The organism is Bacillus cereus group sp. RP37 (assembly GCF_040459695.1).
GTDB lineage: Bacteria > Bacillota > Bacilli > Bacillales > Bacillaceae_G > Bacillus_A.
In genome coordinates this window covers 567,501-625,171 of the sequence record NZ_JARVHP010000001.1, presented here as the reverse complement: position 1 = coordinate 625,171, position 57,671 = coordinate 567,501, and the positions used below count along the sequence as shown (strand labels likewise).

Sequence of the window (57,671 nt, the reverse complement as noted above, 5' to 3'; positions counted from 1 at the left end):
TGCTTCTGTTAATTGCTTAAAGTAAATGATAGAACCCGTTGCTAGTAAGAATACAAGTCCTAAGAACATTCCGATAAACATCATTAGTCCCGTTCCTTCAAGCCCCATATGGAAACCAGTGTAGAAATCTCTAAATGGTGGTACCATTTCTGATTCACCAGCTGGCATCACTTTTGTTAATTTTTCTGTTAACACTTTACTATCTTTTTCATCTTTTACATCAATATTTTTTACAACGCGTGTTCCAAATGCTTGCTTCGCTTGCTCATACATTTCATCTGAAACGACAACAACTAATTCACCTAAATTTGTAATCGCAACGTCATTTGCACCTTGGATTTTTAATTGCTTCGTTTCATTTCCAATTTGGAATACTGCTTTGTTTCCTTTATATTGTGGACTAAACTCATGCCCTTCAATATATGAACTATCATATATAAATGCTTCACCAGCAGCTACATTCACTGTTTCTGCGTCGATTTTTTTAGCAAGTTTATTAAATTCAGACTGAGACATAAACTGATATTTCTCTGAAATCGTGTAATTCATATTAAGAATGAAATCAACTTTGTCTCCTTCAAACTTCCCTTTTACAGGAACTGTCTCAATTTCAAATTGATCTTTAACAGGGTGATTCTGCTTCTCTTCCGCAAGAATCGTATTTACTTTCTTATCTAGTTCTGCATCTTTTTTCTCATAAGAATAGCTGTATGGTGTAAATGCTTTTGATTGCGTAAATGTGTTGTAATACATCGTAACTGACGTACCAACCGCCGTTAATGTCACTGCACTTAAAATAGAAATTGTCGCAAGTGACTTTGCATTTCCTTTAATACGATATAGTAACTGTGACGTCGTTACCATATTCATACCGTTATAAAACGATGATTTATTATTTCTTGCACGTTTTAATACGAATACTGTAAAGAACATAAATAGTAAGTACGTACCTAATACTGTCGCAAGTAAAATATAAAGTGCAACTGCCATAAAGTCTGCATATTTAACTGCCTTCATAAACATTAACGCTAAGAAATAACCTGAACCGATTAAGAAAACTGAAATTAATGCCATAATGACAGATCCTTTTGGCATTGCTTCTCCTTCACGTTCTGCGCGGAAAAGTTCAATTAACTTGAAGCGATAAATTAAACGATATCCTTGAAGTGATGTATACAATATAATCACAAAGAAAATAAGTGCTGTATCGATAATGGCAGCCATCGGTACTTCAAAATGAACATTTAAGTTTAATCCCATCATACTTACTAGTAACTCAAGGAATAATTTTGAAAGGACACTACCAATCGCAATCCCGATTACTAATGACATTAATCCCATTAACATATTTTCATAAAACAGCATTTTACCAATCTGTCTTTTACGAATACCTAATAAGGAATATAATCCAACTTCTTTTTTACGTTTCCTTGTAAAGAAACCGTTTGAATATATAATGAACACTGCTACGAAAATAATAAGCATCACACTGGAAACTTGGAACGCTCCACTAATCTTTTTAGAAGCTTCCGCTGCTTTTTCCATTTGCGAATTGTACTGCAATGCTTTAAATGTAAAATAAATAACGATACTAAAAATCATAGATGCAAAATATACAAAGTAGTCTTTAAAGTTCCGCTGTATGTTGCGGAGGGCAATGCTAGATAAGGTCATCAGCCATACCTCCAGAAATAGAAGACATTACGTCAACGACTTGTTGGAAGAACTGTTTACGCGTTGATTCACCGCGGTGCAATTCTTTATATAACTCACCATCTTTAATGAAAATAACTCGTTTACAATAACTTGCCGCAAACGCATCGTGCGTTACCATTAAAATTGTAGAGTTATCATATTCATTTAACGACTTCATACTTTCAAGTAAATCTGTTGCTGATTTAGAATCAAGCGCTCCAGTTGGCTCGTCCCCGAAAATCATACTTGGATTCGTAACGATTGCACGTGATGCCGCGCAGCGCTGTTTCTGTCCGCCAGATACTTGATACGGGAACTGACTTAAAATATGATCAATGCCGAACTTTTTCGCAATTTCAAGAACACGACGATCAATTTCATTTGCCTTTACTTTCGATAACGCAAGAGGTAACGCAATGTTCTCTTTTACCGTTAACGTATCTAATAAGTTATAATCTTGGAAAATGAAACCTAAATGATCGCGGCGGAATAACGCTAACTTATCATCATTCATTTTCACGATATCTTTTCCATCAATTAAAATTTCACCGTTCGTCGCATTATCAATTGTAGAAAGAACGTTTAGTAAAGTCGTCTTACCAGAACCAGAAGGCCCCATAATTCCAACGAACTCACCTTCTTTTACTTGTAAGTTAATACCTTTTAACGCTGCAAATTTATTACCACCCGTGTCATACACTTTTTCAATATTTTTTGCTTCTAACACTGTTTTCATCTCGACATCCCTCATTTCTTCTATTCTCTATTTTCAACTATATACACTCTCTACTCTTGCCACTATCGATGTTTCTTACACAAACATGACAGTTATGTAAGGCACATAAGTAAAGACATCAAAAAGTTAACGTAATGAATCAAAGTACTTTGTTACTATAACATTGGGATATCATGCCATCCATTCATTCTCCTTACAGGAACATTACAATTTTGTAAGGTAAAAAATGCACCTACAAAGTTGTGCACGAAATGTCGGATGGAGCTATTTCGTTCCTGCTATTCTATGTACAGAGGAGGTCATAATATGGATTCACTTAAAAACATGAATGCTGCAATGCGCTATATTGAAAACAACCTAACAAATGAAATGAATTTTAAAGAAGTTGCGAGGCTAGCTTACTGCTCGGAATATCATTTCAAAAGAATGTTTTCTTTCCTCGCTGGCATATCACTATCAGAATATATTCGTTGTAGACGTCTTACTCTCGCTGCTTTTGAACTAAAAAATAGCGATGCAAAAGTCATTGATGTCGCTATAAAATATGGCTACAACTCACCAGATTCATTCTCTCGTGCCTTTCAAAATTTGCACGGTATAACACCTTCAGAGGCCCGAAATAGTAGTCATTCTTTAAAAGCCTATTCACCAATGACCTTCCAGTTATCGATTCAAGGAGGAAATGAAATGAACTATCGAATTGAAGAAAAAGACTCATTTCGAATTATAGGTATTACAAAACGAGTACCGATTGTATTTAACGGTGTAAATGAAGAAATCGCTTCTATGTGGAAAAGTCTAACTCCACAGTCCATTCAAACATTAAAGATGCTTTCAAATGTGGAACCAAATGGAATCATTAGCGCCTCTACTAACTTTTCTGAAGGAAGAATGGAAGAAAAAGGCGAACTTGATCACTACATTGGAGTAGCCACAACGAAAGATTGCCCAGAGCAATTCGCACAACTTGAAGTCGCAGCTTCAACGTGGGCTATATTTGAAGCTGTCGGTCCATTTCCTGATGCATTACAAAATGTATGGGGGCGTATTTATTCTGAATGGTTTCCTTCTTCGAACTATGAACTAGCAGAAGGACCAGAGATATTGTGGAATGAAAGTAAAGAGGTATCCTCGCCGAATTTCAGAAGCGAGATATGGGTACCTGTTTTAAAAAAGTAATATAAGGGGCTAAACTGTTTCAAAATAAGAAGCTGCTCTTCCTCTTTACAGGAAAAGCAGCTTCTTATTTTATCCCACTATTTGTGGGCAGTAAAACTCCCACCTCAAAATTCAGGTGGAGCAAAAAAGTTAGGTGGGAGTCGGTCTGCCCGTAAACGCCCGATTGGTGAGGACTAATAATCAGTGGGGGATGAACACCACCCACTGATTAAAATTTCACTTTATACTTCTTCTCGACTCGTTCTTATACAAGAAAATAGTAATAACCGTAAGCACTATAACAACTCCAAAAGTAAATATTCTGTAGTTCAAGATAGTAGCGGTACCGATTAACAATGCAGGTATAACAGCCACAATTAAGCCACCAAACATACCAACAAATGATCCTATACTTTGTTTTACTACTTGGGTTTCTGATACCCAATCATAATAACCAAATCGGTTATTAATAAAAATCCCCCATACTGCCGAAAATAATGAATATGTTATCGGTGTTATTATGATAAAAAAAGAACTCCAAACATCTAGTTTTAACCCTATTATCAGTAATACGGCACTAATAAGTGATGCAGGTATACTCAATGAAAGATTCATAAGAATTTTACTGTCATAAATCATCTTTGGCGCTATAGGCAATGACTTAATAATCCATACATTTTTTCCTTCTAAAGACAATGACACACATGTTGTACACGTCATCGAAATCGCTGCTGCAATAGCAAATGGAGCAATCTTTTGCAAAATCGCCTCAATTCCAGGATACGCTATTAATTGACTTGGTCCTACTACAACTATAGCTAGCGCGAAGGCTAGCGCCATCACGACTCCCATTCCACTATTTATGACATACACTGTAGAAGAAAAGAAACGCTTCACCTCTTTTTTATACAATGCAACCAATACACTTTCTTTTCTCATACTATTAATCTCATAATTTGAAAGCATATGATAAGTGGAAATCCCTGTGTTTATTTGCTTATATTTTAGCGAAAGTATTTTCACAAAAATATAATACCAAATAACTGATATCCCAACGAATAGGATGAAAGCTACAAGATCAACATTAACAATTGCTTTTTGAAACATGTTAGCTAATGGATACACTTTCGTTAATTGCTCCGAAACAATTGCACCAATTCCGTTCATGTCATTAAGGCTATATTGAGCATTTCCATTTTTTAACACGAGGAAACCGAGTGTAATAATTACTATAAAACTTAAAATCGTAGTTATTTTATTCGTATTTTTAAATTTAGAAGCGATTGCCGTAATCGCAGCTCCAAAGATCGCTGCAATTGTTGTTGGAATTAAAGATGCTATAAACATACTGATGAACCACATGAAGTAAAAAGAAACTGATGGATTCTCATGTATGAAATAGACAACTCCCATTGGTAGCATGATTATGATTGAGAAGAGTGTATTCAGCAAGTATAAATACAAAAATCTACTTGCAATAACAGTACTTACCCGAATCGGTAATGACATTAAAAAGTCGTAGTCCTTAAAAGCAAAAATTTCTCCATTCGCCTTAAATACAGTGAAAAATAACGTTAATACACTGCTAATAACTAGTGCATAAACTGGAATAATTTCGCTCATTCCTAGTTCCACCAATCCATATGCCGAGGTTCCGCAATATAGCATTAACATGACACCAACTAGCGCAATAGATGCTGTCAGCAAAATCTTATTCTGCTTCTTTTTCTTATCTTTTTCGTATTTAAAAGTATTTAAACCGAGCTGCGTTATCAACCGGATTTTCAAAAGACCTAGACTATTAGTATTCATTAGCAAGCTCCCTCATAAAGAGCTCTTCCAACGAGCCTTCCTTTATTAAAGAATTCACTTCCCCTGAAAGTGCTAATTTCCCTCTATTAATCATCGCTATTTTATTACATAACTTCTCAGCCACATCTAAAACGTGCGTAGAAAAGAAAATCGCACTTCCCTTTTCACACAGCTCCTTCATAATACTTTTCAATACTACGGCTGCCTTTGGATCAAGACCAACGAAAGGTTCATCTAAAACTAATAATTTGGGTTTATGCAAAACCGCTGATATAATCGCTACTTTTTGTTTCATACCGTGTGAATAAGAAGAAATTAAGTCTCCCAAGTAAGGTGTAATCTCAAAAGCATCTCCATACTTCTGTATCTGTTCTTCCCGATCCTTCGCAGGTACTTTAAACACATCCGCAACAAAGTTCAAATATTGAATTCCTGTTAATTGTTCATATAAATCTGGATTATCAGGAATATACGCCATTACTCTCTTACATGCAATTGGATCCTTTTTTACTGAATGCCCATCAACAAAAATTTCACCTTCTTCAAAATCTATAACTCCTACTAACGACTTAATCGTTGTACTTTTCCCCGCACCGTTATGCCCGATAAATCCAAAGATATCTCCTGCTTGAACAGTAAGATTTAAATGCTCTACTGCTTTTTTGCCACCTTTGTATGTCTTGCTAAAATTTATAATTTCTAACATATAATTTCCCCCAAACTATATTTTTAACTGAATTTTCAGACCTACAAACAAAAAATTTACTCAGCGAGCTTTTTCATTATCCCCACTGAGTATTAGAACTTCTTAACACATAGAAACTATACATATAAAATTTAACTAGTACCGTTCAATCACTTATTGCTCACAATTGCATTTCTTTTTTATATAAAACGTAAGAATATAAATTCGTTATAAGGACAGCAACTACTATAATCCCAAGCATCATATAAGATCTCCAATCAGCCGGGGCGAAAACACTTATAATCATAATAATCCCTAAAGTCACAAACACTTTTCCGCTAAATCGATGTGTTTTCCGCCATACTTCTTCATTACTTAACGTCCACGGATTACGCATCCCAACAAAAAAATTTGGCTTACACTGCGGTAAATAATTCCCCATTACTAAAAATAAAATACCAACTAATAATTCAGGCACCCGATTAATGAATAAGTTATATCCGAGTCCACTTATAATAATATCTATATTTCCTACAAATAGTAGCAATAGTATCCCGTTATTCATCATCATAAAAGCTTTAGAAAATTTCTCATAATTTGCTTTCCTTGGATCAATCTTTGGTATTACATTTAGAAATATATATAACGCAATCATAATTCCAACCATAGAAATCATTCCATATAATTTAGACGAATAGCCATCTACCTTACCACCGCTCCAATGTGTCGCAATTGTATCCGGTAAATGAGGCCAAGCAAACGCCCATGCGATACAAGTTATAAAAATTAATATAATTGCAAAAAGATGTTTTTTCATTTCCCCTCTTCCCCCTTATTTGTAAACGTAAACACCCAGGTCAACAAATCTTGAAATACAGTTGTATTCAAAGAGTACACAACAAATTGGCCTTTCTTTTCATCTTGAATAAGTTCAGCATTTTTAAGTGCATTTAAGTGGTGTGAAATACTTGGCTTCGTCATATTGAACTGTTCTGCAATTTCCCCGGCGGTTAGATCGCCTTCTTTTAATAAGTCTAAAATTTTTCGCCTTGTTGGATCTGCTAATGCTTTGAATGCTTGATTCAATGTCTTTCTTCCTCTCACTAATTAGACATTTAGATATTTATCTAAATATTAAACTGATTACCGTTATTTGTCAATTATATCCAGCGCCCTTTTTTACTTTTCACACTTTTGACTTATACTGTTTACTAGCTTATATTTCAACATAATGAAAAGACATGAAACACATGGTACACTATAGCTACAAGTGTTTTTTTGAGGAGGAGTATACATATGTACAAAATCTTAATCGTTGAAGATGATCCAAATATTTCATCATTACTGCAATCTCACATTCAAAAGTACGGTTACGACGCTGTTGTTACTGAAAACTTTGATGATATTATGGAATCGTTTAACGCAGTAAAACCACACCTTGTTTTACTTGATGTAAACTTACCAAAATTCGATGGATTCTACTGGTGCCGTCAAATTCGCCATGAATCTACTTGTCCAATTATTTTCATTTCAGCTCGTGCTGGTGAGATGGAGCAAATTATGGCGATTGAAAGCGGTGCGGATGATTATATTACAAAACCGTTCCACTACGACGTTGTAATGGCGAAAATTAAAGGTCAATTACGCCGTATTTACGGTGATTATGCGCCAAATATTTCTGAACGTATCGTTGAAGTAGAAGGTTTAAAACTATTCCCAGAACGCCCAGAAATTCATTTCGGTGCTGAGCAAGTTCTTTTAACGAAGAAAGAAGCTATTTTAGCAGAAATGTTATTATCTAAATTCCCTCGTACAGCGAGCCGTGAAGATTTATTAGCTGCCCTTTGGGATGACGAGAGCTTCGTTGAAGAAAACACATTAAACGTAAACATTACGCGTCTTCGTAAAAAGTTCAATGAGCTTGGTATTGAAAATGCTATTGAAACAGTACGTGGACTTGGGTATCGTTTTAACGCAACTTGGAGTGAATAAGCATGAAGCTATTTTTACGTGATCATTTTGCATTTTTTCTACTGTACGTATTAAACTTCGGTATCATCTTCGTTCTTTATGATGCAGTAGATGGATTTCAAAATAATAAATTTTACTTCGTCGTTTTAAGCCTATACTTATTTATTTGTTTCCTCGCTTACCGTTACGTCCGCAATCGTAGAATGTACCATAGGTTAAGTGAGCAACCAGAAAAAATGGAAGATGCGTTTATTGAAAGAGCAACCGCTCCGATGCCTCATGGTGTAAATGAACTCGTGCGTACGCAGTATCGTCTATTCCAAAAAGAACTACAATCGTATGAAGTAAAACAACAAGAACATCAATTATTCATTAACCACTGGGTGCATCAAATGAAGACACCTGTGTCCGTTATGCAGCTTATGGTGCTAGAAATGGAAGACGAACATTTAATTCCAAAGTTTAAACAGGAATTAGATCGTCTGAACCAAGGGCTTGATATGGCTTTATATATGGCAAGATTAAATAACTTCCATGAAGATTTCCATGTCGAAACAATTTCATTAAAAGATACGGTAACAAAAAATATTAACGGCCTAAAAGAACTATTCATTCGTAACGGAGTCTTCCCTGTTTTAGAAGTTCATTCTGATTTAAAAGTTGCTTCTGATGCAAAATGGCTAAAATTTATCATCTATCAGTTAATGACGAATGCTGTTCGTTACTCTGGTGAGCGCGGAAAGAAAGTGTTCTTATCTGCTTACCGAAACGGAAAAGATATTATTTTAGAAGTTCGTGATGAAGGTGTTGGTATTCCGCAAGAAGATATTCGAAGAGTATTTGAACCGTTTTACACTGGGAAAAACGGTCGTACATTTGGAGAATCTACTGGTATGGGACTTTATATTGTAAGTAAAATTTGTGATTATTTAGGTCACTCTGTCAAACTAGATTCTGAAGTTGGTAAAGGAACGACGATTAAGATCATCTTCCACAACGCTGCAAGTAATCAAGCAGAACATACGGAGAAGGTGACCGAAGCATGATCGTGACATATGCTAGCAAAATGTATGAGAACTTACTCTCATACATTTTTTGCAATAAAACTACATATTTGCCTTCTAGCGGGAGGTACGTATTATGACATTTTGGCAGTTTGCCTTTAAAAATGTAACACGTAATTCCAGAGCTTATTTTGCTTATTTCGTAAGTAGTTCCTTTTCCATTGCTGTTTTCTTTTCGTTTGCTGTTTACTTATTTCATCCGAAATTACAAAACTTTGGCATGGTCTCTGAAATTTCAGGATTAATGATATTTTCAGAAGTTATCATTGTTTTGTTCTCGTTCTTCTTTCTACTTTATTCAATCGGATCTTTTTTAAAAGTTCGTAAAATGCAATTTGGTGTTTTAACCGTTTTAGGTATATCAAAAAAGCAATTACATCGACTCATTTTCACTGAAAATATGTTAATTGGTATCTTATCTATCTTTTTCGGCATGCAGTTTGGATTTGTCTTTTCGCAATTTTTCTTATTAGTAACAGCGAAAATTACACATCTACCAGGACTATATTTATATTTGCCGACGAATGCTTTCATTTTAACAACAATTGTATTTCTTAGTCTCTTTATCGCTGTATCTTCATTTACACCAATGCTAATTCGGACGAAAAAAACGGTACATCTTTTAAAAGCTAATAGTGGAAAACAAAAAGAAAGAAAACCATCCATATTCGTCTCTCTATTTGGTGCTATCTGTTTATTAGGGGGTTATATTTTAGCGGCAAACCCTAAATATTTCTTCTCAATAAATCCACAAGTAGGCGTTATATATATGGTTTCAAGTATTTTTGTGATCCCAACGCTTGTTACAATTGGGACATATTTCTTCTTTTCGCAAATTAGTTTCTTACTTATTTATATTTTAAAGAAAAGAAGAAAGTTTTATATGAAACAGATTAATATGCTTTGGATTTCGGATTTAGCAAGCCGCATCCGAACGAATATTAATATGCTGTTTATTGTAGCGATGCTATCTACAATTGCTTTCACAATGATTACGTTCCTATATGGAGTCGGAAAGTTTACAAAGCTAGAGGTTACGCGAAGTTCACCTTTTCCATTCTCTTATTTTTCTTATGACGCAAATCCTTTTGTGGACGATCATTTAAATTGGCTTGAACAACAATTAAAAAAAGAGAATTTCTCTTATAAAAAAATAAAGGCTGATTTATATGAAACACCACTGAAAGAAGATGAGGGTATAACCGCTTATAATGACATATATGCAATGAAACAAAGTGACTATAACAAACTTGCAGCTTCCTTACGAATGAAACAACTATTCATGAACGATAATGAAGCATATGTCTTAACAGGTAGCGCTTATGTAACTTTATTCAGCGAGTTTGAGCCAAGTTACAATAGAAAGTCTATTACACTTTCTAGCACAAATACGCAATTACAAGTAAAGGGCTATGAACAAGCAGGGGCCATTCCATCTAACTTTTCATATCAAACTTTAATTTTACCTGACACTGTTGTAAACAACTTACCAAATACAACAAAGCATGTAGCAGCGTACAATTATAAAGTAGAAAACTGGGAAAAGACGTATAAAATTGCTGATGATTTTATAAAAAAAATACAAAGAGATCGACAGGAATTCCAATACGAAGGGGCCATTATACACTCCTATGAATCAGCAGGCTCATTATATAGAATCACATCAGGAAGTGCCGCATACTTCCTAATCGGGACATTTCTAGGAGTCATTTTCTTTATTGGAGCTGGCAGCGTTCTTTACTTCAGAATGTATTCTGATTTAACGAGCGAGCAGGAAAAATATGTAGCCATTTCAAAAATTGGTGTAACAGATGCAGAGATGAAACGATCTGCATCCATCCAACTTAGCATTTTATTTTTCGTTCCATATGTTATGGCATCCATTCATACAATGTTTGCAACAAAAATGCTTCAAGATGTAATTAATTTATCACTATTCAAAGAAATTTCAGCTGTTCTTATTATTTTTGGCGTAGTTGAAATCGTCTTTTTCTTATTCATTCGTTCCTTTTACATGCAAAAGTTATCAGAGTATACGAATGGTTAAATTTTATGAATGTATTTAGTAGGGGAAAAGGGTATCTCTTATATCCTTTTCCTCTTCACTCTACAGGAGGTCTAGGTGAATGACATTTTGGCAGTTTGCATTTAAAAACGTCACACGGAACGCCAGAGCTTATTTCGCCTATTTTGTAAGCAGTGCGTTCTCCATCGCAATTTTTTTCTCATTTGCAGTTTATTTATTTCATCCTAAATTGCACACGACAGACGTGAATTATGCTCTAAGCATATTAATGACAATTTCAGAAGTTGTCATTGTGTTCTTTTCATTTTTCTTTTTACTATATTCGATTGGTACTTTCTTAAAAGTACGAAAAAGACAATTTGGGATTTTAACAGTACTTGGCATATCTCAAAAGCAATTAAAGAGGCTCGTATTTCTAGAAAACATGCTAATTGGTGTCCTATCCATATTTTTTGGTATTCAACTTGGACTTGTCTTTTCACAGTTCTTTTTATTAGTTACGGCCAAAATTACGCATGTACCTGGTTTATACTTATATTGGCCTACAAGTGCTATCGTTTTAACGATTATCATCTTTCTTGGGCTCTTCATTCTCGTATCATCTTTTACACCGATGCTCATTCGTACGAGAAAAGCTGTACGACTTCTAAAAGAAGGAACAAAACAAAAAGAAAGAAAAGCATCCGTGCTCATCTCTCTATTTGGTGCGACGTGTTTAATATCTGGATATGCGTTAGCCGCAAATCCGCTGTATTTTATGTCACTAGGTGACATCATTGGGCTTTTATATGCCATCTCTAGTATATTTGTCATTCCGTCGCTTATTGCAGCTGGAACATACTTTTTCTTTTCACAAATTAGTTTTTTACTTATTCGTATTTTAAAAACTCGAAGAAAGTTTTACATGAAACGAATTAATATGCTCTGGATCTCTGATCTAGCATCGCGCATTCGTACGAATATTAATATGCTCTTTATAGTAGCGATGCTATCGACGCTCGCTTTTACAATGATTACATTCTTATATGGATTCGGGAAGTTTACAAAGTTTGATGAAATTAGGAAAAACCCTTTCCCGTTTACGTATTTATCTCATACTGAAAATACGTTAGCTGATGAACATTTAAACTGGTTAGAGCAAAAATTTAATGAAGAGCACTTTACTTATACAAAATTTAAAACGGATATATATGAAGTATCTTCAGCTGAAGATAACACGCAGCTCTATTATGCCATTAAACAAAGTGACTATAATGTACTTGCTAAGGCTTTAAATTGGGAAACGCTCACGGTGAATAAGAATGAATCTTATATTCTTATGAAAGACTTAGATGATCAGGTTATTGGAACACTTCATAATCAAGAAAAGAAAAATACTCTTACACTTACTCAAAACAATTTACAACTACAAGTGAAAGAATATAAAGGTTATAACCCATTCCCAAATCGCTTAATATACCAATTGCTCATACTATCTGATGAAAATGTAGAAGCATTATCCACCGTTTCAAAACAAATGAGTGTATATAGCTTTAAAGTTTACGATTGGGAAAAAGCACATAACATCGGTTCGGCATTTATAACAAAAATTGATAATGACAATGCCGCAATTCAAGCAGAGCACCCACCTTTTCATGCAAGTGAAGCAAGCGATTCTCTATACAAAACGAAACTAAATGTCGCTTCCTTCTTCTTAATTGGTACTTTCTTAGGTGTTATTTTCTTTATCGGTGCTGGTAGTGTTCTTTACTTCCGGATGTATACAGATTTAACAAATGAGCAAGAAAAATATGTAACGATTACGAAAATTGGTTTAACTGCAGCTGAGATGAAACGTTCAGCGACAATTCAGCTTGCGATTCTTTTTTTTGTCCCTTACATTATGGCATCGATCCATACGATGTTTGCGACAAAGATGCTACAAGACATATTACATCTCTCGTTCTTCGCTGAAATTACAGTCGTACTTATGATTTTTGGAACAGTTGAAATTTTATTTTTCCTTTTAATTCGTTCCTTCTATATGCAAAAATTATCACAACACATTAAGTTTTAAAAAGCAGAAAGGTGATTACTATGGAAGAAGTTTTACACATAAAAAACGTTTCAAAAGTGTATGAAGGAAAAGTCCCTCATACTGCTTTAAAAAATATAAATTTACACGTGGATAAAGGTGAATTTGTTGCTATCATGGGGCCATCTGGTAGCGGTAAATCTACATTTTTAAACGTTATCTCTACAATTGATTCCCCTACTTCTGGTGATGTCGTGATTAACGGAAAAAAACCGCACACATTTCGTAGGGAAAAGTTAGCTATTTTCCGCCGCCAAGAGTTAGGGTTTGTTTTCCAAAACTTTAACCTACTAGATACACTAACAATCGGTGAAAATATCGTACTACCTTTAACATTAGATAATGTTCCATTAAAAGAAATGGATGAAAAGCTTGATAACATTTCAAAAAAGCTTGGAATTGATCATATTTTAGACAAGCGTATCTTTGAAGTGTCAGGAGGACAAGCACAGCGTACCGCAGTAGCACGTGCTGTTATTCATCATCCTTCCCTTCTACTTGCCGATGAACCGACAGGAAACTTAGATTCAAAAGCAGCAATTGATGTAATGGAGCTATTTACGAAATTAAACAAAGAAGAAGATGCAACGATTTTAATGGTTACGCACGATCCGTTTGCAGCAAGTTATTGTAACCGCGTCATTTTCATTAAAGATGGCGAGCTTTACAACGAACTACACCGCGGATTATATCGCGAGAAGTTTTATCAAGAAATATTAGATGTTTTAGCATTATTAGGAGGAAGACGTGGATGACATTTTGGCAATTCGCATTTAAAAATGTCTCGCGCAATTCGAAAGCATATTTCGCTTATTTTGTAAGTAGTGCGTTTTCTATCATGGTTTTCTTTTCATTTACTGTATACGCGTATCATCCGCGCTTACAAATTATGAATAAATTGCAGGAACAAGATCCGCTCATGAACTTAGCTGGCATGGCACAGTTTGTTATCGTTTTGTTCTCGTTCTTCTTTCTCTTATATTCTATCGGGACATTTTTAAATGTCCGGAAACAACAATTTGGCGTTTTAACTGTTCTCGGTATTTCACACAAACAATTAAAACGCCTTTTGTTTACTGAGAATATGATTATTGGAATACTAGCTATCTTTGCTGGTATTCAAGGCGGTCTTGTTTTTTCTAACTTTTTCTTACTCGTTACTTCTAAATTAACAAATGCAAAAGGTCTCTATTTATATTGGCCAACAGAAGCAATCATCGTTACAACAGTAACGTTTATCATTTTATTTTTCATCGTTTCTACGTTTACACCGATGTTCATTCGTACTCGTAAAACAACACAGCTCATTAAGGGGACAAAAAAAGGAGACAAAGAAAAGAAACCATCTATACTTATTTCGATATTTGCTTTAATTTGCTTAACATTATGTTATTATATCGCCGGTTATCCACAAGGCTACGTAACAGAAAAAAATGTACAGAATGGCTCTGTAGTCTTTATTATATTATCTATTTTGCCTCTCGTAGTAGTCGGGACATATCTATTCTTTTCGCAAACATTTCTTCTCTTTATCTTCATTTTAAAAAGACGAAGAAAGTTTTATATGAAGCAAATAAATATGTTATGGATTTCAGATTTAACTAGCCGTACTCGTAGTAATATTAATGTTCTCTTTATCGTCTCTATGTTATCAGCACTTGCATTTACAATTATCATCGGATTATTTGCCGCTAATAACAATACAAAAGCTTCGATATTAGAACGATATCCTTTCCCCTTCACATACGTAACCAAAGGTGAAGATGCATTAGAGCAAAAACACATTGCTACAATTGAAAAGGAGCTTACAAATGCTAATTTTCAATACAATAAATACAAATCTACAGTATTAAAAGATACAGCTTTAAAAGAAGACGTTGTTCTTATGAAAATGAGTGACTATAACATACTCGCCAAACAATTAAAGAGACCAGCAATAACTCTTGATTCTACACAAGTTTATATTATTTCTCGTTACTCGCCAGAACTCTTAAATCTTGTATCAAATCCATTTGCAAAACAAAATACAATTACACTCGGATCAAATAAAAAGGAGTTCTCTATTAAAGGATTTATTAATAAAGGGATAGAGCCGTCTTTCTTATTACCCCATTTAATTGTTATTCAAGATACTGTAATTGATAATTTGATTCCTCATATTGAAACAATAACGCTATATAATTATTTTGTGGAGAACTGGGAAAATTCAATTACTCCGACAAAAAATATTTCGCATACTATAAGTGAAGATGTGCGTGATTTTTATGAAAAACATAAAGAAGAAGATGCTCAAGTCCCATTTTCCCTTTCTACAGCCGCGGATGATCTACACTACAGTAAAGGCAATTCAATTGCTACTTTCTTTATTTGGGCATTTCTTGGCTTTATTTTCTTTATCGGGGCAGCTAGTGTTTTATACTTCCGTATGTATAATGACTTAACGACCGAAAAACAAAAGTACATTACAATTACAAAACTCGGCTTAACAGAATCGGAAATGTTTCGTTCAGCAACGATTCAATTAGGAATTTTATTTTTCATTCCTTATATCGTTGCTGGTATTCATACAATATTTGCGATTAAGTTTCTACAAAGCATGTTTGCTTTTCCTTTATTAAAAGAATTAATCATTATACTTACGTTGTTCGGGATTATCGAGATTATTTTCTTCTTCTTAATCCGTTCTCTGTACATTAATAAATTATCACAGCATATCAAGATATGAATAAAATGGCCTTGTGCATATTGCACAAGGCCATTTTCAATAGTTTTTAATTAGCAGCAATATCCACCATAGCCGCCTGCGTAACCGCCGTAACCACCGTATCCACAAGAACCGCCTCCGCCGAAGCAGCTAGCACCGATGATAATTAATAAAATAAACAATACGATTAGAAGCGCAAAACCGCCTCCGCACCCATGTCTGCGGTTACAATCATCATGTCTGTGTTCACACTTTTCGCTCATTACCCTATTCCTCCTTTAGTATCATTCATAACAAGTTCCTCTTGTTCTAAATGAGGGGATTCCATTTATATTATGTTTTCAGGGCAAATCGGAAGCTTGGCTTACATAAAAACGGGCTTGTTTTAGAAATTGGGCTTCATCAAAAAAAGATACCAATTAAGGTATCTTCTAAATAAACATATTCAATAAAAGTGCAAAACCAAATGCAATAAATGATAATAACGTCTCCAGCACGGTCCACGTTTTAAACGTTTCCTTCACCGTCAAACCTAAATACTCTTTTACGAGCCAGAACCCTGCATCATTTACGTGAGAAAACATTAATGATCCTGCGCCGGTTGCAATAACAAGCAACTCCAAATTCACACCAGACATGTGCTGAATAACTGGTGAAACAATTCCTGCTGCTGTCGTTAACGCTACTGTCGCTGAACCTGTTGCAATTCGAATTAATCCAGCTACCATGAAAGCTAATACAATTGGCGATAACGATATATGTTCTGCCATTTGCGCAATCGCCGTTCCAACGCCGCTTTCAATTAAGATTTGTTTAAATCCACCTCCTGCACCGATAATTAAAATAATGGAACCGACCGGTAATAAACTGTCATCCGTTAATTTTTTAATCATCTTTTTATTAATTCCTTGTCTTATTCCAAGTAAATAAAATGCTGCGAAACATGAAATAAGTAAAGCAATTACTGGACTCCCTATAAATACAAAAAATTCAGTTATCTTTTTCGGTAATGAAATATACGGTGCAACTACTGATAAAATCATCAATACAACTGGTAATAAAATAATAAAGAATGAAACTTTACGACTCGGTAAATCTGTTGATACAGTCGTAACTCGAACAAGCTCTGGTTCATTTTCAGGTATAACCCTCTTATGTACCCACTTTGCAAATACTGGTCCTGCAATAATAGCTGTTGGTAACGCGATAATTAATGAATATAAAAGTACTTTTCCTAAGTTCGCGTTATAAATACCGATTGCTGTCATCGCCCCTGGATGTGGTGGCACGAGCCCGTGAACAATAGATAATCCCGCAATAACAGGTAATGCGATTAATAATATATTTTGCTTCGTCGTTTTTCGAATGGAAATAACGAGTGGTAATAAAATGACAATACCCACTTCAAAAAACACAGGAATCCCTATAACAAATCCTGCAAATAACATAGCCCAAGGTAGTTTCTTCACACCGAAAAATCGAATAAAGAAATCTGCCACTTGCATGCCGGCCCCTGAATCGGACATCATTTTACCTAAAATTGTTCCGAGGGCTAAAATACCAACTAAATGCCCTAGTACACTACCAACACCAATTTCATAGGCAGTCACTATCTTCGTTAAATTCAGTCCAGACATGATGGCTAAAAATAAACTCGCAACTGTTAAACTAATAAATGCATGCCATTTCCACCATGATACCCCTAAAATAACAATGGCGATTGCAAGTAACGTGACGATTAATAAGTATATATCCATCTCTCATTCCGATACGATAAACTTAACTAAATCTATACAATTCAATCAAATTTACACAAGTTAGTGCTTCAGCGTGTTCTCGCAACCCCGAAGGGACGAGGGGTATAACACTCCACACGAGGCAGTATCATTTCTGTAAAGCTAACTGTGAAACAGATTTCCCAAATAGCTTATAGTATCTATCACTCATTCTTTTACAATAGTTATAAGCGAATCTTGCAGCGCCAGCATGGTTTCTAAGCACTTTTTCTTGTTCAGGCGTTGGAATTAGTCTAACTTTCTTCGCCAATATCATCAGAATGTAACTCCTTTAATGAAAGATTTGTTCTTCTGAATCGTAGCGTGTTCCACCAGCATTCTCCTGAGACTATTCGGATGCAAACCTGTTAATTCTGACACTTGACTAACTCGTAAAAATTTCATTATTATTCTTACCTCATTGAATCTAACATAGCACATACGTTCGATGGATTCAATGAGACTTGATAGATTTAATTAAATGTATCTCGTTCAACTAAGGGCGCAATTCCTTAGCCAGTTCTCTTATGAACTTCTCATATTTTCACATGAGCGCAGACTATATGTTTATCTCCTTAGAGATAGAGGATTTTTCCACCACCATAGGCTTGTGGTGTACTCTCGTCAGTTATACGAGATAGTCGTTGAACGTTCATCTTATCACTTTTGACTTAGATGATTCGAGGCGGAAGACCCATTGTTCTAGTGTTTAGGATTTAACCTTGCACGATCTGATTGATTTTTTCTGCTTTCGCGACATTCACGCTCACCATTTCTAGCCACGTTGTAGTTCAATCAGCTTTAGGGATTGCCCGCAGTTAACCCTCACTACTAACCAATCACTTGACTAGCAGGGCTTACTGATATATTTAATTAACTTTCGTTATAATTGGTTAAATAAATTGTAACAGTTAGTTACCCCTTACTTTATAAAAAAAGAGGGAAAATCCCCTCTTTTTATACGTCATAATTCACTACATAATGCTGCATTTCTGTATTGTAGTAGCCTTCGCTATATTCAATTACTTCGCCAACTTCATCGTAAGAATAGCGCATACGTTTTAATAGCGCTGTCCCCTCTTTTTCGCCTAACGCTTCTGCAACGAAACTAGGCGCAAGTCCAACAGCGAACTCATCTCTGAAGTTTTCTAAATGTATACCTCGGTCTTCAACTAAATCGTAAAGCGATTGTAGATCAAAGTCCGATAAATCTGTACTTGCCATTTTAGCTGAGAAATAGTGCGTATAATGAATGTACGGTGCATCATTTAACGTATATAAACGTTCAATACGAAAACTCTCTTTACTGAATAATCGAAATGGCACTGTTCCTTCTTCATTCTGAACGATTTCTGCTTTTAGCAATTTCTTCTGTACTTTATATCCTTCTTCCACTAACACTTCTGTAAATTTCTTACCCTTTGACAGTTTTGTCGCAGAAGTATTACGGATGACTTTCGTTCCTTTACCGCTTTTCTTTTCCAAATACCCTTCTTGAGCGAGTTCTTTAATCGCATTTCGTACTGTAATTTTGCTCACTTTGAACTCTTCTTCTAATTGCGGTTCGGAAGGAATATTCGTATGAATCGCATATACACCATGCAATATTCGATCACGAATAATGTTTTTTATTTGTAAATATAATGGTCCTTTTTTCCTCGTTACGTTCACCGTTACACCCACTACCTTTCTACATCACCTACTGATGTCGTCATTGCCCGAAGTATATCCTTCTCTGATGACATTGGCGTATCACCGACGATTGTATGTGCAAGCATTCCAGCTGCTGACGCAAATGAAACAGCTTTCTCTGGTGCAAACTCTTTTATCTCGCCATGAATAATCCCGCTCGTATAAGCATCTCCAGCACCTATTCTATCATATACAGAAAACGTAAGTGTTTTTGCAAAAGTGAACGCACCATCTTTACATATAAACCCGCGAAGCGAGTGTGTATTATCACTATTAATAGAGCGATGTGTACCGGCAATTGTAGCAATATGATATGTTTCAGCTACTTTTGGAATAAGATCAACAAGTTGAGCCTCTCGTTCCGTCTCTTCTGTTTTCATTCCTAGAACAAACATCGCATCTTTTTCGTTCATCATAACGATATCAGCAAGAGCAAGCATTTCTTCATAATGCGATTTCGCCTGTTCATATCCGTCTTCTCCCCAAAGTGACGGACGATAATTGCAATCAAAAACAACAGTGCCTCCGTTTTCTTTAACTGCTTTCGCTAAAGATTTCATATGTTGGCGCACAGTATCATTCATCGCAAGTGTAATCCCGCAAAAATGAACGATATCAATTTCCTTTGCGATTTCTTCAAATTGATACATCTCTTCAGGTGCCGTATTGAAGCTACTTTCTAATCGATTCGAATATGTAACGCGGCTTGCACGTGCGCCAAATCCATTTTCCAAAAAGTACATACCGACATATTTGCCACCTCTTGAAATAAACGAAGGACGAATACCTAATTTCTGAATGTGTGATACCGCAGCATCTCCAACCGAATTTTCCGGTAAAGTTGAAATAAGAAATCCTTCATGCCCGAGATGAGAAAGCGCGGCTACAACGTTCACACCTGTACCAGAAAATGAGTAATGTAATGTGTTAGCTTGCGACAACAACTCATATCCTGGTACTTGCAGGCGCATCATTACTTCGCCAAATGCTGCAATTTTCTTACGCATATTGATCAACTAGCTTCTTCACTACTGCTAATAATTCACGAACATCTTCTGTTTTCGTATTACCAGTTTCTTTATCAATAATAGAAGAGTACACGTGCGGGATAACTTGCTCTACGTTCGCTTCAAGCGCGATACGTACAATTGTTTCAAAGTTTTCTTTATCAATTCCGCCCGTTGGCTCTAATGCAAATCCTTCTTCCGCACACGCTTTCGCAACTGCGCGATATTCTTCTTCATGAGCTAACCCTTTCATTGGGAAGTACTTCAATGAATTTCCGCCCATATCACGTACAAGTGCGATTGCTGTTTTAATTGGAACAATTGCTTTTTCTTCTCCGGCCGCACTAATGGGACCAGTAGAAATATTTACGTACCCTACTTTTCCTGTTGGCGATACTAAACTATTAATCCAGCTATTTTTTCCATCAAGATTTGCACGCGTTGCTCCAACTGAAGGGAACACTTGGTTAATATGACTACCAGGATAATGCTTCGCAATTTCAGCTACAACTGCCGCTTGACGATTATCTCCTGCTCCTAGCCCAATTGATACAGCGTCATCAATTTCTTTTCCGTATGCTTTCATCGCTGTAACTGCTTCTTCTACTGTTGGGTAATCTTTTGATAAAACACCGACTACTACGTAACCTTCTGCTGCTTCGAAAATATCTTTCGCGTTTTGGATATTGTTCGCTAATACATTTAATGCTACGCGGCCTTTATAAAAACGTTTTTGAATGTTTGTCATTTTAGTTTCCCCCTACAATTTCTCTCATTTTTTCTTCAATCACATGTATGTCATCACCTTGAAGTGGACGTGGATCAATATCAAAGAATCCTTGTCTTACGCCGTAATCACGTGTATAAATTGCGATTTCCCCTTCGCGTAATGCTGTTACAACGTCTTTTGCTGATTTATTTAACTCTTTCTCATTAATATGAATACGAGCTCTAAAGATCGCTCTTCCCGCTTCATCTTGAACGATCGTTACATGTACGCCGTTTAATTCTTTTAGCGACATAAGTACTTGTAACAACTCTTTTTCTTGCTGGCTCTTATCTTCTTTTACTCCGTACTCATCAAGAGCTTGAAGTAAACCAAATGTTGTTTCTTTCCCAACCTTCATACTTCTGCCGATGCAATGTAACTGCACTTTCAGCCATTCAATATATTTTCGTTTACCGCCAACAATACCCGAAGTAGGCCCTTCAATCGCCTTTGAACCGCTATAAATGGCAAGGTCTGCATACTTCACATATTTTTGAATATCTTCTTCAGCTGCCGCATCGACGATAAGTGGGATGTTATTTCGCTGCGCAACTTCCCAAGCTTCTTCAACAGAAATCATATTTTTTTGCACGGCATGATGAGACTTCACATAAAGAATCGCTGCTGTATTTTCACCAATTGCATCTTCAATATGCTCTGCTTTCCCTTCATTTGCGTAGCCAACTTCTACAAGTTTACCGCCACCTAAATAAATCATCGTTTCAACAGGAGCACCATACTGAACGTTATGACCTTTTAACATAATCACTTCGTTTTTCGCGATGACCTCTTGATGAAGTCTTTCACTTTTACGGCGATTTCCTTCTGTAACGATACCAGCGATAGAAAGCGCAATTCCGCTTGATGCTGAGTTCACAACGACCGCTGCTTCTGAATCTAGAATTCTCGCAATATGGTCTCCTGCTTTATCTACTAAATCTGCAATTTCCACATAATTTTGTCCACCATGTTTCATCGCATCCATAACTGTATCTGTCGGAGCGGATACACCTAAAATACTCATTCTACCGCTCGCGTTAATCACTCTTTTTAATCCGTACTTAGCATTCAATGAATGACCCATTGATTACAACCCCTTTCGTATCAATTCTTCTTTCAGCAATGCGCTGATCCCCTTCTGAATCGATTAACGTAACCTTCTCATCTTTCACCGTAAATAAAGTTAAGTTTGCAATATCTCCTTCTTGAATGCGGCCAAGCTCTGGTTTTTTTAGCCACTCTGCCGCATTTTTCGTCACCGCATCAATCACTTCTTCTAGCGGATAACCTAAGTAAAGGAATTTCGAAAGAACGTGAGCCATACTATACACTGGACCGTGTATACGATTCTTCCGGTAAATATCTGTACTAATTGTATGAAAGGCAATATCGTGACGCTTTGCCGCTTCTGCTACTTTAAAAGAAAAACTAGCATTACCGTGACCAACATCTAAATGTACGCCGCGATTCACTGCATCTAGTAACACAGGTAGCGGTTTGCCTTCTTCATCAAATAAATTATTTTCTTTCCCATTTAAATAATGTGTAATGACATCATCTTTTTCTAAAAGAGGTACAACTTCCTCTATGCGAGGAGGCGCTGAACCGATATGTACCATAATCGGTAATGATGTTTCACGGGATAAAGAGCGTGCAACATGAAGTGGTTCAATTCCACTATCACAAACGACACTCTTACTCATTCTCGCTTTTAACCCAACGATTACATCTTTATACTTTTCTACTGCTTCTATTACTTTCTCTTTATCTATCCATTCCATATTGGATAATTCATCAATTCGTTTCAAACCGATGCGAGAAATATTTAAAAAGGCAAATAAATTCGTTTTCGCCTGTTCTCTACTTTTTACTAAATCTGCAATGCGATCAGCTCCGCAGCTACCTGCATCAACAATTGTCGTTACCCCTTGCTTAACGCCAATTTCATCCACCTCATCGCCATACGGATCAAACTCTGGAAAAGCATGAACGTGTAAATCAATCCAGCCACTCGATACGTACGTACCTGAGTAATCAAGAACCTTTCCAGCCTCACCAGCACCAGCTTTCGTCACCTGTGCGATTTTATTATTTTCAATTACAATGTCAATCTCTTCCCCGTTCACACGTTTCACATTACGTAGTACGAATCGTTCTGTCATTGTACTTCCACCCTTTTCTATAAGAAGCCATAAGAATACGCTTACATTAAAGTTTCATTTTATATATCTTTTTCACACGTTTAGCGTAACACAAAAAAAGGGAGAAGTAAATATAACGTTATAATGTTTAAAAGTGAAATAAAAGATACTCCTCAAAATGCTGATAATATAGGAAATTATATCAACGATTTTTCGAATATATCTATCATAACTTACAATATATCAACGATTTTGCAATTATATCTATCATAACTCAAAATATATCAACGATTCGACAAGGAATATCGATTTACCGACAAAAAACGCCAATCCCTTTCTTATATACGAAAAGGCTGCTCCAAAACAGAACAACCCCTTTTCCTATTCCTGAACCGTCACAATAACCCCATCCATATTATTCCCCGAAATTTCATACTGCTTATTCACCGGAACATTCACTTTCCTATTCCCAGAAACTTTATAATAAGAAACCGTATATTTCTTACCTTCCACATCGGTTGTAATTTCTTTTTTCTCTTTTAAGAAATCTAAATATTCTTCTAGTGTGAAATTCTTTTTTTGCATAATCGCACTATGGGGTAAGCCGACATAACGGATATGCCATGGCTCATATTGAATGCCTGTAATATTGCTTTTATTTTTCGGATAACGTAATACAAAGCCGTGCTTCCATACGTTTTCTTCAATCCATTTTCCTTCAGGCGCTTTCTCCATTTTCTTTTGCGTAGAACCAACGTCGAGTGATAACCCTAAATTATGCTCACTGTATCCTGCTGGGAGTGCATAATCAGATCCCATGTCTTTATATAATTTACTTTGCTCTTGAAAATCTCGATACCCGCTATTCATTAAGAAATGTTGTACGCCATCTTTTCCAGCCGCATCGACAACGTTCAAAAACTTTTTTACAATATCCTTTGATAAACGCAGATTTCTATCAAATATTACATAACCTCTTACTAATTCACTGTTGTGATTTACATTTATAATGTCAGACCTAATACTATCTTTTTTTACTGGGTAATCTTTATTAACTAATAATAGATCCCCTTTATAAATTTGTTCTTTTGTAATCTCTATCTTTTCCATATTTGCAGTCTTTCCTGCACTATTTTCTCCGCCAATTTTCACATCAATTTCCTTTTGAAATAACGGTGATATATAAACGCCCACACAGATTGTGCATGCTATAAAAAGAGAAATAAATACCCACTTTTTCATTTCTAGTTCCTCCTTAACGTAACTTACGTATAGAATAGAAAAAACTATTAAAATAAAAAGTGGGATAAAGTTTAAATTTTTATTAAATTGTTACATTCTCGTCTTTTGGCAATCGCACTTCAAATATTGTTCTAACTACATTACTTTCAGCCGAAATCTTCCCATCATGCTGTTCAACAATATTTTTCGCAATAAATAGCCCAAGACCTGTACCACCTTGCTGCTCTGATCTTGCCTTATCACCTGTATAAAACATATCAAATAGATACGGTAAATCTTCTTCTGGAATGCTATCTCCGTAATTAATAACTTGTACGACAACTTCTTCATTATCGATATACCCATTCATATCAACAAATTGCCCATCATATCCGTATCGAACGGCATTTGTTAACAAGTTTTCAAATACTCTGGCTAACAATTTTCCATCACCGTTAATCGGTAAATGCGGATCAACATTCAACCTTGCTTCTAAATGATGTTTCTCTAATAACGGATATAATTCCTCATCTAACTGTATGAGCAGCTCACTTATATCAATTGGCTTTTTATTTAGTTGTAACATGCCATAGTTCATACGTGTAATTTCAAATAATTCATCAATTAAGCTTTCAAGCCTTTGCGATTTCGTAAAAGCAATCGTGGAAAAGTGTTTAATTTGTTCCTTCGTCAAATTCTCATCTTTAAGAATTAGGTCTAAATAACCTAAAACAGATGTTAACGGCGTTCTTAAATCGTGAGCTAAGTTAACAATAAGCTGGTCCTTACTACTTTCCGCAAAGTCTCCTCGTTCCACTGCTTCCTTTAATTTCTCACTTGCTACATTCATTTCGCTTGCGATATATCCAAACTCATCATTTGATGAAACGCGCACTTGATTTGTAAAATCTCCGTTCGCCAAATGATGAATTCCGTTTGAAATCTCATCAAAATATTTTAAATACGGCCTAGTAAGGAAGAAGAAAAACATAATGGACAGAGGGATGAAAATAATTAAAAAGAAATTAACATCCCCAATTTGTCTTACCATGGAACGAAATTGAGCTAACGGATCCTCATAACGAACGACTAATTTATAATAAATCCGTAATCCTTCATAAATGAAATACGTTATGCCAGCAGCTAATATCATACTTAACGCAAATAGCATAACCATCTTCGAGCGAAAACTTCTCATCTTTTTAGCCATTGAAAGTATACCCTACTCCCCACACTGTTTTTATTAACTTATCCTTCCTTTTATCTTCCCCAAGCTTTTTCCGCAACGTACGAATATGTACCATAACTGTATTTCCGCCTTCAAAATAATCATCCGCCCACACTTGCTGAAAAATATTTTCCACATTGTACACTTTCTTCGGATGGCTCGCTAATAAATATAAAATATCAAACTCTTTTGGCGTTAATTCAATTTTCTCATCGTACACATCTACCGTTCGGCGCTCAGGATCAATCACAACTCCGCCTATGGCTAAAGCAGATTTGCTCTCCGCTACTTTCGGTTGATTTAACGTAAGAAACCTACGTAATTGTGCATTTACACGTGCAACTAATTCAATCGGTGTAAAAGGTTTCGTCATATAATCATCTGCACCCAATACTAAACCTGTCACCTTATCAAAATCAGACGTTTTCGCACTTAAGAAAATGATTGGCATATGGTGCTTCGCACGAATTTGACGCGTCACTTCATAGCCATCCATTTTTGGCATCATAATATCTAAAACAACTAAGTCGATTGGCTGCGTTTCAATAATATGAATTGCCTCTTCTCCATCAGCTGCTTTCACAACGTGGTAACCTTCTTTTTCTAAATGTATCTCAATTAAATCAGCAATTTCTGCCTCATCATCCGCTATTAAAATTGAAATGCGCTTCATTTTACTCCCCCTTTTTTTCATTCCATTTTTATACGCTCGATTGTAAACTAGTCTTGCCAATTTGTACAATACAAAAAGGCTACTCGTTAGAGCAACCTTAGTAAATAGAATTATATCAGCTATTTTCCAAATATATCGACTTACCGAAAAAATCCTCAAGTTATTTGCGGGCAGCCTAATGAAACTTCCATTTATCGCGCAAAAACAATACGCTGCTTCGTAATTTCTGCTAGTCTCCCGCGATCTACCTCATACTCAGCATCAACACTTTGCGGTACAATCACTTTCCCGCCCTCAAGCGTCACTTCCGGTGAAATAATATCCTTCTCCCAATGTCGACTAGAAGCAGATATATCGCCAGGTATCGTAAAATTCGGCAATGAAGCAAGCGCAACATTTTGTGCTCGTGAAATCCCCATCTCCACCATACCCCCGCACCAAACAGGGATATTATGTTCCATGCAGTAATTATGAATTTGAATAGATTCTGTTAATCCGCCCACTCGCCCCGGCTTAATATTGACGATTTGGCAACTGCCAAGTGTAATCGCAACGCGTGCATCTTCTAAACTATGGATGCTTTCGTCTAAGCAAATTGGCGTTTCCATTTTCTTTTGCAACTCTGCATGATCAAGAAAATCGTAATCCGCTAACGGTTGCTCGATCATCATTAATTGAAATTCATCTAATCGTTTCAACTTCTCTACATCAGCTAATGTATACGCTGAATTTGCATCAGCCATTAACGGGATGCTTGGAAACTCTTTACGAATTTCTTTCAATAATTCGTAATCATGCTCTGGCTTTATTTTCACTTTAAAACGCTCGTATCCTTCTTCCGCGTACTTCTCGATTTGTTTTAGCATAACCGGAATTGTATTAATCCCTATCACAACGCCGACTTCAATTTCAGGCCTAGTTCCGCCGAGCAATGTCGCAAGTGAGCTCTTTTCACGCTTCGCATATAAATCCCAAACAGCCCCTTCAATTCCGGCCTTTGCCATTCGGTTTCTTTTTATATGCTGAAACAAACTCGGCATTTCATTCGGATGAGAAATTTCAGCCTTTAATAAATCAGGTAATAAAAAATCCTGAAGTACATGCAGTGCTGTCTTCACTGTTTCTTCCGTATACCACGGTTCAGAAAATGCAACGACTTCGCCAAATCCAATGTATCCGTCTGTATCTTCTAATTCAATGACGATACTCTCACGCTTTTCATAAGTTCCGTAGCTTGCAGCAAACGGGATTACAAGTGGCATTTCCGTTATATGAAGTGTCGCTTTTTTTATCTTCACCTACATCTCCTCCACTAATTGTCTTAACTCTCGTCTTAACAATTTTTTCGAAGCATTTCGTGGTAATTCCTCTAAGAAACACGCTTTTTTCGGCACTTTATATTTCGCTAATTTCTCCTCACAAAAGTGAAGAATTTCTTCTTCTGTTACCTCTCCATTTTTCACAACAAAAGCAGCTGGCACTTGTCCCCATTTATCATCAGCCATACCGACAACACCGGCTTCTGCTACCATCGGATGAGAAAGCAACACTTCTTCAATTTGAGCCGGATATATATTCTCTCCGCCAGAAATAATTAAATCACTGCGGCGATCTAATACGTATAAAAATCCTTCTTCGTCTAAATAACCGAGGTCGCCAGTATGAAGCCATCCGTTTTGAATCGTCTCCCGCGTTGCATCTTCACGGTTAAAGTAACCGCCTGTTACGTTTGGTCCTTTTACTACGATTTCGCCTTCCGTATGCGGCGTAACTACGACGCCATCTTTTTCAATACGAAGTTGGCACTGAAATAATGGTTTTCCAGCTGATCCTACTTTCGTTAACATGTAATCTGCAGATAACGTACAAATTTGGGATGATGTTTCTGTCATACCGTACGTTTGATACACAGGAATTCCTTTATCTACACACGTTTCTAATAACGGTTTCGGCGCTGGTCCTCCGCCAAGTAACATGCATCGTAAAGAAGAGGGATATGTTCCTTCTCCAAGTCTCTCTAATAAATCAGTTAACATTTTTGATACGACAGAAATAATCGTAACGCCTCTCGTTTGAAGTGCTTTATGAATAAAGTCCGCATCATATTTTGGAACGAGTAAAATGCTCATTCCGTACATAATGTTTTTCATTAAAAGAGAAAGACCGCCAACGTGGAACATCGGCATACAAGCTAACCAGCAATCATCATCACGAAGTCCTAAATTAAGCGAAGAACCAACCGCGCTTGCCCAGTGATTGCCGTACGTTAAAATAACGCCTTTCGGTTTCCCTGTCGTACCTGACGTATAAATAATTGTCATCGCTTCTTCTAAAGAGAATTCTTCTTGTATAGATGCTTCCGCCTTCGGTCCATTCATCACTTCAGCAAATGAATAGACAGGAACAGCATTAGCATCAAAATCTCGATCCGTCACTAAACAAATAACTTCAGCATCATCCATTTGCCAAAGTAGCTCTTCTCTTGAAAGACGCGTATTTAAAAGTACAGCTACTGCCCCTACGTAAGATAGGGCATGAATAACTGTAATCATCTCCATACCATTTTTCATCAGAACAGCCACCTTTTGCCCACGCTTCACTCCAACATGTGAAAGGTGCTCACAAACAGATACTACTTTTCCATGCAGCTCCATAAAAGTAACTTTCTCTTCCTCTATTTCAATTGCAGTGCGATCTGGTGTTAAAAATGCACGTTGCATTAACCAATTTGGCATCGTCTCCATCATCCATTCTCCTTTCATGAAAGAAAGAGACTTGATATGACATCAAGTCTCTTAGTTGTTTTGTTTCCGGTTGATCTCATCTAGCTACGCCTCCTAGCCCCTTCCGTCTAAGAACCTTCCGCACGAGAAAGTAAAAAACACTTTCTGTGCGAAAGACCCTTAGCCAACGGGGCTAAGCAGTCGGCTTCGCTTTTAAAACATCTAGCTACAGCAGCTAGAATGTTCGGTGGCTTCACTTCTTCCTACGAGGCAAAAAACGCCTCTTTGTCAGAAGCTCCATCCCCCTCACATTCTAAACGAGCCGCTTCCGCTTTTGGTTTCATCCAGCTACAGCGGCTAGAACAGTCGGTCGTTTCACGCCTTCCTACGAGGCAAAAAGCGCCTCTACGTCAGGAGTTCCAACGCCCTCTTGTTCTAAGCGATCCGCTTCCGCTTTTGGTTTGATCACGGGAAACGAGGGAATTGACCGAAGTCCGGACTGCGTTTTTCTTTGAACGCGTCGCGACCTTCTTTTGCTTCGTCAGTTGTGTAGTACAATAACGTTGCATCTCCAGCTAGTTGTTGAATACCAGCTAGACCGTCTGTGTCTGCGTTGAATGCAGCTTTTAGGAAACGAAGTGCCATTGGGCTGTTTGCTAAGATTTCTTGTGCCCATTGTACTGTTTCTGCTTCAAGCTCTTCTAATGGTACTACTGTGTTTACTAAGCCCATATCAAGCGCTTCTTGTGCATTATATTGACGGCATAGGTACCAAATTTCGCGAGCTTTCTTATGACCTACCATACGAGCTAGGTAACCAGCTCCGTATCCACCGTCAAAGCTTCCTACTTTAGGACCTGTTTGTCCGAATACAGCGTTGTCTGCAGCGATTGTTAAGTCACATACGATATGAAGTACGTGTCCTCCACCAATTGCATAACCTGCTACCATTGCGATAACTGGTTTAGGAATTGCGCGAATTAGACGTTGTAAGTCTAACACGTTTAGACGTGGGATTTGGTCCTCACCTACATATCCACCATGACCGCGAACTTTTTGGTCGCCGCCAGAACAGAATGCACGTCCACCTTCACCTGTTAAAATGATAACGCCAACATTTGCATCATCACGAGCGTGTGCAAATGCATTGATTAACTCCATTACCGTTTTTGGACGGAATGCGTTATGTACTTCAGGGCGGTTAATCGAAATCTTTGCGATACCATTGTATGTTGAATAAATAATATCTTCGTAATTGCCTTCTGTTACCCATTCAATAGCCATTACTATTACCTCCTTATATATTTCTGATCTCCTCTATAAGTGTAACTTCCTTCTTAGATGAAAAAAGCATCACTGCATAGTTTTTAGAAATCCCTTTACTATTGTATCAAACTTTTCCGGTTGTTCCACATGAATTGCATGGCCAGCACCATCAATTTTGACAAATTTCGCGTCAGAGACGCATTTTTCAATGTTTTTTAATATACGAAAGAACTTTTCATCATGCTCTCCATTCATTAGAAGAACAGGCATTTTTAAGTTTTGCAGCTCGTTCCACCATGAAGGCTGAGCCCCTGTTCCCATGCCGCGCAAGCTATTTGCAAGCCCTTTTGGATTGTTAGCAAGTCGCTCTTTTCGCACCGCTTCTTGTAGGTTTGGTGCTAAATTTTTTTGCGTTTCAAACAGCGGAATATTTTCCCACATAGATACAAAACTTTTGATGCCTTCTCGCTCAATTTTATGAGCAAGTCGCTCATCTTTTTCACGACGTTCTTCCCGCTCATCTTCACTTTTGAGCCCAGCTGTACAATTTTCTAATAAAAGAGAATGCACATATTCTGGATATAGGCATGCCATCGTAATCGCCAATCTACCGCCCATTGAATAGCCGAGTATGTGCGCTTTTTCAATATGAAGGTAATCTAGCAGTTCTTTCATTTGCAATGACACATTTCGAATATCATAATGCGTCACATCTTCAGGACTTTCCGTTTTTCCGTGCCCAACAATGTCTACTAAAATGACTTGAAACTGCTCGCTCCAAGAAAGAACGAAGGAACGCCACGTTTCCATACTCCCCGTAAAACCATGAAGAAGTAGAAGTGGTTCCCCGCTTCCGACTACTTCATATTCATACGATACACCTTGCAGCGTTACGTTCATTTTGATTCACCTTGCAAAGATATAGTAATTACGTCCTGCGTTTTTGCCCATAATTTACGGTGCAATGTTAAGTTTTCATCACGGTTCGTACAAATTTCTACAACATGTAAACCTTCCGCCCTTGTTCCTTTTTGTACCTCTTCTCGGAATTGCTCCCAACCATTTACACGGCTAAATGAACCACCGTACATTTTAACAACATGCTCATAATCAAGACCAATCGGTGTTCCAAATAACGATTCGAAATGTTCCTTTTTCTCATACTGTGGTAAGAATGAGAAAATACCGCCACCGTCATTATTTACAACGACAATTGTTATATTTAATTCATGTAATTTTGCGGCTAATAATCCGTTTAAATCGTGATAAAATGATAAATCACCGATCACTAATACGAGCGGTTCACAAATAATGCTCGCTCCTAAAGCTGTCGAAATGATTCCGTCAATCCCATTTACACCACGGTTTGCCATCACTTGAATATTTTTATCCGATGTGAAGAAGAATGAATCTGTATCACGAATTGGCATACTATTACTTGCAAATAACGTTGCCCCTTCTGGTAATACGCGGACAATATCCGTAATAACTTTCCCTTCAAATGCCGTTTCATATGTTTCCATCTCACGAAGCGTTTCCTTCGTTTTTTCGTTTATATGTTTCCACATTCCGAACCAATCATTCTTTTTCATAACTGGCATTTTTTCTATTAGTGCACTGCAAAATGCAATATCACTTGCTTGGACAACTTCTGTCGCAACAAGAGCTGGGTCTCTCCATTGCCCAGATTCATCAACAACGATATGAACGGCTTTTGTTTGTTTTTTGATGAACTGCGTTAATGCTTTCGAAACAGGCATACCGCCAAAGCGAATCATAACTTCTGGCTTCCACGTTTCCTTTAACAGCTCATTTCGTAAAAATGTATCGTAACAGTCGATTACCATCGTTTTATCGTGGTGTCCACTACGAATATTAGAAAGTGGGTCCGCTAATATTGGATATCCCGTTTTTTCAGCTAATTCTGCCGCAAACGCTGCGATTTCCGAATGGCTATCATCTCCACAAATAATAAGCCCCTTTTCCATATGTGAAAGGCGCCCTACAAGAGAATCTACATATTCACTCGGCATCATCACGTTCCCTTGCTGAACTACTCCTGTATATTCCCCGCGTCCTTTATCCCATAAACTTTCTAATGAGAAGTCCGGGATAAGCGGTTCGCGAACTGGAAAATTAAGATGCACAGGTCCTTGCGGTGCTAAACAAGCACCTGCTATCATGCGCTGCGTCGTCATGCGAGCGTAATGATACATCGCTTCACTCGCTTCTGGGAGTGCCATCTCTGTAAATTGCTTCACAAACGTACCGTATAAATTGAATTGATTCATCGCTTGTGGTGCACCGACATCTCTTAATTCATGCGGTCTATCTGCCGTTAAGACGATAAGCGGCACTCGTGAATGAAAAGCTTCACATACAGCTGGATAATAATTCGCTGCTGCCGTTCCTGACGTACATAATAATGCAACAGGACGTTTTTTCGCTTTTGCGATACCGAGTGCAAAAAATCCTGCTGATCTTTCATCTACATGTAAATATGTGTTCATTCCTTCATGTTGTTCCATTAGTAGAGCTATCGGCGTTGACCGTGAGCCTGGACTAATGACAACATCACATACATTTAGACGCGTCAGTTCATCCACGAACGCGCCTAAATAATATGATAATGCTTCTATATGATTGTTCATTTCATTAATTCCTCCAAAGCACCAAGCATCGGTCTAAACTTCAAACTTGTTTCTTCATATTCAAGTTGCGGTACTGAATCAATTACAATCCCGCAACCGGCAAATAAGGATGCTTTCTCGCCATTTAATAACCCGCAGCGAAGTGCAACCGCGAATTCACCATTTCCTTCATCATCTATCCAGCCAATCGGTGCACCATATAATCCTCTGTCTAACAATTCAACATCACGAATCAGTTTCATCGCTTCCAAACGAGGTGTCCCGCCAAGAGCTGGTGTTGGATGTAATTCTTTTACCATTGTTAAAAGACTCGCATCGCCTTTTGCCTCTACAGGCGTATATAAATGAATTAAATTTTTCGTTGTTAATAAGCCCGGACTTTCCGGAATATTAACGGATTCGCAGTGCTCATTTAATACGGACCTGATCATGTTCACAACATAACCGTGTTCAGCTAAATTCTTTTCATCATGAAGAAGCGCATTACTATTTTGTTTACTTTCTTCTATAGATTGACCATGACCAGTTGAACCAGCAAGACACATCGAAGTAAACTTCTCATCTTCTTTGCGAATTAATCTCTCTGGCGTCGCTCCTAAGAAGCATGCTCCTTTATAATCAAAAGAAAATACGTAACAATCCGGTTGTCCAATGCGAAGCGCTTCTAAAACAAGAGCAGAATCAATAGGATGATTCATCTCTACTTTTAGCTCCCTCGCTAATACAACCTTCTGTACGTTCCCCTGCTTCATCTCATTTTGCACTTTCTCAATGGCCTTCATCCAGCCTTTCGGATCCACTTCTACTTTAGAAGTAACTGTTAATTTCGATCCTTCTAGTGCACATTTACTCTCCTCAAAAATTTTCTCTTCTAAAGAAACAATTTCGTTATAAAGAGTTTCTGCACAATCTGTTGCTGAAACGAATGTATTCATTGTTAACCATGCTTTTTCATTTTTTACAGTTAATAAAAATGCCGGTAGTGAAAATGTCGTATCATCAAATTCTTTCCATAAGTCCGTTTTCTCTTTTTCTTGGTCAAATGAAAAGCCACCAAATAAAAGAGGACCTGTTCCAAATTCGTATCTTTCTCTTTGTACAAATGCCTTCTCTTTTACTTTATCCCACTCGTCACGAGCAGTTTGAAAGCGTTTGTGAGAAGAAGTTGCTATAGTGAAAACAGAGCCAATTCCAGCAAATATTACATGCTGAGCTGGGTCTGCAAAATAACATCTATTTTCGAATGCAATCCTTTTTCCTGCTGCATAAAACAGAAGCGGATCCATCCAGTCTATTTGTTTAACAAAGCTCACTAATATTTTTTCATCAGTTGCACGCTTAATGGCCGCACTCAAAACTTCTTGCAAGCCTATTTGTTTCGTTTGAATCACAATTGTCTCCCCCCTATGGGCGAAAAATAGTCATAATTACGCTTGATTTTAAGATACACCTCAAACGAAAGGCCTGTCAACGTTTAGCATTTCTGAGAAATTCACCTTCTCTTCCTAGAAAATAAACGTTGACACTAAATGATGCTTTTTCTACACTTAGTTGTGTACAATATGTGACCAAAGGAGGAATCAACATGGAAATGAACGTCGAAACGAATTCCTCTCCTACGGCGCCAAAGCCAAGTAAACAAACAGGCTGGCGCATTTGGTGGAGTTTACTACGTCCCCATACATTAACAGCAGCTTTCGTTCCTGTTTTCATCGGAACAGCCTATGCGATGCAGGTCGGAGGTATAAATCAAATACATCTCCCTCTTTTCCTTATAATGCTTCTTGCTTGTCTTCTCATTCAAGCAGCAACAAACATGTTTAATGAATACTTTGATTATAAAAGAGGACTCGATCACGAAGGTTCAGTTGGTATCGGCGGCGCTATCGTTCGCGATGGCATTCAGCCAAAAACAGTGCTTAACTTAGCATTTGGATTTTTCGGCATCGCAATACTATTAGGTGTTTATATTTGTATGAATTCTAGCTGGTGGCTTGCTGCAATCGGTCTTGTTTGTATGGCCGTTGCTTACCTTTATACAGGCGGCCCACTTCCAATTGCATATACACCATTCGGAGAGTTAACAGCCGGATTATTTATGGGTGTCATTATTATCGGGATTTCATTCTTTATTCAAACTGGAACTGTAACATCAGAAGTCATTTTACTATCTATTCCAAGCTCCATTTTAATTGGTGCCATTTTACTAGCCAATAATATTCGTGACTTAGATGGCGATAAAGAAAACGGTCGTAAAACGTTAGCAATTCTCGTTGGACGTGAAAGAGCAGTTGGTGTACTTGCTTCTATGTTTATCGTTTCCTACATTTGGACAATCGCTTTAATTATCGTTAACATCGCATCACCATGGATGCTTATCGTATTTTTGAGCGCACCGAAAGCATTTAAAGCGACGAAAGGCTTTATCGGCAAAAGTATTCCAATGGAAATGGTACCTGCGATGATTGCAACAGCAAAAACAAATACAATCTTCGGTCTCCTCATGGGAATCGGATTATTACTTGGATATTTCCTATAGAAAGGAGCTGCTTATGCAGCTCTTTTTTCATATACCAATTTCAACTCATAATTCCTACTCTCGACGCTCATACTATGTAAAGAAACTGAATTGTAGGAAGGTGGACGACTATGTTAACTCCACAACAAATAAATCAATTTAAATCCGTTTTAGAAAAACAAAAACAAGAACTAGAGCAAACGATACAAACACATGAAAATGAAGATCGTGCATCTGAACGTGATTCCGTTGGAGAATTATCTAGCTACGATAACCATCCAGCTGATATGGCAACAGAGCTATATGAACGTGAAAAAGACTTCGGACTTATTGAACTTTGGCATAAACAGCTAGAGGATACGAAACACGCCCTACAAAAAATAGAAGCGGGTACGTACGGCATTTGCGAAGTGTCTGGTGAAGAAATTCCATTTGAAAGATTGGAAGCAATGCCGACTGCTACAACATGCATACAGCACACGACAAGTAAATTAAATATGAATACACGCCCAGTCGAAGAAGAAGTGTTGTCTCCTTCTTTCCACAAACACGATGAAGACCATTCTGTTGAGTACGATGCAGAAGATGCTTGGCAAGATGTCGCAAATTACGGAACATCTGAAACACCGTCTGATTTAGAAAGACAAGATTCCAAAAACTATAATGGCATGTACGTAAATAGCGAGGAAAATGTAGGCTACGTAGAGGACTTCGAAAACTTTATCGGTACAGATATGTATGGAAAAAATCCGCAAGTTTTCGCTACGGAAGAGCATGAAGAATATGAACAAATGCTTGATGACTTTGAAGAGCGTACCTTTAAGGGCGAATTATCTTCAAATGAATCTAGTTCCAAAGAATAAAAAAAAGCATTCCGAAAATCGGAATGCTTTTTATCGCTAGCTAATTAGTTTTTTGTAACGTTAGCTGCTTGTGGTCCGCGGTTTCCTTCAACGATTTCGAAAGAAACTTCTTGACCTTCTTCTAAAGTTTTGAAGCCGTCGCCTTGGATAGCTGAGAAATGTACGAATACGTCTTCTCCGCCTTCAACTTCGATGAAGCCAAAACCTTTTTCGCCGTTAAACCATTTAACTTTACCTGTTTGCATGTCATGTACCTCCTAAATAAAAATGAAACTATGAATCCACATGAAAAGGTGGATATAAAGGACATGAATGTATAACAAGCTTACAGCCTTTAATACAACGTGCTTTATTTCCGTACCACATTATGTAGCTCAATAGTGCTTTCACTATATCATGCTATATTGAAAACGTCAAATGAGAACACTTTCATCTCATCATTTTTTTATAATTTTAATATAATGTTGAATTTCCATATTCATATTTTATCTCGCTATTTGCAGACAGTAAAAGCCCAATTGGTGAGGGCAGATAATCAGTGCGGGATGGCCCCCACTGATTAAAGTTCCACTTAATTTGAAAATTAACAAAACTAAAGTATTCTAATCCTATTAAATTCTGTACAATATAAGTATCTATTACATACGAGGTGATAAGAATGAAGGCACATGAAATCGAATATAAGTTATACGGCGACGATATGCAGTTCGTTGAAATTGAATTAGATCCAGAAGAAAGCGTGATTGCAGAAGCGGGCGCAATGATGATGATGGAAGATTACATCGAAATGGAAACAATCTTCGGTGATGGTTCTGGCCCATCTGGAGGTTTATTCGGAAAATTAATGGGCGCTGGTAAACGTCTCGTTACAGGTGAAAGCATGTTTATGACTGTATTTACGAATACAGGTCACGGCAAGCGCCACGTATCATTTGCTGCTCCTTATCCTGGTAAAATTGTTCCTGTAGATTTAACAGAATATCAAGGGAAAGTAGTTTGCCAAAAAGATGCGTTTCTTTGTGCAGCAAAAGGTGTTTCTATCGGAATCGAGTTTACAAAAAAAATCGGAACTGGTTTCTTTGGTGGTGAAGGTTTCATCATGCAGAAACTCGAAGGTGATGGACTTGCTTTCATGCATGCAGGCGGAACTGTATATAAGCGTGAATTAAAACCTGGCGAAAAGCTTCGCATCGATACAGGTTGTCTCGTTGCAATGACAAAAGACGTTAACTACGATGTCGAGTTCGTTGGAAAAGTAAAAACAGCTCTATTTGGCGGAGAAGGTTTATTCTTCGCAACGTTAGAAGGACCTGGAACAGTTTGGATCCAATCCTTAACACTTAGCCGCTTAGCAGCACGCCTGACAAGCCCAGCAGCTCAGGGTACTGGTGAAGGCAGCGTTTTAGGTGGCCTTGGCCGTTTATTAGATGGAAAAGAGTAAACAGTGCCCTTATGGGGCGCTGTTTTATTTTGTTATTATTCGTCGATAAGTCGATATCATTTCATCCACTGCTTTAGTTAAGCGATACAAACTATTTCCCCCATCCAAACGAATGAATCAAGTCCCTCACTGCATATATTAAACTATACCTTTTCTTAAGGAGGGCTTCCTTAATGCGTACTCCTCTATCCTTTGATAAAGATACTGCCATATTGTTAGCTTCTTGTTGTGAGTTAACGTATGAACAATATAAACAAAATGGGATTTTCGAAATACCAGATGGTTTTCAATATGTACAAGGCTTTCAAGGAAAAACCATTCAAACGACAGATTGGTTTGGATTCATACTAGAATCTGAGGATACTATTATCGTAGCTTTTCGCGGGACACAAACAGATACCGAATGGATTATCGATTCACTCGTCAATCAAAAACCATATCCATATGCTTTAAATAGCGGAAATGTCCATAACGGCTTTCTTTCTATTTATGAATCTTGCCGAGATTCTATTATGGATATGCTCGTATCATTACCAGCCCATAAAAAACTTCTTGCAACAGGTCATAGCTTAGGCGGCGCGCTCGCTACACTACATATACTAGATGCGCGTATCAACACCGCCTTCGCACAGTACGGTCTTTATACATTTGCCTCTCCGAAAGTGGGGGATATTGCATTTCGTAATTATTATAAACTGCAAGTAGCTAGTAGCTTTCGCTTCGTTAATTTATTTGATGTCGTTCCTCTTCTCCCTCCGCGTAATGTCCATTTTAATGAACAAGACTGGGAATATGCACACGTTCATCACAATATGACTTTTACAAAAAACACAAAATCCATTACAAATAATCATGCCATGACAACATACAAAACATGTCTGACTTCTCATTTTTAACCAGTAAACAATTGGAAATTATTTTTTTGCATACTATAATGATATATGAATTTACTTTTGGATGAGGGGACCTTACATGCTAAAATTTATCTTTGCACTTTTTCTCATTGTAATTTTTTCGTTTACAGGTTTCTTTACATTTTCATACTTTGCGACAGGAGAATATGGTGGCACAGGTATCATATACACCGCCATCCCATTTCTTTCTTAAGCAAAAAAAGAAAACCGAGCTTAATGAAATTAAGCTCGGTTTTTTAAGCGATTATATTCCTCTTTTAAAAGTGAATACACTTTAGCATCCCTATATGTATTATTCATTTTTACACTTTGTCTCAATGTACCTTCCTATACACCCCACTTCAACTTAATAAAGAAAAGCCCCTTCAAAAGGGACTTTTACTTAATACTGTGTAACCGCATTACCAATACCCCAAATCTCATTACTATACTGCAAAATCGTTCGATCGCTCGCAAAATGACCAGATTGTGCAATATTTAAAATCGACATTTCTAGCCACTTCGTTCGGTTTTCATAAGCTCTACCAACAGCTTCTTGCCTTTCCGCATATGGACCAAAATCTCGCAGAACGAAATATTCATCATTTTGAATAACGAGAGAATCATAAATTGCTTCAAATTCAGCTCCCGACTGTGCAAAGAAACCATTCGTCAGTTGATCTACTACTTTCTTAATATGCATATTGTGGTGATAATAATCACTTGCACGATATCCACCATTTTGATAGTAATGAAGAACCTCTTCCGCTGTTAAGCCAAAAATGAAACAGTTATCATCACCGACCCGGTCTTTTATTTCAACGTTAGCACCGTCTAACGTTCCGATTGTAATCGCACCATTCATCATAAATTTCATGTTACCCGTTCCCGATGCTTCTTTACTCGCAGTTGAAATTTGCTCACTAACATCCGCTGCTGGGAATATATCTTCCGCTAAAGAAACTCGGTAGTTTTCTAGAAAGATAACTTTCATATATTGACTCACATACGGATCATTATTCACTTTCCTTGCAAGCTCATTTATTAATTTAATAATTTTTTTCGCATAGTAATAGCCAGGTGATGCTTTCGCTCCAAAGATAAAAGTACGCGGATAAAATGTAAAACTAGCATCCTCTTTCAGACGATTATACAAATATAAAATATGAAGAACATTCAATAATTGTCGTTTGTAAGCATGCAGTCTTTTTACTTGCACATCAAAAATAGAATTTGGATCAATTGTAATCCCCATTTTATTATGAATACGCTCTGCTAAAATCTCTTTACGCTCTTGTTTTACCTCTGCAAATTTCTCATGGAAACTCGCATCATATTGGACTGTTTGCAGCGCTTGAAGCTTAATCGGTTCTTTCTTCCACTCTGTTCCAATTGCCTCTGAAATCAGGTTCGTCAGCTGCGGATTTGCCTTCATTAACCAGCGTCTATGAGCGATTCCATTCGTTTTATTATTAAACTTATCTGGATAAAATTCATAGAACAATCGCATTTCACGCTGCTTTAAGATTTCCGTATGAATTTTTGCTACACCGTTTACGCTATGGCTACCGACAATTGCTAAATGAGCCATTTTCACAAGATCATGCGCAATAATCGCCATCTCTTCAATGCGATGCCATTCATACGGATAACGTTCCCAAAGTTCATGACAGAAACGTTCATTAATCTCTTCAATAATCATATAAATTCTCGGTAATAACGGTTTAAAAATGTGAACTGGCCACTTTTCAAGCGCTTCTGATAACGTCGTATGATTCGTGTAAGAAATCGTTTGCGTCGTTATGTGCCAAGCTTCTTCCCATGCTAGTTTTTCTTCATCTAATAAAATACGCATCAGTTCTGGAATCGCCAAAACTGGATGTGTATCATTAATATGAATCGCAATTTTCTCATGTAATTGACGAAGGTCACCATATCTTTCTCTATGCATACGAACGATATTTTGCAGACTTGCTGATACGAGGAAATACTGTTGTTTCAAACGAAGTATTTTCCCCTCATCATGCGTATCATCTGGATATAAAAACTCCGATACCGCCTCTGTTTCACGCTTATATTTCAAAATATCTTTGCAATTTTGCGGGAAAGGAACTGGTTCAGCATTCCAAAGTCTAAGTGTATTTACAGTACTCGTCTCATACCCTACTACTGGAACGTCATATGGTACTGCCATAATTACTTCTGCGTTCGTATGCCTGAACTCTAAACGTCCATCAATGTATAGCGGTTCAACATTGCCGAAATAACTTACTTCTACAGCTTGATCATGCCTTCTTACTTCCCATACGTTTTCATGAAGGAGCCACTGTTCTGGAAATTCAACTTGATAACCATCCACAATTTTTTGATCAAATAAGCCGTGTTTGTAACGAATTCCACAGCCATGACCTGGTAAGTTTAAAGAGGCAAGTGAATCAAGGAAACAAGCTGCTAATCGTCCAAGTCCACCATTTCCAAGACCTGCATCTGCTTCCACTTCTTCTAATTCTTGCAACGAAATACCAAGCTCAGAAAGTCCTTGCTCACAGACATCCCTGATGCCTAAATTTAATATATTACTTCCAAGCAAACGCCCAAGTAAAAACTCAATGGATAAGTAATACATTTGCTTTTGCTCTCCAGACCGATAACTTTCGTTCGTTGCAATCCATTGACTATTCATATACTCACGTACCATGTACCCAAGCGTATTGTATTGATCACGAGTTGTAGAGTCTTTAAAACTTTTACCATACATCGTCTCTAACTTTTCTAGAAAAGCTGATTTAAAACTTTCAACATGAGTAAACATTTCTTCACCACCTACATGTTATTCCATGAGACTTTTATACAATTTCTTATAGGCAAGAGCTGATTTCTCCCAGCTGTAATCTTCAGTCATCGCTTGTTTTACAAGCTGCTCCCATACCGGTTTATCATGATAAAATTCAATTGCACGACGAACCGTGTGCAACATGTCATGTGCATTAAAGTTCGTGAAACTGAAACCATTTCCTTCTCCAGTTTCTTCGTCATAAGATTGTACAGTATCATTTAATCCACCTGTCTCTCTTACAATCGGAATTGTACCGTACGCTAATGCGATAAGTTGTCCAAGTCCACATGGTTCAAATAGTGATGGCATTAAGAATAAATCACTTCCCGCATACACTTGATGAGCTAATTCTTCATTAAATCCGATATACACTTTTACCTTCTCAGGATACTCATATGCCATCCACTCAAAGAATTGTTCATATTCAGAGTCACCTGATCCTAAAATAATACATTGTACATCTTCCTCCATTATTTCGCGGAATACAGTACGTACTAAATCAAGACCTTTTTGCTTCGTTAATCTCGTTACCATTGAAATAATCGGTGTATCTTCTTTTTCTGGCAAACCAAAATAACGCTGCAATGCGCGTTTATTTTCATTTTTTTCATATAATGAATCTGCATCGTACTGAGCAGTAATATATGAATCCGTTTCTGGATTATATACGCTCGTATCAATTCCATTTACAATGCCGCTAAGCTTACCGTTATATTTTCGTAACAACCCATCTAACTTCTCACCGAAAAACTCATATTGAATTTCTTCTTTGTATGTCGGGCTAACCGCTGTAATTTGATCAGAAGCGATAATGCCACCCTTCATAAAGTTCACATTTCCATAAAACTCTAACTGCTCACTATGAAAATATTCATCACCAAGTTCTAACAAGTCGTACATCACTTCAGGAGGAAATACACCTTGGAACTGCAAGTTATGAATCGTATACACCGTTTTAATATGCTCATATAATGGGTTATCTTGATACTTTTCACGCAGTAAGAAGTTAACCATAGCGGTATGCCAATCGTGGCTATGAAGAACATCCACTTCGAAATCAAGATGCGGAATACACTCTAAAACTGCTTTCGAAAAATAAGAAAAACGCTCTCCATCATCATAATGACCATATAGAGAATCCCTCTTAAAATAATATTCATTATCTATTAAGTAATACGTAATCCCATCCTGCTCACCTTTTAAAATTCCACAATATTGATTTCTCCACCCAAGCGGGACGTTAATTACTTTATGTAGCGTACATCCATCCCTTAATTTTTTTGGAATAAGACTATAATTTGGGAGTATAATGCGAACTTCCACACCTAATTTTTTCAGCTCTTTTGGGAGCGCACCTGCTACATCAGCTAATCCTCCCGATTTAACAAATGGTACACATTCTGATACTGCAAATAAAATATTCACTTGTTGTCCCACTGCACGAAAAGCTTATACTACTTCCCTTGCAGCTTCCTCCCTTCGAGTTTTCATTTAAATTATAACTTTAATCAGTGGAGGAAAAACCCCCACTGATTTCTTAAGAATAACTATTAATTGTACTGTTTTGAACGCTTCCTTTTTCGACAACGTATGGTTCATCGGCGTTTCCTTTTAGTACGACACCATCACCAATTTTCACGTCTTTATCAATAATAACACCGTCTATTATACAGTTATCTCCAATTTGGCTCTTTTGCATAATAATGCTATTACGAACAATTGAACCTTTTCCAATTTTAACAGAACGGGAGACAACACTATTTTCTACTTCGCCTTCGATAATACTACCGTTTGCAATCATTGTATTTTTCACGGCTGCACCCTTTAAGTAACGCGTTGGTGGTTCATCTTTTACTTTCGTAAAGATCGGTGCTTCTTTCTTAAATACTTGCTTCCAAATAGCAGGCTGCAAAATTTCTAAACTATGCTTATAGTAACTTTCAATCGAATCAATAATAGCTACATATCCTGTATGCTCATACGTAGCAATATGCAGTGATTTTCCGCGCTTTTCTCTCACTACATCAAATAAACTGTATTGCTCCACATCTTTATATGCTTCAAATAAATCTAATAATAATTGCTTCTTTAACACGTATGTTTGAAGCGAAACCCCTTCATGACAAACTTCCGTAATGTCAGCTGCCGTATGTATATGTCGCTCTAACACCCCTTGAAAATTTAATGCTGTTACGAGATGGCTATTCGTAATAACAACGTATTCTTCTCTGGCTCTTAGAAAATAATCAATATGTCTTCTAAAATGTGCAAAGGATCCAAATTCATCTTGGTCACATTGGCAGTTTGGCGGGAATAAAAACAGTCCGTCTCTTTTTCTATCTAAATCCCACTGTTTGCCTGAACCAACGTGGTCCATTAGTGAACGGTTTTTATGGCTTGTAAAAACTGCCACACTATGAATATTAGAATTCACCATATTTGAAAGCATGAAATCAATGAGTCGATAACGGCCCCCAAACGGTAACGCCGCTAGTGAACGATGCCCTGTTACTTTCTTTAAGGAAGGAAAACTTCCCGTTGCATTAATAATTCCTAACATTTTTTCTCCCATTCATTTCATCCCCCTTTTCTATTTCCCTTCAGCAATTAGTACTACATCGTCAACATTCTTTTCTGGACGAATAATTGTTCCATCTTCAATAACCATTTCCGATCCAACGATCGCTCTTTCAATCACAACATTTTTACCAATCTTCGCTCCTGGCATAACGACAGAATCAATAACCATACTACCCTCTTCCACCGTCACCCCTTGGAATAATACAGAATGCTTCACGTCCCCTTCAATGACGCATCCTTCGTTAATAAGTGATTCTTCTACTTTTGCCTGTTCGGCAATATATTGAGGCGGTTCGTTTGGATTCACAGAATAAATACGCCAATTACGATCGTTTAAATTCAGCGACGTTTCATCGCGAAGTAAATCCATATTCGCTTCCCATAAGCTTTTCACCGTTCCAACATCCTTCCAATATCCTTCAAACGGATACGCCATAAGCTTTTTCCCTTCATCTAATAAAAGCGGAAGTACATCTTTTCCGAAATCATTACTAGATTCAGGATTTCTTGCATCCATCTCTAAATACTCTTTCAAAATTGCCCAGTTAAAAATATAGATTCCCATTGAGGCAAGATTACTTCTTGGAAATTGCGGTTTCTCTTCAAATTCAACAATCTCCATCTCTTCATTTGTATTCATAATGCCAAAGCGACTCGCTTCATCCCAAGGCACTTCAATAACAGAAATCGAAACATCCGCTTCTTTCTCAATATGGTAATCTAGCATTTTACTGTAATCCATTTTATAAATATGGTCGCCAGATAAAATAAGAACATACTCTGGTTCGTACTGACTTAAATAGTTTAAGTTTTGATAAATGGCACTTGCCGTACCTGTGTACCACTTCACCCCTGAAGATTCCGCATAAGGAGGTAACACTGTGACTCCACCGCTTACTCGGTCTAAATCCCAAGCATTGCCGATTCCGATATAATTATGAAGTTCAAGTGGTTGATACTGCGTCAAAATCCCCACCGTTTCAATACCAGAATTCGCACAGTTGCTTAGCGTAAAATCAATAATGCGATATTTACCACCAAATGGAACAGCTGGCTTGGCTAAATTTTTTGTTAATGCACTTAATCGACTACCTTTTCCCCCTGCTAGTAACATTGCTACGCACTTTTGTTTTTGAGCCATCTTGTTTTTTGCTCCCCTTTCTCGTCTTCACTGGTCGTAATATGGATACGCCAAATGGTGGAATTGTAATTTCTACATGTGCTGCTTGATTATGATACGGTTCTAGAATCGCCTTAAGACGTTTCTTATTTACTTGCCCCGAACCGCCATATTGCTCAGCATCACTATTTAAAATCTCGTTATAATTCTCGAAATCTGGTACACCTACTTTATAGTTTTCATATGTAGCTTTCGTAAAATTACATACGACAACTAACGCATCTTCTTGTTTATCCCCTTGGCGGATAAACGAGAAAATACTTTGCTCATGATTATTAGCATCTATCCACTGAAATCCTTCAGGTGAATGATCAAGCTGCCAAAGTGGTTTGGAGCGCTTATACAATGCTATGAGCTCTTTAAAGTAATCATGCATATAACGATGCATTTCAAAATCATGTAAATTCCAATCTAAATCTTCAAGGTCTTTCCACTCATCAAACTGCCCAAATTCTCCTCCCATGAAAAGTAATTTCTTTCCTGGGTGAGTAAAAAAATATCCATATAATAAACGAAGTTGAGCAAACTTATCCCAGTAATCTCCTGGCATTTTATTTAATAACGACTTTTTCCCATGAACGACTTCATCATGAGAAAGCGGTAATATAAAGTTTTCAGAGTAAGCATACATTAAAGAAAACGTCATTTTCTCATGAATATGCTTCCTATACTCAGGCGCACACTCCATATATTTCAGCACATCATTCATCCAGCCCATATTCCATTTGTAATTGAACCCAAGCCCACCTTCATACGTTGGGGCTGTTACAAGTGGCCAAGCTGTTGAATCTTCTGCTGTCATAAGGAAATCTTCATCTTCTGCAAACACCGCTTCATTTAACTCTCGTAAAAATGAAACAGCGTGCTCATTACTTTGCTCCTGCCCTTCTTTATTCCAATACAACATATTCGCAACTGCATCCACCCTGAAACCGTCAATATGGAAATGTCTCATCCAAAATAACGCATTTGAAATTAAGAAATTACGTACTTCCCTCTTTCCTAAATCAAAATTGACAGTTCCCCATACTAGATTTTCTTGGACATCTTTATCTTTATATTCATAAGTCGGTGTCCCATCAAACAAATATAAACCGTGAGCATCTTTACAAAAATGCCCCGGCACCCAATCTAAAATGACACCGATTCCATATTTATGACATTCATCGACAAAATGCATCAAATCATGTGGCGTGCCGAATCTACTCGTTGCTGCATAATATCCCGTCCCTTGATATCCCCAAGAACGATCATATGGATGCTCAACAAGCGGCATAATTTCAATATGTGTAAATTGATGTTCCACCACATAAGGAATGAGTTCTTCTGCCATTTCCCTGTAAGAATACAGTGTTCCGTCTTCTTTCTTTTTCCAAGAACCGAAATGTAATTCATAAACCGTCATCGCTTCTTTATAAACCGATTTTTTCTTTTTCTTACGGCTCCAGTTTTTATCATTCCATTCGTATCCCTTTATATCAAAAACTACAGATGCCGTATTCGGTCTTACTTCTGCATACACAGCATACGGATCTGCCTTTAAAATGACGTCACCAGTCATTGTTTCAATCGCATATTTATATATTTCTCTTTCTTCAATATGCGGTATAAACAAGGACCAAATTCCCTCTTCTGTCACTTGTAGCATCTTATGTTGTTCATAATCCCATTCATTAAAATCTCCAACAACACTCATTGCTTTCGCATGAGGAGCCCATACTGTAAATCGTACTCCTCGCATCTCATCTTCCGTCACAACATGTGCGCCAAAGATGTTATAACTGTCATAGTACTTTTCTGTATGAAACTCATCTCGTTTCACTTCTTCACAATTTATTACACTCAATATGTTCACCTCACTAAGATGACAGAATTTTTTATACTTTAACAATTCTGCAAAAAACTGAAATATCCTTGTTGATTTATAAAAAATATACGTTTTTTTCTTAAAAATATTGATTTTTTTTCACATTTCCATATAAAATATCGAATTTTGACGAATATTCATTGAAAACGCTTCACTTTCTTTCTATCTTTCTGCCTTTTATTTATTTCTCAATATCTATTCTATTAGATTCCTCCTATTTTCCACTCTATTTATCACGTAAAATCACAACAAAATAATCTGTCATAAAAAAATGTTTCTCAACATTTTTTGTCACAATTTTATTGAAATGGAAAATTCATAAGCATATACTTGTTCTCAATAAAGAACACCAAACCTTCGCAAATATAATTCATACTGAAACACTCTGTTTACTCTATCCATACTCCCGGCGAACGTTTGAAAAAATTAAAATTAGGGGGCTTTCTTATGTCAGTAAAACAAAAAGTTGGAATGGGAGTTGTCACAGCTTCACTTGGCTTATCCCTTACATTCGGCGGTGTATTCGCCTATTTCAGTGATTCTGAAACATCGAATAATTCATTTCAAGCGGGAACACTAGACCTTTCTATTAATCCAAGTGTAATCGTTGATGTGAAAGATTTAAAACCAGGTGATTTTATTGAAAGAAATTTCAAGCTTGAAAACAAAGGAACATTGGATATTGCAAAGGTAGCACTTGAAACATCCTATGAAGTTACAGATGCAAAGCAAAATAATGATGGTGAAGATTTAGGCGATCACATCATCGTCAAATTTTTAGTGAATGATGGAAAGCCATCTAATCCAAACGATGATCATGAAATTTTGTGGGAAACAAAACTATCAGAATTGAAAAATATGAAACCTGAGGATGTAGCTACATCTCTAGAACGTCATAACTTAATAGATGGTATTAAATCTGGTGAAACAGATTCCTTACACGTCCTCTTCTCCTTTGAAGACAACGACCAAGATCAAAATAAATTCCAGGGGGATTCCTTACAGCTAAATTGGACATTCCATGCAGAGCAAACACCAGGCGTGGAGAAATAATTTTAAAAATATAAATTATCGGAGGCCTATACATGAAAAAGAAAAATCGTTTTGTTACCGGAATTGTAACGGCTGGCGTTCTATTTTCAACTGCCCTTCCGTTCAATGTACTTGCTGAAAACCCTATTAATCAAATTGACTCTTCAAACGCCCAGTCTTTACTATCAAAACTTTCTAAAGAACAGCGTCAGGCATTACAAACGTTAGATGCCAATCCTGGTTTTACGATTTCACCAGATATTAATACGAGCAGTTCCGAACCAGTAAATATCATTGTAGAATTTCAAACTGCGCCAGTAAAGATTAATGAATTAAAACAAAAAGAAAAAGGATTGCAAGCTGCACCTGGAAATATAAAAGCACGCATTGATCAAGAGCATGAAGAATTCCAAAAAGGTCTTAAAAACCTCCGTCAATTCAGTCCATCAGTAAAGTCTGGAAATTTCCAGTCTGTACAAATTAAACGCTCTTATAAACATGCTATAAATGGGGTTGCCCTGACATTACCTGCAAATACAGTTGAAGAATTGTTACGAATCGGTGTTGTAAAACGTATTTGGAAAGATTACGAAGTAAAATTAAATTTACCAAAACAAGCAGAGCAGAAAGCACCTCAAAAACTAACAGATAGCATTCCGCAAATTGGGGTAGATAAGTTACATAGCGAGGGCATTACCGGAAAAGGAATTAAAGTTGGTGTATTAGATACAGGTATTGATTACAATCACCCTGACTTAAAAGATGTGTATAAAGGATACCGTGCAAAAAATGGCGAGGACTCTAGCAAAATAGACCCAAACTCCGTAAAAGGTTGGGACTTTATTAATAACGATGCAGATCCGATGGAGACTACGTATGCAGAATGGCAACAATCTGGCGCTCCTGAATTCGATGATCGTGGCTCTTCCTTCTACACCGCACATGGTACTCACGTAGCAGGTATCGTTTCTGCTCAAAAGAAAAACACATCAGATTCCGCAGTAAAAGGTGTTGCACCTGACATTGAACTGTATAACTATCGTGTACTTGGTCCATACGGAAGCGGAGATAGTTCTGGTATTATTGCTGCAATCGATAAATCTATTTCTGACGGTATGAACGTTATTAATTTATCGTTAGGTGACGATAGTAACAATCCGCTTGATCCAACGTCTATCGCTGTCAATAACGCGATGCTTTCCGGTGTTGTTACAGTCGTTGCTGCTGGGAACTCTGGTCCAAATCCAGCGACACTCGGATCACCAGGTGCTTCTCCCTTTGCGATTACGGTCGGGGCAAGTGATAGTTCTATTTCCTTACCAAAACTATCAGGTCATGCTGGACAAGTACAATTCCCTAACTTAATTTTATTTGGCAAAAACTTCACTGATAAAATAGAAGATTTCAAAGGACAATCTCTCCCTATTGAATCTGTAGGAATCGGTACGCCTGACGAATTTAGTAAAAAAGATGTAAAAGGGAAAATCGCTCTCGTTGCACGTGGTACACTCTCATTTGATGAAAAAATCGCGAATGCGAAACAAGCTGGTGCAAAAGCCGTTATTATTTATAACAATGTGGACGGAGAAATTCCTTTCTACGTTGGCGAAAGCACAAAATACATTCCAGCATTCCGCCTAACGAAAGAAGACGGTGAAAAACTAAAAGCTCAAATCGAACAAGGTAACACCTCCTTTACTTTTGGCGAAATTAGTTATATTCAAACAGAAGGCGATCATCTTGCAGACTTTAGCTCACGAGGCCCTGTTACATCAAATGATGATATTAAACCTGATATTACAGCACCTGGTGTTGCTGTACTTTCAACAGTGCCTGAATATATTAACGATCCACAAGAAGGCGAAAACTATGACGTTTCCTATGAGCGTATGCAAGGAACATCTATGGCATCCCCTCATATCGCTGGCGTTGCTGCTCTTATTTTACAAGAACACCCAGAATACTCTCCATTCGATGTAAAGGCGTCTCTTATGAACACGGCTGATGATTTAAAAGAAAAATATTCTGTATATGAAGTTGGAGCTGGGCGAGTAGATGCATACAACGCTGTTCATACAGAAACAAGCTTTAAAGTATTAGATACGACAAAAACTGTTGTAAATGATGAAGTAATTGAAGTACCCGAAGAAACTGGATCTATTGCATTCGGTAAGTTTTATCAAAAAGACGGTGAAGCTCTTGAACAAAAACGAAATATAAAAGTGGAAAACCATAATAAACAAGAGAAGAAAGAATTTAAAACAGAAATTTCTTATATACCGGCTTCTTCTACTATTAACGATGCTGTCGCAAACAGTGTAAAAGTCTCTGTTCCAGAAACAATTACTCTTGATGCTGGCAAATCAGATGAAATCGAAGCAAAAATTAATGTCCCAGCCGGTGCAAAGCAAGGCCGATATGAAGGATATATTCATATTACAAATACGAAAAATAAAGAAGAAACGTATCAAATTCCGTTCTCTATTCGTGTATCAGAACCTGGTATTGAAAACGCGATACTATCAAGAAAAGCCATTTCAACTGATACATCGAAATTTAATCCATACGGTGAATCCTATGTTCACGGGGCATTCCAATTAAATAGCGAACTTGAAACGTTAGATCTTATCGTGAAAGATTCCAAAACAAATAAAGCGCTCGGCTTCATCGGAACATTAAACACGAGTGGACTAAAAACGGATGTGTATTATTACTTAGATTCATTCTTTAACGGAAAAGTATATCCTTTTACAAATGATCCTGCAAAACCAATCGGTGATGAGAAAATCAACTTACCAGAAGGAGACTACACAATTGAGTTTGTCGGCTACGATAAAGCCGGGAAAGCACGTGTGAAAGGTGATTATGTCGTAATTGATAATACACCACCGGAAGTGAAATTAACGGGATTAAAACCTGGTATTTATGAATTAAATGAAGAGAATTATACAGTGGAAGATGGCAAAAAGGCACTATGGATTAAAGGTAATGTATATGATTCAAACGTTGACTACTTAAAAGGAAAAGGCTTAAACATTACGCAAGAAGCGAATGGCGTTATGTACTATGATTATTCCCCATACTTGCATAAGTTTTTACCTATTAATGCAAATGGTGACTTTAAAGTTGGCATTACTCCTGAATCCTTTAAGGTGGAAGGCCCAATGAACACAGGCGTATATATTTTCGATTATGCAACTGCAGGACCTGACTATCCAAACGGTGTAAATAACTATTGGTTTATCCCGCAAGGAGCTCAATATGCGAAAACTAGCTATGATAAAAGAGAAGTATACAAAAATGATGAACTTACTGTAACCCTAAATGCGAAACACGTAAAACAATTCGTTGCTGGGGAATTTAACGTAAAATTCCTAGAGAAGAACTTCAAATTTGCAAATGCGAAATTGAATCCTGCTTTTGAAAAACTCCTTTCTGAAAAAGGGGTAACAGCAAAAGTAAATGAACCGAAACTAGAAGCAGGTTCTGTTACAGTAGGCGGAGCTATCGATGACAAAAACTTCGCTGGATTAGATGGTGATTTCCCATTCATTGATGTAACGTTCAAAGTCGAAAACGATGAGTTTTATGAAGCAAATGCTCAATTAGATTTATCAGTGTTCGCTTACTGGAAACAAGGTGAACCAGAACCAAACAGAATGCGTGTACTTCAAGATCAAACATTCTCAGTTATGTCCTTAAACTCACTAGTAGAAGGAAATATTAAACCTGGTGCATTCTTAAATGAACGTGGATATTTAGATGAAAAATTCGATTATACAAAGCTTGGCGTAAAAGTATATGCAACAGATTCCTACCGTCATAAGTTTGAAGGATCACTAGATAAATATGGATACTTCAAGCTGAATGGATTTCCAGTTAATAAACGCGACTATAACTTATATGTAGAAGTTCCAGGACATTTAACAAGCCGTCTAACAACGAAATTAGGTACTGAAAAAGATGGTAAGCTGCTTGGTCAATATTATTATGCACGCCTTGATGAAAACCTTGCCGGTGATGTAAACGGTGATAAAGTAATTGATATAAAAGATGCTGAAATTATCGCTAGCAACTATGGTAAAAAAGGAGTATCTGTAAAAGACGGAGACCTTAACAAAGATGGTATTGTCGACGAAAAAGATATTCGCTTTGTTGAAAAGAACTTCTTGAAAAAGGGTCCGGATGCATCTAAATCACAAACACCTGCGGAAAAATCAAAAAGCGGTACACTGGCAGATATCTTAAAGAAATTGGGATTAACGCCTAAAAAATAATAATAAAGAGCACTCTACGTAAAGTAGAGTGCTCTTTTCTATAAACGATCCTTATCCAGCAAAAGGGGTATATTGGGGATATACAAGGAAACCGGAAAAGGAATTTATATTAAATTATATGAATTCAGAGGTAGGAAGCAGTGTCCCGCCTCTGAATGATTTATCAATTATTATAGTACTGGTGCCATTGTTTCTTTTAATACTTTTACAGAATGAGCGAATTTCGCTTTTTCATCTTCATTTAGCTCAAGTTCTACGATTTCACGTACACCTTCGCGGTTAATAACAGCTGGAACACCTACGAAAGCATCTTTCTCACCGTATTGTCCTTCAAGGTATGCAGATACAGTTAATACGCTGTTCTCGTTGCTTAAGATTGCTTTAGTTACACGAAGTAGTGACATACCGATTCCGTAGTAAGTTGCACCTTTACGCTCGATGATATGGTAAGCTGCATCACGTACGTTTTCGAAGATTTTGTCTAAGTCTTCTTGTTTGTACTGTTCGTTGTTAGCTAAGATTGTTTCTAGTTTTTGTACACCGATAGTAGCGTGGCTCCATACTGGAAGTTCAGTGTCACCGTGTTCACCAACGATGTAAGCATGTACGTTACGTGGATCTACATCTAAGTAGTCACCTAACATGTAACGGAAACGAGCAGAGTCTAAAGTTGTACCAGAACCGATTACACGCTCTTTTGGTAGACCAGATTCTTTCCAAGTTACGTAAGTTAAAATGTCAACTGGGTTAGTTGCAATTAAGAAGATTCCATCGAATCCGCTATCCATAATACCGCGAACGATTTGTTTAAAGATTTTTGTGTTCTTCTCAACTAAGTCTAAACGAGTTTCACCTGGCTTTTGTGGTAATCCAGCAGTGATAACTACTAAATCTGCATCTTTACAATCTGCATAGCTACCGCTCCAAACTTTTGTTGGTGATGGAGAGAATGGTACTGCATGGCTTAAGTCCATCGCTTCCCCTTCTGCTTTTGCTTCATTAACATCTACTAATACGAATTCTTCAGCTACACCTTGGTTGATCATTGAGTAAGCGTAACTACAACCTACAGCTCCTGTTCCTACTAATACTACACGATTGATACCTTTTTTCATGTTAATTTCCCCTCTCTATTGTTCACATCTATTTTTTATGATTGTTTAAGTAATTAATTAAAATACTAATTTAATGTTGTTTAACTTCTTTACACTCATATTGTAGCACGTATTATTGTGAATTACTTCACAAATTATGACCTATTTGTGAACTTTTTCACATAGAGTGTAAAGTTGATGGAATAGGTGTGGAATCCATTTTAATGGAGGCGTTTTCTTTAGATTGTGAAAGGATTTTTCTTATGTTTTCTTTGGTGATTGAAATTATATCGGCGATTTTCTGAATATATCAAGCGCAACTCACATTTTCTTCTTTCATCTCTAATATGGTTGCTATTTCCTTATATAAAAATTCATAATTATACTTTAATAAAAGGATATATTTATATATTGGATTCATCTTTCCAAGCATGCTTTGTATTTCTACTTGAAGCTCTTTTCTCAAAAGTGGTTCATCTAATCCTTTTGATCCAATTAATTGAACAGATTCAATCGGGATTTCTTCACTACGCTTTTGCCTTCTTGATAAATCACGGTGTCTATTAATCGCAACTTGAAATAACCATGTTTTTATATAAGTAATTTTCATATTTGGTACAGACAATAATGCTTTATGTATCGTGTCTTGAACAATGTCTTCTACATCTGCTGGTGTTAGCCCCTCGCCATCAAGTTAAAATTTAATACGATCCCCAGAACCATAAAAATGGACCTCGTTGTTATAAAAGACACAATATTTTTGTTTTGGAAGCATTATAAAATTTTTAACTTTCACAGCATAATTACTTTGTAATTATACCTTTTATTATCTCAAAACCAAAAACTCTTATTAAAACTTGTTTACATACATACAAATCATATAAGTGAATAAAAAATAATTATTTTTATAACCATTAGGGGGGCAAATAAATGAATATATATTTAGCCGGGCCATTTTTCAACCCTGAACAAATTGCACTATTAGAAAAATTAGAGATAATTTTATCTAAGAAAGGATTAAATGTATTTTCTCCACGAAAATATATGAGTAAATTTCCCTTTGGATCTTATGAATGGCAATTTCAAAACTTTGTTACTGATGTAAATGCAATTCAACATAGTGATATTACCTTTGCAATATATAATGATCAAGATTCCGGAACAATGTGGGAAGTTGGGTATACTTGGTCACTTAAAAAACCTATTATTATTTTTAATACCAAAGAAAAAGTTGTTAATCTTATGATTACACAATCTTTACATGCATATTTGGATAGCTTTGATAAAGTAATTCAGTATGATTTTAATAAATTACCTCGTATATTTTATGATGGAGCTGTAACGTAATCAAAAAAAGAAAAAAGCTCATGTGAAATTAAACTTATATAATCTTAACGTGGTTTATTTCCAAAATGATGGCGATACCCCATCACCATCAAGCTAATTTTGAGGGCATTATAAAATTCTTAGGTTAATGGGCATATGGTGTTAGCCCTATTTTAAGAAAATACCTATAAATGCTTTTAGAGGTTTTTATAATAATCTTTTCATACTCCATCGCTCTCTCCTTTCTATTAGTTAGACGATTAGAATAGAAAAAAGTATACAAGAAATCTATAAAAAAAAAGCAGACGATTCAAAGTCCGCTTTTACACAACAAAAAAGAGATAGCAGATTATGCTATCTCTTTTAGTATGACCCGTACGGGATTCGAACCCGTGTTACCGCCGTGAAAGGGCGGTGTCTTAACCACTTGACCAACGGGCCAGTTCTGGCAGAGAAGAAGGGATTCGAACCCTCGCACCGCGTTCGCGATCTACTCCCTTAGCAGGGGAGCCCCTTGAGCCACTTGGGTACTTCTCTATAAATATGGCTCCGCAGGTAGGACTCGAACCTACGACCGATCGGTTAACAGCCGATAGCTCTACCACTGAGCTACTGCGGAACAATTATGGTGGGCCTAAATGGACTCGAACCATCGACCTCACGCTTATCAGGCGTGCGCTCTAACCAGCTGAGCTATAGGCCCATAATTGAAAAGCGGGTGAAGAGAATCGAACTCTCGACCAGAGCTTGGAAGGCTCTTGTTTTACCACTAAACTACACCCGCATTAAATTATAAATGGTGAGCCATGAAGGATTCGAACCTTCGACCCTCTGATTAAAAGTCAGATGCTCTACCAACTGAGCTAATGGCTCATTTTGAAAGTGGTGCCGACTAGAGGACTTGAACCCCCAACCTACTGATTACAAGTCAGTTGCTCTACCAATTGAGCTAAGTCGGCTTGCGACTTCAAAATGGTGGCTCGGGACGGAATCGAACCGCCGACACGAGGATTTTCAGTCCTCTGCTCTACCGACTGAGCTACCGAGCCTTTATGTAAAAAATGGCGGTCCCGACCGGGGTCGAACCGGCGATCTCCTGCGTGACAGGCAGGCATGTTAACCACTACACCACGGGACCATTTGGTTGCGGGGACAGGATTTGAACCTGCGACCTTCGGGTTATGAGCCCGACGAGCTACCGTGCTGCTCCACCCCGCGATGATAAAATATTTAATTTAGAAAAAATGGAGGAGGTAGAGGGATTCGAACCCCCGCGCGACTCTCGCCGCCTGTCGGTTTTCAAGACCGATCCCTTCAGCCGAACTTGGGTATACCTCCGAGATATAAACCTTTAGTGGTGGACCTTGTAGGACTCGAACCTACGACCGGACGGTTATGAGCCGTCTGCTCTAACCAGCTGAGCTAAAGGTCCTTTATGGTAGCGGCGGAGGGGATCGAACCCCCGACCTCACGGGTATGAACCGTACGCTCTAGCCAGCTGAGCTACACCGCCATAAATGATATTAAAAAAAGTGGAGCCTAGCGGGATCGAACCGCTGACCTCCTGCGTGCAAGGCAGGCGCTCTCCCAGCTGAGCTAAGGCCCCGTGTTTTTTGGAAAATCGGGAAGACAGGATTTGAACCTGCGACCCCCTGGTCCCAAACCAGGTGCTCTACCAAGCTGAGCCACTTCCCGTTAATAAAAGCGCGCCCGAGAGGAGTCGAACCCCTAACCTCTTGATCCGTAGTCAAACGCTCTATCCAATTGAGCTACGGGCGCATATGGTGCCGAGGGCGGGGGTCGAACCCGCACGGTGGTCACCCACCGCAGGATTTTAAGTCCTGTGCGTCTGCCTGTTCCGCCACCCCGGCATGTCATATTGAAAATTGGAGCGGAAGACGGGATTCGAACCCGCGACCCCAACCTTGGCAAGGTTGTATTCTACCACTGAACTACTTCCGCAAGACATGTTTGAGTTATTTTATTAAAAGTGCGGGTGAAGGGAGTCGAACCCCCACGCCAAAGGCGCTAGATCCTAAGTCTAGTGCGTCTGCCAATTCCGCCACACCCGCATATTAATTATTTCAAGAAAAAATGGGGCGACTGATGGGAATCGAACCCACGAATGCCGGAGCCACAATCCGGTGCGTTAACCACTTCGCCACAACCGCCATGATTTTCTGGTGCCGACTAGAGGACTTGAACCCCCAACCTACTGATTACAAGTCAGTTGCTCTACCAATTGAGCTAAGTCGGCTAAATGGTGGAGGATGACGGGATCGAACCGCCGACCCCCTGCTTGTAAGGCAGGTGCTCTCCCAGCTGAGCTAATCCTCCATTTGCCTGGCAACGTCCTACTCTCACAGGGACAAGGTCCCAACTACCATCGGCGCTAGAGAGCTTAACTTCCGTGTTCGGTATGGGAACGGGTGTGACCTCTCTGCCATCATTACCAGACTTTATTCATTTAAGACAAGAATTATTGTAACTTATTTAACCTTTAAAGTCAACAAGTTTTTTATATTCTTTCAAAACTAGATAACATTGCTTCATATTATATGGTTAAGTCCTCGATCTATTAGTATTCGTCAGCTCCACATGTCACCATGCTTCCACCTCGAACCTATCAACCTGATCATCTTTCAGGGATCTTACTAGCTTACGCTATGGGAAATCTCATCTTGAGGGGGGCT

44 protein-coding genes, 22 tRNA genes, 2 rRNA genes and 3 pseudogenes (2 of these 71 cut by a window edge) are annotated in these 57,671 nt (G+C 37.5%); 15 read left to right on the top strand and 56 right to left on the bottom strand.

Going from position 1 to position 57,671, the window contains the following annotated elements; translation table 11 throughout:
* Together QCI44_RS03220 and QCI44_RS03215 are read right to left on the bottom strand one after the other, a co-directional pair.
* On the bottom strand, nt 1-1,674 hold the 5' portion of the coding sequence (locus QCI44_RS03220; protein WP_016135539.1) for an ABC transporter permease. The gene continues 276 nt to the left of window position 1, outside the view; only the first 1,674 of its 1,950 coding nucleotides appear in the window; it begins with the start codon at nt 1,672-1,674; its stop codon lies off the left edge, out of view.
* Nucleotides 1,661-2,431 carry an ABC transporter ATP-binding protein gene (locus tag QCI44_RS03215; RefSeq protein ID WP_016085793.1) on the bottom strand — a complete coding sequence of 257 codons (771 nt, stop codon included), beginning with the start codon at nt 2,429-2,431 and terminating at the stop codon, nt 1,661-1,663. The genes QCI44_RS03220 and QCI44_RS03215 overlap by 14 nt, the downstream gene beginning before the upstream one ends.
* Nucleotides 2,432-2,737: 306 nt before the next feature.
* Between QCI44_RS03215 and QCI44_RS03210 the strand changes: the two genes are divergently transcribed.
* Entirely contained in the window at nt 2,738-3,610 is an 873-nt protein-coding gene (locus QCI44_RS03210) for an AraC family transcriptional regulator (RefSeq protein WP_098986868.1), read from the top strand.
* Nucleotides 3,611-3,826: 216 nt separating this feature from the next.
* Here the strand turns inward: QCI44_RS03210 and QCI44_RS03205 are convergent, their stop codons facing one another.
* The 4 genes from QCI44_RS03205 to QCI44_RS03190 all read right to left on the bottom strand — a co-directional run bounded on the left by QCI44_RS03205 (nt 3,827) and on the right by QCI44_RS03190 (nt 7,172).
* A complete protein-coding gene (locus tag QCI44_RS03205; RefSeq protein WP_016135541.1) occupies nt 3,827-5,401 on the bottom strand; it encodes a hypothetical protein in 1,575 nt (524 codons plus the stop codon).
* On the bottom strand, nt 5,391-6,107 hold the full coding sequence (locus QCI44_RS03200) for an ABC transporter ATP-binding protein (RefSeq protein ID WP_016135542.1): 717 nt from the start codon (nt 6,105-6,107) through the stop codon (nt 5,391-5,393). Before QCI44_RS03200 ends, QCI44_RS03205 begins: the two co-directional genes overlap by 11 nt.
* A 160-nt stretch (nt 6,108-6,267) precedes the next feature.
* The gene (locus tag QCI44_RS03195; RefSeq protein ID WP_016135543.1) at nt 6,268-6,903 is read right to left on the bottom strand and encodes an SdpI family protein; all 636 of its coding nucleotides are present in this window, start codon (nt 6,901-6,903) and stop codon (nt 6,268-6,270) included.
* Entirely contained in the window at nt 6,900-7,172 is a 273-nt protein-coding gene (locus QCI44_RS03190) for an autorepressor SdpR family transcription factor (protein ID WP_001070536.1), read from the bottom strand. The genes QCI44_RS03195 and QCI44_RS03190 overlap by 4 nt, the downstream gene beginning before the upstream one ends.
* Nucleotides 7,173-7,382: 210 nt before the next feature.
* Here QCI44_RS03190 and QCI44_RS03185 point away from each other — a divergent pair, with 210 nt between their 5' ends.
* From QCI44_RS03185 to QCI44_RS03160, 6 genes are all read left to right on the top strand, one after another.
* Nucleotides 7,383-8,078 (top strand): response regulator transcription factor, encoded by a 696-nt coding sequence (locus QCI44_RS03185; protein ID WP_000276731.1) that lies wholly within the window; start codon nt 7,383-7,385, stop codon nt 8,076-8,078.
* A 2-nt stretch (nt 8,079-8,080) separates the two neighbouring features.
* Complete coding sequence (locus tag QCI44_RS03180) at nt 8,081-9,103, top strand: sensor histidine kinase (RefSeq protein WP_000765354.1); 1,023 nt, start codon at nt 8,081-8,083, stop codon at nt 9,101-9,103.
* Nucleotides 9,104-9,197: 94 nt separating this feature from the next.
* Entirely contained in the window at nt 9,198-11,168 is a 1,971-nt protein-coding gene (locus tag QCI44_RS03175; RefSeq protein ID WP_048565819.1) for an FtsX-like permease family protein, read from the top strand.
* A 79-nt stretch (nt 11,169-11,247) separates the two neighbouring features.
* Complete coding sequence (locus QCI44_RS03170; protein WP_016085789.1) at nt 11,248-13,203, top strand: ABC transporter permease; 1,956 nt, start codon at nt 11,248-11,250, stop codon at nt 13,201-13,203.
* A gap of 20 nt (nt 13,204-13,223) precedes the next feature.
* Entirely contained in the window at nt 13,224-13,976 is a 753-nt protein-coding gene (locus QCI44_RS03165; RefSeq protein ID WP_000393250.1) for an ABC transporter ATP-binding protein, read from the top strand.
* The gene (locus QCI44_RS03160) at nt 13,973-15,946 is read left to right on the top strand and encodes an FtsX-like permease family protein (RefSeq protein WP_016085788.1); all 1,974 of its coding nucleotides are present in this window, start codon (nt 13,973-13,975) and stop codon (nt 15,944-15,946) included. Before QCI44_RS03165 ends, QCI44_RS03160 begins: the two co-directional genes overlap by 4 nt.
* 50 nt (nt 15,947-15,996) lie before the next feature.
* Here QCI44_RS03160 and QCI44_RS03155 read toward each other — a convergent pair whose 3' ends face one another.
* The 17 genes and pseudogenes from QCI44_RS03155 to QCI44_RS03075 all read right to left on the bottom strand — a co-directional run bounded on the left by QCI44_RS03155 (nt 15,997) and on the right by QCI44_RS03075 (nt 34,462).
* A complete protein-coding gene (locus QCI44_RS03155) occupies nt 15,997-16,188 on the bottom strand; it encodes a YjcZ family sporulation protein (RefSeq protein WP_001290399.1) in 192 nt (63 codons plus the stop codon).
* Nucleotides 16,189-16,356: 168 nt separating this feature from the next.
* Nucleotides 16,357-17,682, bottom strand: a complete 1,326-nt coding sequence (gene gntP, locus QCI44_RS03150) for a gluconate permease GntP (RefSeq protein WP_088084462.1) — start codon at nt 17,680-17,682, stop codon at nt 16,357-16,359.
* Nucleotides 17,683-17,812: 130 nt separating this feature from the next.
* Nucleotides 17,813-17,977: pseudogene (locus tag QCI44_RS03145) on the bottom strand (helix-turn-helix domain-containing protein); the annotation flags it as partial.
* Between the two features lie 680 nt (nt 17,978-18,657).
* A complete protein-coding gene (locus QCI44_RS03140; protein WP_098986378.1) occupies nt 18,658-19,383 on the bottom strand; it encodes a GntR family transcriptional regulator in 726 nt (241 codons plus the stop codon).
* Nucleotides 19,383-20,399 carry a sugar kinase gene (locus QCI44_RS03135; RefSeq protein ID WP_353810997.1) on the bottom strand — a complete coding sequence of 339 codons (1,017 nt, stop codon included), beginning with the start codon at nt 20,397-20,399 and terminating at the stop codon, nt 19,383-19,385. The genes QCI44_RS03140 and QCI44_RS03135 overlap by 1 nt, the downstream gene beginning before the upstream one ends.
* Entirely contained in the window at nt 20,392-21,147 is a 756-nt protein-coding gene (gene dagF, locus QCI44_RS03130; protein ID WP_016085784.1) for a 2-dehydro-3-deoxy-phosphogluconate aldolase, read from the bottom strand. The genes QCI44_RS03135 and dagF overlap by 8 nt, the downstream gene beginning before the upstream one ends.
* Before the next feature lies 1 nt (nt 21,148).
* The gene (locus tag QCI44_RS03125) at nt 21,149-22,252 is read right to left on the bottom strand and encodes a DgaE family pyridoxal phosphate-dependent ammonia lyase (RefSeq protein WP_098986376.1); all 1,104 of its coding nucleotides are present in this window, start codon (nt 22,250-22,252) and stop codon (nt 21,149-21,151) included.
* The gene (locus tag QCI44_RS03120) at nt 22,230-23,330 is read right to left on the bottom strand and encodes an amidohydrolase/deacetylase family metallohydrolase (protein WP_016085782.1); all 1,101 of its coding nucleotides are present in this window, start codon (nt 23,328-23,330) and stop codon (nt 22,230-22,232) included. The genes QCI44_RS03125 and QCI44_RS03120 overlap by 23 nt, the downstream gene beginning before the upstream one ends.
* A gap of 360 nt (nt 23,331-23,690) precedes the next feature.
* Nucleotides 23,691-24,551: a D-Ala-D-Ala carboxypeptidase VanY gene (locus QCI44_RS03115; RefSeq protein WP_016085781.1), complete on the bottom strand. Its 861-nt coding sequence runs from the start codon at nt 24,549-24,551 to the stop codon at nt 23,691-23,693.
* 82 nt (nt 24,552-24,633) lie between these two features.
* Entirely contained in the window at nt 24,634-25,740 is a 1,107-nt protein-coding gene (locus tag QCI44_RS03110) for a sensor histidine kinase (protein WP_098561221.1), read from the bottom strand.
* Complete coding sequence (locus QCI44_RS03105; RefSeq protein WP_016085779.1) at nt 25,733-26,431, bottom strand: response regulator transcription factor; 699 nt, start codon at nt 26,429-26,431, stop codon at nt 25,733-25,735. Before QCI44_RS03105 ends, QCI44_RS03110 begins: the two co-directional genes overlap by 8 nt.
* A 191-nt stretch (nt 26,432-26,622) precedes the next feature.
* A complete protein-coding gene (menC, locus tag QCI44_RS03100; protein WP_088084465.1) occupies nt 26,623-27,729 on the bottom strand; it encodes an o-succinylbenzoate synthase in 1,107 nt (368 codons plus the stop codon).
* Nucleotides 27,730-29,175 (bottom strand): o-succinylbenzoate--CoA ligase, encoded by a 1,446-nt coding sequence (locus QCI44_RS03095; protein WP_016135554.1) that lies wholly within the window; start codon nt 29,173-29,175, stop codon nt 27,730-27,732.
* A 444-nt stretch (nt 29,176-29,619) separates the two neighbouring features.
* Nucleotides 29,620-30,438, bottom strand: a complete 819-nt coding sequence (gene menB / locus QCI44_RS03090; protein WP_016085776.1) for a 1,4-dihydroxy-2-naphthoyl-CoA synthase — start codon at nt 30,436-30,438, stop codon at nt 29,620-29,622.
* A gap of 69 nt (nt 30,439-30,507) precedes the next feature.
* Entirely contained in the window at nt 30,508-31,320 is an 813-nt protein-coding gene (gene menH, locus QCI44_RS03085) for a 2-succinyl-6-hydroxy-2,4-cyclohexadiene-1-carboxylate synthase (protein ID WP_016085775.1), read from the bottom strand.
* A complete protein-coding gene (menD, locus tag QCI44_RS03080) occupies nt 31,317-33,071 on the bottom strand; it encodes a 2-succinyl-5-enolpyruvyl-6-hydroxy-3-cyclohexene-1-carboxylic-acid synthase (protein WP_088084467.1) in 1,755 nt (584 codons plus the stop codon). The genes menH and menD overlap by 4 nt, the downstream gene beginning before the upstream one ends.
* Nucleotides 33,068-34,462: an isochorismate synthase gene (locus tag QCI44_RS03075; protein WP_353810996.1), complete on the bottom strand. Its 1,395-nt coding sequence runs from the start codon at nt 34,460-34,462 to the stop codon at nt 33,068-33,070. Before QCI44_RS03075 ends, menD begins: the two co-directional genes overlap by 4 nt.
* Nucleotides 34,463-34,656: 194 nt before the next feature.
* Here QCI44_RS03075 and QCI44_RS03070 point away from each other — a divergent pair, with 194 nt between their 5' ends.
* Both QCI44_RS03070 and QCI44_RS03065 read left to right on the top strand, forming a co-directional pair.
* Nucleotides 34,657-35,610 (top strand): 1,4-dihydroxy-2-naphthoate polyprenyltransferase, encoded by a 954-nt coding sequence (locus QCI44_RS03070; RefSeq protein ID WP_016085772.1) that lies wholly within the window; start codon nt 34,657-34,659, stop codon nt 35,608-35,610.
* 110 nt (nt 35,611-35,720) lie between these two features.
* A complete protein-coding gene (locus QCI44_RS03065) occupies nt 35,721-36,452 on the top strand; it encodes a yteA family sporulation protein (protein WP_000957370.1) in 732 nt (243 codons plus the stop codon).
* Between the two features lie 44 nt (nt 36,453-36,496).
* On the opposite strand, the gene cspD is transcribed toward QCI44_RS03065, so the two are convergent.
* Nucleotides 36,497-36,697: a cold-shock protein CspD gene (gene cspD / locus QCI44_RS03060; protein ID WP_001193052.1), complete on the bottom strand. Its 201-nt coding sequence runs from the start codon at nt 36,695-36,697 to the stop codon at nt 36,497-36,499.
* Between the two features lie 413 nt (nt 36,698-37,110).
* Between cspD and QCI44_RS03055 the strand changes: the two genes are divergently transcribed.
* From QCI44_RS03055 to QCI44_RS03045, 3 genes are all read left to right on the top strand, one after another.
* Complete coding sequence (locus QCI44_RS03055; RefSeq protein ID WP_016085770.1) at nt 37,111-37,893, top strand: TIGR00266 family protein; 783 nt, start codon at nt 37,111-37,113, stop codon at nt 37,891-37,893.
* Nucleotides 37,894-38,066: 173 nt separating this feature from the next.
* Nucleotides 38,067-38,789, top strand: a complete 723-nt coding sequence (locus QCI44_RS03050; RefSeq protein WP_016085769.1) for a lipase family protein — start codon at nt 38,067-38,069, stop codon at nt 38,787-38,789.
* A gap of 76 nt (nt 38,790-38,865) precedes the next feature.
* Nucleotides 38,866-39,000, top strand: coding sequence for a hypothetical protein (locus tag QCI44_RS03045; RefSeq protein ID WP_080117823.1), 135 nt, complete (start codon nt 38,866-38,868; stop codon nt 38,998-39,000).
* A gap of 29 nt (nt 39,001-39,029) precedes the next feature.
* On the opposite strand, the pseudogene QCI44_RS03040 reads toward QCI44_RS03045, so the two are convergent.
* From QCI44_RS03040 to glgB, 6 genes and pseudogenes are all read right to left on the bottom strand, one after another.
* A pseudogene (locus QCI44_RS03040) lies at nt 39,030-39,134 on the bottom strand (GNAT family N-acetyltransferase); the annotation flags it as partial.
* Nucleotides 39,135-39,189: 55 nt separating this feature from the next.
* A complete protein-coding gene (glgP, locus tag QCI44_RS03035) occupies nt 39,190-41,598 on the bottom strand; it encodes a glycogen phosphorylase (RefSeq protein ID WP_098986368.1) in 2,409 nt (802 codons plus the stop codon).
* 18 nt (nt 41,599-41,616) lie between these two features.
* Nucleotides 41,617-43,047, bottom strand: a complete 1,431-nt coding sequence (glgA, locus tag QCI44_RS03030) for a glycogen synthase GlgA (RefSeq protein ID WP_016135559.1) — start codon at nt 43,045-43,047, stop codon at nt 41,617-41,619.
* A 112-nt stretch (nt 43,048-43,159) separates the two neighbouring features.
* The gene (gene glgD, locus QCI44_RS03025) at nt 43,160-44,194 is read right to left on the bottom strand and encodes a glucose-1-phosphate adenylyltransferase subunit GlgD (RefSeq protein WP_016085765.1); all 1,035 of its coding nucleotides are present in this window, start codon (nt 44,192-44,194) and stop codon (nt 43,160-43,162) included.
* An 18-nt stretch (nt 44,195-44,212) separates the two neighbouring features.
* A complete protein-coding gene (glgC, locus tag QCI44_RS03020; RefSeq protein ID WP_000057614.1) occupies nt 44,213-45,343 on the bottom strand; it encodes a glucose-1-phosphate adenylyltransferase in 1,131 nt (376 codons plus the stop codon).
* Complete coding sequence (gene glgB, locus QCI44_RS03015; protein WP_016085764.1) at nt 45,291-47,228, bottom strand: 1,4-alpha-glucan branching protein GlgB; 1,938 nt, start codon at nt 47,226-47,228, stop codon at nt 45,291-45,293. Before glgB ends, glgC begins: the two co-directional genes overlap by 53 nt.
* 468 nt (nt 47,229-47,696) lie before the next feature.
* Between glgB and QCI44_RS03010 the strand changes: the two genes are divergently transcribed.
* Together QCI44_RS03010 and QCI44_RS03005 are read left to right on the top strand one after the other, a co-directional pair.
* The gene (locus QCI44_RS03010; protein WP_098986366.1) at nt 47,697-48,302 is read left to right on the top strand and encodes a CalY family protein; all 606 of its coding nucleotides are present in this window, start codon (nt 47,697-47,699) and stop codon (nt 48,300-48,302) included.
* A gap of 32 nt (nt 48,303-48,334) precedes the next feature.
* A complete protein-coding gene (locus QCI44_RS03005; RefSeq protein WP_098506421.1) occupies nt 48,335-52,558 on the top strand; it encodes a S8 family serine peptidase in 4,224 nt (1,407 codons plus the stop codon).
* A 170-nt stretch (nt 52,559-52,728) separates the two neighbouring features.
* Here QCI44_RS03005 and QCI44_RS03000 read toward each other — a convergent pair whose 3' ends face one another.
* Together QCI44_RS03000 and QCI44_RS02995 are read right to left on the bottom strand one after the other, a co-directional pair.
* On the bottom strand, nt 52,729-53,673 hold the full coding sequence (locus QCI44_RS03000; protein ID WP_000715344.1) for an L-lactate dehydrogenase: 945 nt from the start codon (nt 53,671-53,673) through the stop codon (nt 52,729-52,731).
* A 289-nt stretch (nt 53,674-53,962) separates the two neighbouring features.
* Nucleotides 53,963-54,313, bottom strand: a pseudogene (locus QCI44_RS02995) (RNA polymerase sigma factor); the annotation flags it as partial.
* Between the two features lie 269 nt (nt 54,314-54,582).
* Here QCI44_RS02995 and QCI44_RS02990 point away from each other — a divergent pair.
* Nucleotides 54,583-54,999: a nucleoside 2-deoxyribosyltransferase gene (locus tag QCI44_RS02990; protein ID WP_016136900.1), complete on the top strand. Its 417-nt coding sequence runs from the start codon at nt 54,583-54,585 to the stop codon at nt 54,997-54,999.
* A gap of 348 nt (nt 55,000-55,347) precedes the next feature.
* Here the strand turns inward: QCI44_RS02990 and QCI44_RS02985 are convergent.
* From QCI44_RS02985 to QCI44_RS02870, 24 genes are all read right to left on the bottom strand, one after another.
* Nucleotides 55,348-55,419 (bottom strand) — tRNA-Glu (locus tag QCI44_RS02985).
* Between the two features lie 5 nt (nt 55,420-55,424).
* Nucleotides 55,425-55,515 (bottom strand) — tRNA-Ser (locus QCI44_RS02980).
* 7 nt (nt 55,516-55,522) lie between these two features.
* A tRNA-Asn gene (locus tag QCI44_RS02975) sits at nt 55,523-55,597 on the bottom strand.
* A gap of 7 nt (nt 55,598-55,604) precedes the next feature.
* Nucleotides 55,605-55,681: transfer RNA gene (locus QCI44_RS02970), tRNA-Ile, on the bottom strand.
* A gap of 10 nt (nt 55,682-55,691) precedes the next feature.
* A tRNA-Gly gene (locus tag QCI44_RS02965) sits at nt 55,692-55,762 on the bottom strand.
* Nucleotides 55,763-55,775: 13 nt separating this feature from the next.
* Nucleotides 55,776-55,851 (bottom strand) — tRNA-Lys (locus tag QCI44_RS02960).
* A 10-nt stretch (nt 55,852-55,861) separates the two neighbouring features.
* A tRNA-Thr gene (locus QCI44_RS02955) sits at nt 55,862-55,937 on the bottom strand.
* A gap of 14 nt (nt 55,938-55,951) precedes the next feature.
* Nucleotides 55,952-56,027 (bottom strand) — tRNA-Phe (locus QCI44_RS02950).
* A 13-nt stretch (nt 56,028-56,040) separates the two neighbouring features.
* A tRNA-Asp gene (locus QCI44_RS02945) sits at nt 56,041-56,116 on the bottom strand.
* Nucleotides 56,117-56,119: 3 nt separating this feature from the next.
* Nucleotides 56,120-56,196 (bottom strand) — tRNA-Met (locus tag QCI44_RS02940).
* A 27-nt stretch (nt 56,197-56,223) separates the two neighbouring features.
* Nucleotides 56,224-56,316, bottom strand: a tRNA-Ser gene (locus QCI44_RS02935).
* A gap of 17 nt (nt 56,317-56,333) precedes the next feature.
* Nucleotides 56,334-56,410, bottom strand: a tRNA-Ile gene (locus QCI44_RS02930).
* A 4-nt stretch (nt 56,411-56,414) separates the two neighbouring features.
* Nucleotides 56,415-56,491, bottom strand: a tRNA-Met gene (locus QCI44_RS02925).
* 20 nt (nt 56,492-56,511) lie between these two features.
* Nucleotides 56,512-56,584: transfer RNA gene (locus tag QCI44_RS02920), tRNA-Ala, on the bottom strand.
* Nucleotides 56,585-56,599: 15 nt separating this feature from the next.
* Nucleotides 56,600-56,673 (bottom strand) — tRNA-Pro (locus tag QCI44_RS02915).
* A 10-nt stretch (nt 56,674-56,683) separates the two neighbouring features.
* Nucleotides 56,684-56,757, bottom strand: a tRNA-Arg gene (locus tag QCI44_RS02910).
* Between the two features lie 3 nt (nt 56,758-56,760).
* Nucleotides 56,761-56,849 (bottom strand) — tRNA-Leu (locus QCI44_RS02905).
* Between the two features lie 16 nt (nt 56,850-56,865).
* Nucleotides 56,866-56,940: transfer RNA gene (locus tag QCI44_RS02900), tRNA-Gly, on the bottom strand.
* 29 nt (nt 56,941-56,969) lie between these two features.
* Nucleotides 56,970-57,050: transfer RNA gene (locus QCI44_RS02895), tRNA-Leu, on the bottom strand.
* Nucleotides 57,051-57,073: 23 nt separating this feature from the next.
* Nucleotides 57,074-57,149, bottom strand: a tRNA-His gene (locus QCI44_RS02890).
* Between the two features lie 10 nt (nt 57,150-57,159).
* Nucleotides 57,160-57,235 (bottom strand) — tRNA-Thr (locus tag QCI44_RS02885).
* Nucleotides 57,236-57,239: 4 nt separating this feature from the next.
* A tRNA-Val gene (locus QCI44_RS02880) sits at nt 57,240-57,315 on the bottom strand.
* A gap of 4 nt (nt 57,316-57,319) precedes the next feature.
* Nucleotides 57,320-57,435: ribosomal RNA gene (rrf, locus tag QCI44_RS02875) — 5S ribosomal RNA — on the bottom strand.
* Nucleotides 57,436-57,536: 101 nt separating this feature from the next.
* Nucleotides 57,537-57,671: ribosomal RNA gene (locus tag QCI44_RS02870) — 23S ribosomal RNA — on the bottom strand; it runs 2,787 nt beyond the window's last position.

Coding starts and splice junctions, on each gene's coding strand:
- QCI44_RS03215 (WP_016085793.1), bottom strand. CDS start 2,431: ATGAAAACAGTGTTAGAAGCAAAAAATATTGAAAAAGTGTATGACACG.
- QCI44_RS03210 (WP_098986868.1), top strand. CDS start 2,738: ATGGATTCACTTAAAAACATGAATGCTGCAATGCGCTATATTGAAAAC.
- QCI44_RS03205 (WP_016135541.1), bottom strand. CDS start 5,401: ATGAATACTAATAGTCTAGGTCTTTTGAAAATCCGGTTGATAACGCAG.
- QCI44_RS03200 (WP_016135542.1), bottom strand. CDS start 6,107: ATGTTAGAAATTATAAATTTTAGCAAGACATACAAAGGTGGCAAAAAA.
- QCI44_RS03195 (WP_016135543.1), bottom strand. CDS start 6,903: ATGAAAAAACATCTTTTTGCAATTATATTAATTTTTATAACTTGTATC.
- QCI44_RS03185 (WP_000276731.1), top strand. CDS start 7,383: ATGTACAAAATCTTAATCGTTGAAGATGATCCAAATATTTCATCATTA.
- QCI44_RS03180 (WP_000765354.1), top strand. CDS start 8,081: ATGAAGCTATTTTTACGTGATCATTTTGCATTTTTTCTACTGTACGTA.
- QCI44_RS03175 (WP_048565819.1), top strand. CDS start 9,198: ATGACATTTTGGCAGTTTGCCTTTAAAAATGTAACACGTAATTCCAGA.
- QCI44_RS03170 (WP_016085789.1), top strand. CDS start 11,248: ATGACATTTTGGCAGTTTGCATTTAAAAACGTCACACGGAACGCCAGA.
- QCI44_RS03165 (WP_000393250.1), top strand. CDS start 13,224: ATGGAAGAAGTTTTACACATAAAAAACGTTTCAAAAGTGTATGAAGGA.
- QCI44_RS03160 (WP_016085788.1), top strand. CDS start 13,973: ATGACATTTTGGCAATTCGCATTTAAAAATGTCTCGCGCAATTCGAAA.
- QCI44_RS03155 (WP_001290399.1), bottom strand. CDS start 16,188: ATGAGCGAAAAGTGTGAACACAGACATGATGATTGTAACCGCAGACAT.
- gntP (WP_088084462.1), bottom strand. CDS start 17,682: ATGGATATATACTTATTAATCGTCACGTTACTTGCAATCGCCATTGTT.
- QCI44_RS03135 (WP_353810997.1), bottom strand. CDS start 20,399: ATGCGTAAGAAAATTGCAGCATTTGGCGAAGTAATGATGCGCCTGCAA.
- dagF (WP_016085784.1), bottom strand. CDS start 21,147: ATGACAAACATTCAAAAACGTTTTTATAAAGGCCGCGTAGCATTAAAT.
- QCI44_RS03125 (WP_098986376.1), bottom strand. CDS start 22,252: ATGGGTCATTCATTGAATGCTAAGTACGGATTAAAAAGAGTGATTAAC.
- QCI44_RS03120 (WP_016085782.1), bottom strand. CDS start 23,330: ATGACAGAACGATTCGTACTACGTAATGTGAAACGTGTGAACGGGGAA.
- QCI44_RS03115 (WP_016085781.1), bottom strand. CDS start 24,551: ATGAAAAAGTGGGTATTTATTTCTCTTTTTATAGCATGCACAATCTGT.
- QCI44_RS03110 (WP_098561221.1), bottom strand. CDS start 25,740: ATGGCTAAAAAGATGAGAAGTTTTCGCTCGAAGATGGTTATGCTATTT.
- QCI44_RS03105 (WP_016085779.1), bottom strand. CDS start 26,431: ATGAAGCGCATTTCAATTTTAATAGCGGATGATGAGGCAGAAATTGCT.
- QCI44_RS03095 (WP_016135554.1), bottom strand. CDS start 29,175: ATGGAGACGATGCCAAATTGGTTAATGCAACGTGCATTTTTAACACCA.
- menB (WP_016085776.1), bottom strand. CDS start 30,438: ATGGCTATTGAATGGGTAACAGAAGGCAATTACGAAGATATTATTTAT.
- menH (WP_016085775.1), bottom strand. CDS start 31,320: ATGAACGTAACGCTGCAAGGTGTATCGTATGAATATGAAGTAGTCGGA.
- menD (WP_088084467.1), bottom strand. CDS start 33,071: ATGAACAATCATATAGAAGCATTATCATATTATTTAGGCGCGTTCGTG.
- QCI44_RS03070 (WP_016085772.1), top strand. CDS start 34,657: ATGGAAATGAACGTCGAAACGAATTCCTCTCCTACGGCGCCAAAGCCA.
- QCI44_RS03065 (WP_000957370.1), top strand. CDS start 35,721: ATGTTAACTCCACAACAAATAAATCAATTTAAATCCGTTTTAGAAAAA.
- cspD (WP_001193052.1), bottom strand. CDS start 36,697: ATGCAAACAGGTAAAGTTAAATGGTTTAACGGCGAAAAAGGTTTTGGC.
- QCI44_RS03055 (WP_016085770.1), top strand. CDS start 37,111: ATGAAGGCACATGAAATCGAATATAAGTTATACGGCGACGATATGCAG.
- QCI44_RS03050 (WP_016085769.1), top strand. CDS start 38,067: ATGCGTACTCCTCTATCCTTTGATAAAGATACTGCCATATTGTTAGCT.
- QCI44_RS03045 (WP_080117823.1), top strand. CDS start 38,866: ATGCTAAAATTTATCTTTGCACTTTTTCTCATTGTAATTTTTTCGTTT.
- glgP (WP_098986368.1), bottom strand. CDS start 41,598: ATGTTTACTCATGTTGAAAGTTTTAAATCAGCTTTTCTAGAAAAGTTA.
- glgD (WP_016085765.1), bottom strand. CDS start 44,194: ATGGGAGAAAAAATGTTAGGAATTATTAATGCAACGGGAAGTTTTCCT.
- glgC (WP_000057614.1), bottom strand. CDS start 45,343: ATGGCTCAAAAACAAAAGTGCGTAGCAATGTTACTAGCAGGGGGAAAA.
- QCI44_RS03010 (WP_098986366.1), top strand. CDS start 47,697: ATGTCAGTAAAACAAAAAGTTGGAATGGGAGTTGTCACAGCTTCACTT.
- QCI44_RS03005 (WP_098506421.1), top strand. CDS start 48,335: ATGAAAAAGAAAAATCGTTTTGTTACCGGAATTGTAACGGCTGGCGTT.
- QCI44_RS03000 (WP_000715344.1), bottom strand. CDS start 53,673: ATGAAAAAAGGTATCAATCGTGTAGTATTAGTAGGAACAGGAGCTGTA.
- QCI44_RS02990 (WP_016136900.1), top strand. CDS start 54,583: ATGAATATATATTTAGCCGGGCCATTTTTCAACCCTGAACAAATTGCA.